The sequence below is a fragment of the Pseudomonas yangonensis genome, from assembly GCF_009932725.1.
GTDB lineage: Bacteria > Pseudomonadota > Gammaproteobacteria > Pseudomonadales > Pseudomonadaceae > Aquipseudomonas > Aquipseudomonas yangonensis.
This window is the reverse complement of the sequence record NZ_BLJU01000020.1, coordinates 57,099-102,035: the sequence shown is the minus strand read 5'-3', so window position 1 is coordinate 102,035 and position 44,937 is coordinate 57,099. Positions and strand designations below refer to the sequence as shown.

Here is a 44,937-nt window from a genome sequence, read left to right as displayed (position 1 = left end):
GGAGAGGGGCTGGGGGAGAGGGCCGGAGCGCCGCGAAATTGCCTGCTGGCTCCAACCTTTGGCGGCCCCTGACCCTCTCCCGCCCTTCGGGCACCCTCGGCTTTGGCATCCTGCGTCGCCCTACCTCCTGCATCCATGCAGTCGTATCCCGCAAGCGGGAGAGGGGCATCAGATGGCCGCGAAGCGGCCGCTTTATTCGGTACGCCAGACGATCTCGGTTTCGCCATCGGCATCGATCTTGATCCAGCGGTCGGCTTCCTCGTCGCTTTCATCCTCGACCCAGGTGCCAGGCGCGCAGCGGATCTGCACGCCAAGCGCGGCATGGGCGGCGCGAGCGCAGGCCAGATCGTCGGCCCAGGGCGTGGCGTCGCTTTCCAGGTACAGGCTGTGCCATTTGCCCACGGCTTTCGGCAGCCAGGTCACCGGCACGACGCCGGCCTTGCACTTGAAGGTCTGGCCTTTTTGTTGCCATTCGCTGCACGGGCCGAGGGCTTCACCCAGCCATTGCGCCACGGCGTCGCGTTCGGCGTCTTTGAGGTAGATCTCGATGTCCGGTTGGCGCATTGGGTTCATTCCTGAGTTTTGACGATCCAATCGTAGCGGATGGCGACGGTAACTTCGAAGGGCTCGGCAATCACCGCTTCACGGCGTTCGGCACTGGCGCGCCAGCCGTGCGGGGTCATGGCCAGCAGGTCGGCGCGCGCTTCGGGCTGGGCCAGATGCAGCGGAAACTGCAGGGTCTCGCTATGCGCCAGTTGCAAGCCCGGCGGGATCAGCGCCAGGTGCTTCTCGTCGTCATAGTCGCGCACCTCGTCATACAGCTTCTGCCGCAGCTCCATCAGGTGCACGCGGGTCGGGCCCATGCGCAGCAGGCCGCCGCCGGGGGCTAGCAGGCGCTTGGCCTCGGCCCAGTCCAGCGGGCTGAACACGCTGGCCAGCAGCTCGCAACTGGCATCGGCCAGTGGCACGCGAGCCATGCTCGCCACCAGCCAGCTCAGCTGCGGCGCGCGCTTGCAGGCGCGTTTGACCGCCTCGCGGGAGATGTCCAGGGCGTAGCCGTCGGCGTGGGGCAGGGCGCGGGCGATCTGCTCGGTGTAGTAGCCCTCGCCACAGCCGATATCCAGCCAGCGCGCCGGCTTGTACTCGGCCGCCAGTGCCGCCAGGCGCGCGGCCAGCGGTGCGTAGTGACCGCCTTCGAGAAAGCGCCGGCGCGCCTCGACCATGGCGGCGTTGTCGCCGGGGTCGCGACTGTTCTTGTGCTGCACCGGCAGCAGGTTGTAGTACCCCTGGCGTGCGCGGTCGAAGCTGTGCCGGTTGGCGCAGACCAGGCCGCTGCCACTCGGCTCCAGCGGCGTCTGGCAGAGGGGGCAGATCAGGCTCATGCGAGAAGCTTGACCATGGTCTGGTAATACACCTCTGTCAGCAGATCGAGATCGCTGGCCAGTACGCGCTCGTTGATCTGATGGATGGTGGCATTGACCGGGCCCAGCTCGACCACCTGGGTGCCCAGGGTGGCGATGAAGCGGCCGTCGGAGGTGCCGCCGCTGGTGGACGGCGTGGTGTCGCGACCGGTGACGTTCCTGATGCTGGCGGCGACGGCGTCGAGCAGCTCGCCCGGCTGGGTGAGGAAGGGCAGGCCGGATAGCGCCCACTCCAGGTGATAATCCAGGCCGTGCTTGTCGAGGATGGCGGTGACGCGCTGCTGCAGGCCCTCGACGGTGGATTCGGTGGAGAAGCGGAAATTGAACACCGCCTTCAGTTCGCCGGGGATGACGTTGGTGGCGCCGGTGCCGGAGTTGAGGTTGGACACCTGGAAGCTGGTCGGCGGGAAGTAGTCGTTGCCATGATCCCAGTGCTCGGCGGCCAGTTCGGCCAGTGCCGGGGCGGCCAGGTGAATCGGGTTCTTCGCCAGGTGCGGGTAGGCCACGTGGCCCTGCTTGCCGTAGACGGTGAGGGTGCAGCCGAGCGAGCCGCGGCGGCCGTTCTTCACCACGTCGCCGAGCAGGGTGGTGCTCGACGGTTCGCCGACGATGCACCAGTCCAGGCGCTCGTTGCGCTCGCGCAGTCGCTCGACCACGGCCTTGGTGCCATGCTGGGCCGGGCCTTCCTCGTCGCTGGTGATCAGGAAGCTGATGGCGCCCTTGTGGTTCGGGTAGTCGGCGACGAAGCGCTCGACGGCGATGATCATGCTCGCCAGGCTGCCTTTCATGTCGGCCGCGCCACGGCCGCAGAGCATGCCCTCTTCGTCGACGCGTACGTCGAACGGCTGGTACTGCCAGGCCTCCAGCGGGCCGGTAGGCACCACGTCGGTGTGGCCGGCGAAGCACAGCACCGGGCCGTCACCACCGCGTTTGGCCCAGAAGTTCTCCACCTCTTCGATGCGCATGCGCTCCACCTCGAAGCCGCAGGCGGCCAGACGGCGCATCATCAGCTCCTGGCAACCTTCGTCGACCGGCGTCACGGACGGGCGGCGGATCAGGTCGAAGGCAAGCTCCAGGGTCGGGGTGAGGGTGGCGGTCATTGCGGCTCCGTACGGCGGCTGGCGTGAAGGCTGGCCATCTTAAAGCAAAAGTCGTTACCGATCAGGTCATCAGACGCGCCGCGAGGCACATTCACCACCATGCAGGCTGATCTACAGTCCGACGGCTGACCTGTACCGCAGGCTTGGGTGGGCAGGGTGCTATCTCTATAATGCGCGCCTTCCTGCAGGGGGTGAGATGAACACAGACGATCAGCGATTCGGCGGCATAGCCCGGCTTTACGGCCAGGAGGGCTATCAACGCCTTGCTGCGGCGCACGTGGCGGTGGTCGGCATCGGCGGTGTCGGTTCCTGGGCGGCCGAAGCCCTGGCGCGCAGCGGTGTGGGCGAGATATCGCTGTTCGATCTGGACGACGTGTGCATCACCAACACCAATCGCCAGGTACACGCCGTCGAAGGGGCGGTTGGCAAGGCCAAGGTTGACGAGATGGCAGCCCGCATCCGCGCCATCAACCCGGCCTGCGTGGTGCATGCGGTGGCCGATTTCGTCACCCGCGAGACCATGGCCGAGTACATCACCGAACAGCTCGACGGTGTGATCGACTGCATCGACAGCGTGCCGGCCAAGGCCGCGCTGATCGCCTGGTGCAAGCGGCGCAAGATCCAGATCGTCACCACCGGCGGTGCCGGTGGCCAGGTCGACCCGACGCAGATTCAGGTCACCGACCTGAACAAGACCTTCAATGATCCGCTGGCCGCCAAGGTGCGTTCGATGTTGCGCCGCGACTACGGCTTCTCGCGCACGCCGGGTCGCACCTACAGCGTGCCTTGCGTGTTCTCCACCGAGCAGCTGCGCTATCCCAAGCCTGACGGCACGGTGTGCCAGGCCAAGGGCTTCGTCGGTGAAGGGGTGAGGCTCGACTGCGCCGGCGGTTTCGGCGCGGTGATGATGGTTACCGCCAGCTTCGGCATGGCCGCGGCGGCCAAACTGGTGGACAAGCTGGTAGCGGGCGCTCGTCGCCCGGCAGAGCGTCAGCCCAGGGATTGAAAAAAGCCCGTGCAGACTATGCTGGGGCGAGGGGAAGTTGCAGCGGCAGACAGGGATGCGTCGAACATGACCCGTATCAGAGGTGATTTGTGTCGTACCTGTTTCCTGTTGCCGGCCATTCCTGGCGGCAACAACCCTGCGGGCCTTCGCAGAGCGAACGCTCCCGGCGTTCTTGTGGCGTAGCGCTGAAAAGGCTCGGGGCACGGATGCTCGCCTGCTTGATGCTACCTGTTTTGCTGATTGCTCCAGGACTTGCTCAGGCCGAAGCGCAGACGCTGCGTATCGGCACCGGCGACTGGGCGCCTTATGTCGACCAGGAGCGCAGCGACGGTGGCGCATTGGCGCGGCTGATCAGTGCGGTTTTTGCCGAGGCTGGCTACCGGACCGAGTTCATCTTCCACCCCTGGGACCGCAACGTGCTGATGCTGCAGCAGGGCCAGTTGCACGCGATCATGCCCTACAGCTGCACGCCCAGTCGGCTCAATTACGGCATCTGCAGCGATCCGTTGGTAAGCGGCGAGATCGTCCTGTTTCATCGGCGTGACCAGGCGTTCGACTGGACGCAGGTCGAGGACCTGCTGAAGTACCGCATCGGCACTACGCTCGGCTATTCCTACGGCCCGGCTTTCGACGAAGCGCTGCAGGCCGGCCGCCTGAAGGTCATGCAGAACGGCAAGGAGGACACCAGTTTCCGCCTTCTGGAGCTTGGGCGGATCGATCTGCATCCACAGGATCGCGCGGTGGGCTACGCCATGCTGCGTCGCCTGTTCCCGGAAGGTGGCGGCCACATCGTCCACCATCCACGACAGCTGAACACCGAGCCGCTGCGCTTGCTGTTTCGCAAGGATGACCCCGAGGGCATCAGGCTGCTGCGCCTATTCAATGCCCGGCTGCGAGACTTTGCCGAGCGTGGCGACCTGCAGCGACTGCAGCAGGCACTCAACTCCGGTAATGCTGACGACTGGAAACCCAGCACCTCGGCTCGGGCCGTGCGAGACTGAGCGGCATCTGCCGACCTCAAGAGTTTTCCATATGCTCAATAACGATGTACTGCGCAGCCTGCGCTATCTGCTGGACGTGAGCGATGGCACGCTCGAGGCGTTCTGCCAACTGGCGGACTATCCCGTCGAGCCGGGCCTGATTTCGGCCTGTCTGCTGCGTGAGGACGAGCCCGGTTATCGATCCTGCAGCGATGTGCTACTGGCGCACGTGCTCGAAGGTCTGGTGTTCTACAAGCGTGGCAAGGATGAAAGCCGGCCGCGCCTGCCGGTGGAAAAGCGCCTGAGCAACAACCTCATCCTGAAGAAACTGCGCGTGGCCTTCGAGCTGCGTGACGACGATGTCCAGGCGATTCTGCAATCGGCTGACCTGCCGATGACCAAGACCGAGCTGGGGGCCTTGTTCCGCGCGCCGGGCCACAAGCACTACCGTGAGTGTGGCGACCAGATTCTGCGCAATTTCCTGCGCGGCCTGACGTTGCGCGAGCGAGGCTGAGCCCGCTCGCTGCATCGGTTCAGTGGGCGGAAGGTTGCGTCCGCGAGCGCCGGCGCGCTACCAGCAGCGTGCCTGCCAGCATCGCTGCGAGCCTTACGAGGAAGTCCCACGTCATGGTGGCCAGGTTGTCACTGCGGTCCTCTGGCAGGATGCAGGCATAGCTCAGGCTGGCAATCGAGTCGATGGCAATTGGCTCCGCATCCACGGGGCGCCCCAGGTTGTACATGGGCATGGTTTGCATCTCGGCGTGAATGCGCTGCGTTTCCTCCACGTTGCAGAGATTGCTGTAGAAGCCGAAGGCGTAGATGCCCAGCAAACCAAGCGCGACCAGCCCTGCAGTGGCGAGACGGTGATTGCTTGCAAGCAGTGCCAGGCAGACGCCCGCCAGCAGGCCCGACAGCAGCAGATTCAGGATGAAAGGTTCTATCGGCAGCGCTGCCGCAACGCTTTCTGGCAGCAGGACCAGGAGATGGGGAAGCAGTTGCTGACTGAAATACAGTACGACCAGGGTTGCCAGGGCACTTAGCCCGGTGCGCACGATGGCAGGCATGACTCGCTCCATGAGTTTTTGGGCGCGCGAATATAACCCATTGCTGCCGACTGAGCTGGCGCTGCGTCTAGTTTTCCCGCGCCAGTGTCCTCATTCGCTGCAATACGGCATTCAGACCGTTGCTGCGAGAGGGCGACAGTTGACGTTGCAGCCCGAGTTGGATGAACCAGTCGGCCAGGTCGAGCGAGGCCAGTTGTTCATTGCTCAAGCCTTCCACTCGAACCAGCAGCACGGCGAGCAGACCACGCAGCAGGCGGGCATCGCTGCTGGCGCGAAAGTGCAGGCGCCCGTCGCGGCGCTCGGCAACGAGCCAGACCAGACTGTCGCAGCCATGCACGCGGTGCTCATCGACCCGTTCGGCATCGCTCAGCGGTTCCAGGCGTTCGCCCCACTGCATCAGCAGGCGCGCGCGCTGTTCCCAGCCAGGGCAGGCAGTGAAGGCTTCCAGTGTCTCTTGCGCGGCGACTGACAGGCTCATGGCAAGAGGCTCTCGGAGCATGTAGCAGCGGCTTCAGCCGCGAAGGTCCGGGCGCCGATATTCGCGGCTGAAACGGAATGCCGCCCAGCCGCTCCTACGAAGAGCCGTTGGTGGCGTTTCATCGCAGCAGCTCCAGCGCATTATCCAGGGCGCTGAAGAATCTCTGCAGATCTTCGCCATCGTTGTACAGGCCGAGCGAGACACGAATCGCACCACTCAGGCCCAGGCTTTTCATCAGTGGCATGGCGCAGTGATGACCGGCCCGTACGGCGATGCCCTGTTCGGTCAGCAGGTGCGCCAGGTCGGCGTTATGCACGCCTTCGACGCAGAAGCTGGCCAGTGCCAGTTGCGGCTCGCCGAGCAGGCGCACGCCGTCACGTGCTTGCAGGCCGGCCAGCAGTTCGGCATGCAGGGCCGCTTCGTGCCGGGCCACGGCCTCGTGATCCAGGCCGCTAAGCCAATCCAGCGTGGCGCCCAGTGCTATCACGGCGGACACGGCCGGCGTACCGGCCTCGAAGCCGAGTGGAGTAGGGCGAAAGCGCGCGCTCTGGTAGTCGGCATCGAGCACCATCTCACCGCCGAATTGCCAGTGCTGCAATTTGCCCAACGCTTCGCGGCGGCCATACAGCAGGCCGACGCCATCCGGGCCATAGAGCTTGTGCGAGGAGCACAGGTAGAAGTCGCAACCCAGCGCCTGCATGTCATGACGGCCATGCACCGCCCCCTGTGCCCCATCGACGACAGTCAAGGCGCCTTGTGTGCGCGCCAGTGTCAGCAGTTCCGCAAGTGGCTGCCAGCACCCGAGCACGTTGGACAACTGCGAAACCGCCAGTAGGCGAGTGCGCGGGCCGATCAGCCGGGCGGCCTGGGCCAGGTCGATCGTGCCCGTATCATTGAGCGGCAGCACCACCAGCTCCAGGCTGCGGCGCTTGGCCAGTTGCTGCCAGGGCAGCAGATTGGCGTGGTGTTCCAGCGCGCTGATGACGATCTGCTCGCCCGGCTGCAGCAAGTACTCCAGGCCATAGGCCAGCAGGTTGAGTGATTCGGTGCTGCCGCGGGTAAAGATGATCTCCTCGGCGCTGGCCGCATTCAGCCATTGCGCGGCCTTGCTGCGTGTCGCCTCGAAGGCGCGGGTGGCGCGTTCACCTGGCAGGTGCTGGGCACGATGCACGTTGGCCACACCGCCGGCGTAGTAGCCGAGCAGGGCGTCGAGCACCGCCTGCGGCTTCTGCGCGGTGGCGGCGCTGTCCAGATAGGTCTGGCCTTCGGCTTGGAGGGCAAGAATGCCGGGGAAGTCGGCACGCCAGGGGGACAAAAGCATAGGGCTTCAGGCTTCAGGCCCCAGGCTTCAGGCTCAAGCGCTCCGCCTGCGGCCTGTAGCTTGCGGCCTGAAGCCGCTCCGGTCAGTTGTGGGCGTGCAGGGCTTCGTTCAGCTCGATAGCCGACTTGTGGGTCTTGCACTCCACGGCGCCGGTCAGCGAGTTGCGGCGGAACAGCAGGTCCGGCTGGCCAGCCAGTTCGCGCGCCTTGACCACCTTGACCAGGGCGTTGCCCTCGTCGAGCAGGTTCACCTTGGTACCGGCGGTGATGTACAGGCCGGCTTCGACGGTGTTGCGGTCGCCCAGCGGGATGCCGATGCCGGCGTTGGCGCCGATCAGGCAGCCTTCGCCAACGCTGATGATGATGTTGCCGCCGCCGGACAGGGTACCCATGGTCGAGCAGCCGCCGCCCAGGTCCGAACCCTTGCCGACGAATACGCCAGCGGAAACGCGACCTTCGATCATGCCAGGGCCTTCGGTGCCGCCGTTGAAGTTGACGAAGCCCTCGTGCATCACGGTGGTGCCTTCTCCGATGTAGGCACCCAGGCGCACGCGGGCGCTGTCGGCGATACGCACGCCGGCCGGCACCACGTAGTCGGTCATTTTCGGGAACTTGTCCACCGAGAACACTTCCAGCAGTTCGCCCTTCAGGCGCGCTTCCAGTTGGCGCTCGGCCAGCTCGGCGAGGTCGATGGCGCCCTGGCTGGTCCAGGCGACGTTGGGCAGCAGCGGGAAGATGCCGGCCAGGCTCAGGCCGTGCGGCTTGACCAGGCGATGCGACAGCAGGTGCAGCTTGAGGTAGGCCTCCGGGGTGCTGGTTAGGGCAGCATCCTCAGCCAGGAAAGTGGCGACCAGCGGATTGTGGCTTTCGGCCAGGCGGGTCAGTAGCGCGGCTTGAGCAGCGTCCACGCCTTTCAGCGCTTCGGCCAGATCGGCCGCTTGTGCAGTGGTGAACGCGATGGCCTGGTTGCCGCCCTGGTAGCCGAGTTTTTCGGCGGCCTTGGCCACCAGCTCGCTGGCCGGATTGAGCAGCGGCAGGGCATAGAAGACTTCCAGCCAGTTGCCCTGACGGTTCTGGGTGCCAACGCCGAAGGCGATGCTGAAGAGAGAAGTGCTCATAGTTGGGTTCCTTGCAACGAAATCGGGTGAGGTTGATCAGGCCAGCGCGGCTTGGTAGTTATCCGGTTTGAAACCGACCAGGGTCTTGTCGCCCAGATCGAGTACCGGGCGCTTGATCATCGACGGTTGGGCCAGCATCAGGTCGATGGCCTTGGCCTGGTCGATGTCTGCTTTCTGCGCGTCATCGAGCTTGCGGAAGGTGGTGCCGGCGCGGTTCAGAATGGTCTGCCAGCCATGCTCGTTGCACCACTTTTCCAGGTTTGCACGGTCGATCCCGACACTCTTGTAGTCGTGAAAGGCATAGTCGACCTGATGTTCATCGAGCCAGGTTCTGGCCTTTTTCATCGTGTCGCAGGCCTTGATGCCATACAGGACGTAACTCATTGATCTTCCTCTGATGAGTGGCGTGCCGGAAGGTCCGGAAATACGGCCGGCCATTATGCCACGTCGTATCCTGATGTGGCGGCGGCTGTCGCTGCGATGTGTGTCAGGCGGAGCGATCGCGCAGATACGCGTAGCCCGGATGCAATCCGGGAAGCCTTGGCCGGGCTATCCCCGGATTGCATCCGGCTACGGAGTCAGAGGCTTGCTGCCAAAGCCCCTCCTGCAAGCCAAGTAGCTGTGGGAGGGGCTTTAGCCGCGACGGTTGAAGCCTCTCAGGCGCTGCGAATGAAACGGGCGATGCGTTCAGCGGCCTCGATGCATTCGGCCAGGGGGGCGACCAGCGCCATGCGCACGCGCCCGGCGCCCGGGTTGACGCCATCGACCTCGCGCGACAGGTACGAGCCCGGCACCACGGTCACGTGTTCGGCGGCGAACAGGTCGCGGGTGAACAGGGTGTCGTCACCCGGCGTGCGTGCCCACAGATAGAAGCCGCCGTCCGGGCGCTGCACGTCCATCACCGGGGCCAGAATCTTCAGCACCGCATCGAACTTCTCGCGGTACAGATCGCGGTTGGCGCGCACGTGCGCTTCGTCGTTCCAGGCCGCCACGCTGGCCAGCTGGGTTTGTACCGGCATAGCGCAGCCGTGGTAGGTGCGGTACAGCAAAAATTGCTTGAGGATCTCGGCGTCGCCGGCGACGAAGCCCGAGCGCAGGCCAGGCAGGTTGGAGCGCTTGGACAGGCTGTGAAATACCACGCAGCGTTTGAAATCGCTGCGCCCCAGCTCGGCGCAAGCACTGAGCAGGCCGGGTGGCGGGGCGTCCTCGTCGAAGTACAGCTCGCTGTAGCACTCGTCGGCGGCTATGACGAAGTCGTGCTCGTCGGCCAGGGCGATCAGCTTCTTCAGCGTTGCCACGGGAATCAGCGCGCCGGTGGGGTTGCCCGGCGAGCAGAGGAACAGGATCTGGCAGCGCCGCCAGACCTCTGCCGGCACCGCGTCGAAGTCCGGGTTGAAGCCGTGGGCTTCCAGGCACGGCAGATAGTGCGGTTCGGCACCGGCAAGGAACGCAGCACCTTCATAGATCTGATAGAAGGGATTGGGGCTGACCACCAGCCCCTTGGCATTACGGTCGACCACCGTCTGGGTAAAGGCGAAAAGCGCTTCGCGTGTGCCATTGACCGGCAGCACATGGCGCGCTGCGTCCAGCCAGCCGGCCGGTACGCCGAAGCGGCGTTCGCACCAGTTGGCAATGCTCTGGCGCAGCTCGGGCAGGCCCAGGGTAGTGGGATACACCGCCAGTTTGTCGAGGTTGGCGGTCAGTGCCTGGCCGACGAAGTCCGGCGAGCGGTGCTTGGGCTCGCCGATCGACAGGGCGATGGGCGAGCGGTCGGCGGCAGGTTGCACGCCGCCGAGCAGGGCGCGGAGCTTTTCGAACGGGTAGGGCTGCAGCTGGGCGAGGGCGTGGTTCATGATGATCCGACGGGTCCTTTGTGAGGCGGCGACAAAGCTGGCGACACTAGCACGGCAGGCTTTTCGGGGAAATTCCCTTCTTCCGTGCGTTTTCCATCTGCTCAGGTCGCCAGACCGATGCCGATGCGGCTCAAGACCGCGGATGCCCGGCCGATAACCCTGGCGTTATCCGTTTATCCCTCCGGTGAGCTCTCCCCATGCGTACCCTCAAGTTCAGCCACAAGATCATGCTGGCTGCTTCCCTGGTCGTCGTCGCGGCTTTCGCGTCGTTTGCCCTGTACAACGATTACCTGCAGCGCAACGCGATCCGCGACAACCTGTCGAACTACCTCAAGGACGTCGGTCTGGTGTCCACTGGCAACATCCGGCACTGGCTCGATGGGCGCATGCAATTGCTGGATAACCTCGCCGAGTCGGTCCAGGACGACAGCTCGCCCGAGTCACTGCGCCGCAACCTGCAGCACCGCAGCATCGCTTCGGCCTTCCTTTATGCCTACTACGGCCAGGCTGACGGTACCTATACCCAGTACCCCGCCAGCGAGTTGCCGGCCGGTTACGATCCGCGTCAGCGCCCCTGGTACAAGAGTGCGCAGGGCAGCAGCGGCCCGGGGCTGACAGCGCCCTATCTGGCGGCCGATCCGCGTGACGGCCTGCTGATCACCATCACCCGGCCGGTCAGTGCCGGTGCTGCGCTGCAAGGCGTGGTCGGCGGCGACCTCAAGCTGCAGACGATCGACGATATCCTCAATTCCTTCGACCTCGGCGGCATGGGCTATGCCTTCCTGGTCGACGAGCAGGGCACGGTGCTGGTGCATCCGGACAAGAGCCTGGTGCTCAAGACCCTCGCCGAAGCGTTCCCCGGTGGTGCGCCGCGTCTGCAGTCCGATCTGCAAGGCGCTTCGTCCATCGATGGCAGCGCCCGCCTGGTGACCTTCCTGCCGGTGCAGGGGCTGGCTGGGGTGCGCTGGTACGTCGGCCTGTCCGTCGATGAAGGCAAGGCGTTCGCCGCGCTCAGGGAGTTCCGCCTTTCCGTGCTGATGGTCACGATCGTCGGTGTGGTCAGCATCCTGATCCTGCTCGGCGCGCTGATTCGTATCCTGTTGCGTCCGCTGCACGTGATGAGCCACGCGATGGGTGGCATTGCCGAGGGCGAGGGCGATCTGACCCAGCGCCTGACGATCGCTTCCGGTGACGAGTTCGGTGAGCTGGCGGGGGCCTTCAACCGCTTCGTCGAGCGTATTCACGAATCCATCCGCGAAGTGGCCTCGGCGACCCGCGAGGTGCATGCACGGGTGAGCACCGTGGTGCAGGCGTCCAATGCCTCCATGGACAACTCCAGCGAGCAGGCGGCGCGTACCGACAGCGTCGCAGCGGCGATCAACGAACTGGGCGCAGCCGCCCAGGAGATCGCGCGCAATGCCGCCGATGCCTCGGTGCAGGCCAGCGACGCGCGCCGTGACGCCGAGGAAGGCCAGGGCATGGTGGAGCGTACCCTGGGCTCGATGGGCGAGTTGTCGGAAAAGATCCAGGCCTCCGGTCGGCATATCGAACTGCTCAGCGAGAAGAGCAACGACATCGGCCAGATTCTCGACGTGATCAAGGGTATTTCCGAGCAGACCAATCTGCTGGCGCTCAACGCCGCCATCGAAGCGGCGCGTGCCGGCGAGGCCGGGCGAGGTTTTGCCGTGGTCGCCGATGAGGTGCGCAACCTGGCGCAGCGTACGCAGAGCTCGGCGCTGGAGATTCAGCAGATGATCGAGCAGTTGCAGGCCGGCGCCCGTGACGCCGTGGCGACCATGGCCGAGAGCCGCCGCTTCAGCGACGACAGCGTGCGCATTGGCGGGCAGGCCGGCGAGAACCTGCGCGGCGTGACCCGGCGCATCGGTGAAATCGACGGCATGAACCAGTCGGTTGCGACCGCTACCGAGGAGCAGACTTCGGTGATCGAGAGCCTGAACATGGACATCACCGAGATCAACACGCTGAACCAGGACGGCGTGCGCAACCTGCAGTCCAGCCTCAGCGCCTGTACCGAACTGGATCAGCAGGTCCGCCGCCTCAAGCAGCTGGTGGACAGCTTCAGGATCTGACCCTGCCCGGGGATGCGGCATCCGCCGCATCCGCACGGCTCAGAAGGTGATCTGCGTCGCGCTCGGGGCACTTGGCTCGGCGAGCTTGGCGATGATCGCCTCCTGCAGGCGGGCGCAGAACTCGGGGTCGGACAACGGCTGGCCATTGGCGTCGGTGATGAAGAACACGTCTTCGACCCGCTCGCCCAGCGTGGCGATCTTGGCGTTCTGCAGCGACAGGTCGTATTCGAGGAAGATGCGTCCGATCCGAGCCAGCAGGCCGGGGCGGTCCGGGGCGGTCAGCTCGAGTATGGTCACCGGCCGCTGCGCGTCATTGTGAATGGTCACCTGCGGGGCGAAGGCGAAGTGCTTGAGCTGGCGCGGCACCCGGCGCTGGATGATGGTCGGATAGTCGTCGGGGTTCTTCAGCGCTTCGATCAGGCCGGCGCGGATCTGCTGGATGCGCGCCGGGTTGTCGCCGATCGAGCCGCCGTCGGCATCCAGCACCACGTAGGTGTCCAGGGTGAACTGGCTGGTGGAGGTGATGATGCGTGCGTCGTGAATGTTCAGGTTGAGCTGGCTCATCGCCGCCACGGTCACCGCGAAGAAATCATGCTGGTCCGGGGCGTAGATGAAGATCTGCGTACCGCCCTCGAATTCGCGTTGGGTGGTTTCCTTCATCAGCACCAGCGGGCCGCCATCGTTGGGGTGCTGGAGGATGGCATCGGTGTGCCAGGCCACGTCGCTGGCCGTATGGCGCAGGAAGTAGTCGTCGCCAAGCTGGCTCCATAGCTGCTCGGCGTCGTCCGGGTCGGTACCGCCGCGCACCAGGATGTCCAGCGCCGCACTTTGCGTCTGGCGAATCTGTTCTTCGCGATCCAGCGGGTTTTCCAGGCCGCGGCGCAGTGCGCGCTTGGTCTCGGTGTAGAGCTGGCGCAGCAGGCTGGCGCGCCAGGAGTTCCACAGGCTGGGGTTGGTGGCGTTGATGTCGGCCACGGTCAGCACGTAGAGGTAGTCCAGGTGCGTCTGGTCGCCGACGAACTGGGCGAAGTCGTGGATCACCTGCGGGTCGGAAAGGTCCTTGCGTTGCGCGGTGGTGGACATGACCAGGTGGTGCTGCACCAGCCACACGATCAGCGCGCTGTCCCACGCCGGCAGGTGGTGGCGGCGGGCGAAGGCTTCGGCGTCGACCGCGCCGAGTTCGGAGTGATCGCCGCCACGGCCCTTGCCGATGTCGTGGTAGAGGCCGGCGAGGTAGATCAGCTCGGGCTTGGGCAGTCTGTCGATGAGCTTGCTGGCCAGCGGGAATTTCTCTGCCAGCTCCGGCCAGCGGAACTTGCGCAGGTGCTTGATCAGGTTGAGGGTGTGCGCATCGACCGTATATATGTGGAACAGGTCGTGCTGCATCTGCCCGACGATGTGGCCGAACTCCGGCAGGTAGCGGCCGAGAATGCCATAGCGGTTCATCCGCCGCAGGTTGCGGTGGATACCTTCCTTGCACTTGAACAGCTCGATGAACAGGCTGGTGTTGCGGATGTCCTTGCGGAAGTCGTCGTCGATCAGGTGGCGGCTGTCACGTAGCAGCCGGATGCTGTCGGCCCGTACACCCTTGATCTCCGGGTGCTGCGCCATCAGTACGAAGATTTCGATGATGGCGAACGGCGTGCGCTTGAAGACGTTCGGGTGGGTGACTTCGATATAACCGTCGCGAATCTGGAAGCGGCTGTTCAGCGGTGTGGCCGCGCCGCTTTCGCCGGCACGCAGGATGACCTCCTCGAAGTGCTGGTTGATCAGGTCCGACAGCTCGGAGATGCCCATCACCACGCGGTAGTACTTCTGCATGAAATGTTCGATGCTGCGCTTGCCATCACCGTCCTGATAGCCGAACAGGGTGGCGATTCTGGCCTGGTAGTCGAACAGCAGGCGATCTTCCGCACGCCCGGCCAGCATGTGCAGGGCATAGCGCACCTTCCACAGGAACTCCTGGCTGGAGGAGAGCAGGGCGTACTCGCTTTCCAGCAGAAAGCCCTGGCCCACCAGGGCCTGCAGGTTGAGCGTGTCGAACTGGCGGCGGGCGACCCAGAGCACGGTCTGGATGTCGCGCAGGCCTCCGGGCGAGCCTTTGACGTTGGGCTCGAGGTTGTATTCGGTATCGTTGTATTTGGCGTGGCGCGCTCTGCGCTCGTCGCGCTTGGCTTGGTAGAAGTGCTTGCTCGGCCACATCTGATCGGTGCTGGTGACCTGCTGCATGCGCTGGCGCAGGCGTTCCGGACCGGCGATGGTGCGGCTTTCCATCAGGTTGGTGATCACCGTCAGGTCGGCGCGCGCCTCTTCGGCGCATTCTTCGACCGAACGTACGCTCTGGCCCACTTCCAGGCCGATGTCCCAGAGCAGGGTGAGAAAGCCTTCGATGGGCTCGCGAAAAACCTCGTGATCGTCGCTGCCGAGCAGGATCAGCAGGTCGATATCCGAGTAGGGATGCAGCTCGCCGCGGCCATAACCACCGACGGCGAGCAGGGCGATGTCGGCGTCCTCGCTCCAGGCAAAGCGCTTCCACGCCTCCTGCAGTATCTGGTCGACGAACCAGGCGCGATCCTCGACCAGGCGGCGAATGTCGCGCCCCTCGCGAAAGCGCGTATCCAGCACTTCCCGCGCGCTGCGGATGGCCTTCTTGAATGCAGCGATGGGGCTGGATTTGAGCGCCAGCTCGGCCTGGAACTGACCGCGGTCAAACAGTTCGGGGTCCATCTGCGGCATGCAGTTGCCTTCCTCTATATAGGGCCTGGGGTGCGTTCGCGCGCCATTGCGGTATCGGCTCAGGCGGACGTACGTGCGATGGTGTCGTCGCTGCGCAGGGTCAGGATCTCGTAGCCGTCAGCGGTGACCAGTACGGTGTGTTCCCATTGCGCGGAAAGCTTGCGGTCCTTGGTGATGGCGGTCCAGCCATCGCCGAGCAAGCGGGTTTCCGGGCGACCCTGATTGATCATCGGCTCGATGGTGAAGGTCATGCCTTCCTTGAGCTCCATGCCGGTGCCGGCCTTGCCGTAGTGCAACACCTGTGGCTCTTCATGGAACACGGCGCCGATGCCATGGCCGCAGTATTCGCGGACCACGGAGAAACCGTTCTTCTCGGCATGCTTCTGGATCACTTCGCCGATGTCGCCCAGGCGTGCGCCCGGCTTGACCAGTTCGATGCCTTTATACATGCATTCCTGAGTGACCTTGGCCAGGCGCTCGGCCCATTCGGCGACCTTGCCGACCATGAACATCTTGCTGGTATCGCCGTGGTAGCCATCCTTGATCACGGTGATGTCGATGTTCAGCACGTCGCCATCCTTCAATGGCTTTTCGTTGGGAATGCCATGACACACCACGTGGTTGATCGAGGTGCAGATCGATTTGGGGAAGCCCTTGTAGTTGAGCGGGGCGGGAATGGCCTTCTGCACGTTGACGATATAGTCGTGGCAAATGCGATCCAGCTCTTCGGTGGTCACGCCCGGCTTGACGTGTTCGCCGATCATCTCCAGCACTTCGGCGGCCAGGCGGCCGGCCACGCGCATTTTCTCGATTTCTTCGGCGGATTTGATGGTGACGGTCATATGAAGCTCTCGGGCACGAACGGAAAGGGTGCCATCTTAGCAGCTTCGCCGCGCCAGCCCCAAAGGCCGGCGTAAGTGCGGACGCTGGTCAGGCTTGAAGTGTCGGGTTCTTTGCGAGCTTTTGTAGCCTGCGCCGGCTTTGTGTGGTATAAAACGCGCCGCTTTACGGGCACTGCGCCCGAAAGCTCAAACCCACACACGTATCGACACGGTTTCCTGGGTGCCTTTCGACAAGTTCGAGGGTTGGAAGCTGGGATGCGTGGAGGCCTAACCCGACTTATCAAGGAACTATCATGTCCCAAGTCAACATGCGCGATATGCTGAAGGCCGGTGTGCACTTCGGCCACCAGACCCGTTACTGGAACCCGAAAATGGGTAAGTACATTTTCGGCGCGCGCAACAAGATTCACATCATCAACCTCGAAAAAACCCTGCCGATGTTCAACGACGCCCTGTCGTTCGTTGAAAAGCTGGCTGCTGGCAAGAACAAGATCCTGTTCGTCGGCACCAAGCGTTCCGCTGGCAAGATCGTTCGCGAAGAAGCTGCTCGTTGCGGCTCGCCGTTCGTCGATCACCGCTGGCTGGGCGGCATGCTGACCAACTACAAGACCATCCGTGCTTCGATCAAGCGCCTGCGCGAGCTGGAAACCCAGTCCCAGGACGGCACCTTCGCCAAGCTGACCAAGAAAGAAGCCCTGATGCGTACCCGCGATCTGGAAAAACTGGATCGCAGCCTGGGTGGTATCAAGGACATGGGCGGTCTGCCGGACGCTCTGTTCGTGATCGACGTTGACCACGAGCGCATTGCCATCACCGAAGCCAACAAGTTGGGCATCCCGGTTATCGGCGTCGTCGATACCAACAGCAGCCCGGAAGGCGTTGACTACATCATCCCGGGTAACGATGACGCCATCCGCGCCATCCAGCTGTACATGGGTGCCATGGCTGACGCCGTGATCCGTGGTCGCAGCAACGCTGGCGGCGCGACTGAAGAGTTCGTCGAAGAAGCCGCGGCCGAGAGCGCCGAAGGCTAAGCGGTAACGCCAAGCATTTAGCGTTATGCGCTGTGCAAGAAGGGGGCTAGGCCCCCTTTTTGCCACTCAAAGATTTGATTTGGTTGAAGACCTACCGAGAGGATTTTCAAGATGGCAGAGATTACTGCAGCCCTGGTTAAAGAACTGCGCGAGCGTACCGGCCAAGGCATGATGGAATGCAAGAAGGCCCTGGTTGCCGCTGGTGGCGATATCGAGAAAGCCATTGATGACATGCGCGCTTCCGGTGCCATCAAGGCCGCCAAGAAGGCCGGCAACATCGCCGCCGAAGGCTCCATCGCCGTTCGCGTCGAAGGTGGCCGTGGCGTGATCATCGAAGTCAACTCGCAGACCGACTTCCTGGCCCTGCAGGACGACTTCAAGGCCTTCGTCAAAGAAAGCATCGACGAAGCCTTCGAGAAGAACCTGACCGACGCTGCTCCGCTGATCGCTTCCCGCGAGTCGGCTCGTGAAGCCCTGGTTGCCAAGTGCGGCGAGAACGTCAACATCCGTCGTCTGACTGCCGTTTCCGGTGAAACCGTTGGTGCCTACCTGCACGGCCACCGCATCGGCGTTCTGGTTGTCCTGAAAGGCGGCAACGACGAACTGGCCAAGCACGTTGCCATGCACGTTGCCGCTTCCAACCCGGCCGTTGTTTCCCCGGACCAGGTTTCCGAGGAGCTGGTTGCCAAGGAAAAGGAAATCTTCCTGCAGCTGAACGCCGAGAAGATCGCCGGCAAGCCGGAAAACATCGTGGAAAACATGGTCAAAGGCCGTATCGCCAAGTTCCTGGCCGAAGCCAGCCTGGTCGAGCAAGCCTTCATCATGGATCCGGAAGTCAAGGTCGGTGACCTGGTCAAGAAAGCCGGTGCCGAAGTCGTTTCCTTCGTTCGTTACGAAGTGGGCGAGGGCATCGAGAAGGCCGAGACCGACTTCGCTGCCGAAGTTGCCGCTCAGGTTGCTGCCAGCAAGCAGTAATCGGCGGTTAGGCCAGTTGTCCCAGAGAGGCTGCCCGCTTGCGCGTGCAGCCTCTTTGCCGAATAAGGGGCGACAAATGTACAAGCGGCCGTGCAACCTGCGGTCGTCGGCACGTTCGAAGTGCCGGATAATTGCAGCGCGCAAGCGCGTTGCTGAAGAATTTCATATCGCCGCAGGAGAGACTTGCAATGGCTCAGCAGACCACTGGTCGCCAACCTCGCTACAAACGCATTCTGCTCAAACTTAGCGGCGAAGCCCTGATGGGCTCGGAAGATTTCGGTATCGATCCCAAGGTGCTCGACCGCATGGCGCTGGAAGTCGGCCAGCTGGTCGGTATCGGCGTGCAGGTCGGCCTGGTGATCGGCGGTGGCAATCTGTTCCGCGGTGCGGCGCTGTCCGCTGCCGGTATGGATCGCGTGACCGGTGACCACATGGGCATGCTGGCGACCGTGATGAACGCCCTGGCCATGCGTGATGCGCTGGAGCGCTCGAACATCCCGGCCATCGTCATGTCGGCGATTTCCATGGTCGGCGTGACCGATCATTACGACCGTCGCAAGGCCATGCGTCACCTGAAGACGGGTGAGGTGGTTATCTTCGCTGCGGGCACCGGCAATCCGTTCTTCACCACCGATTCGGCTGCCTGCCTGCGCGCCATCGAGATCGATGCCGACGTGGTTCTGAAGGCGACCAAGGTCGATGGCGTGTACACTGCCGACCCGTTCAAGGACCCGCATGCCGAGAAGTTCGAGCGTCTGACCTATGACGAGGTGCTTGATCGCAAGCTGGGCGTGATGGATCTGACTGCCATCTGTCTGTGCCGTGATCACACCATGCCGCTGCGGGTCTTCAACATGAACAAGCCCGGCGCCCTGCTGAACGTTGTAGTGGGCGGCGCTGAAGGAACTCTGATCGAGGAGGATGCACAATGATCAACGACATCAAGAAAGACGCTCAGGAGCGCATGAGCAAGTCCCTGGAGGCGCTGGGTCGCAACCTGGCCTCCATTCGTACCGGTCGTGCCCATCCGAGCATTCTCGACAGCATCAAGGTCCCGGCCTGGGGCAGCGACATGCCGCTCAATCAGGTCGCTGCGATCACCGTCGAAGATGCGCGCACCCTGAAGATCGTCGCGCATGACAAGAACCTCAGCGCGGCCATCGAGAAGGCCATCCTGACTTCCGACCTGGGGCTGAACCCGTCCAGCGCCGGTACCACCATTCGCGTGCCGATGCCGGCCCTGACCGAGGAAACCCGTAAGGGCTACACCAAGCAGGCGCGTGGCGTGGCCGAAGATGCCAAGGTCGCTGTACGCAACGTGCGTCGTGATGCCCTGGCCGAGCTGAAGAAGCTTTCCAAGGCCAAGGAAATCAGCGAAGACGAAGAGCGTCGCGCCGCTGACGAGCTGCAGAAGATCACCGACAAGTTCATTGCCGAGGTGGACAAGGCGCTCGAGGTCAAGGAAGCGGACCTGATGGCCGTTTGACGGCTGGGCGCCCACACATGGACAAGAACAAGCAGGGGGCGGTGCCGCGGCATGTCGCCATCATCATGGATGGCAACAATCGCTGGGCGAAGAAGCGCCTGTTGCCAGGAGTGGCGGGGCACAAGGCCGGGGTCGACGCGGTTCGCGCGGTGATCGAGGTCTGTGCCGAGTCGGGTGTCGAGGTGCTCACCCTGTTCGCCTTCTCCAGTGAAAACTGGCAGCGCCCGGCCGAAGAGGTCGGCGCGCTGATGGAGTTGTTCCTCAGTGCGCTGCGTCGTGAGGCCAGGCGTCTGCAGGATAACGACATCAGTTTGCGCATCATCGGCGACCGCTCGCGCTTTCATCCCGAGCTGCAGGCTGCCATGCGCGAAGCCGAGCTGCTGACCGCCGGCAATCGCCGTTTCACCCTACAGATCGCGGCCAATTACGGCGGTCAGTGGGATATCGCCCAGGCCTCTCAGCGCCTGGCGCGAGAGGTGCAGGCAGGGCATCTGCAGCCAGAGGACATTACGCCGCAGTTGCTCCAGGGCTGTCTGGCTACCGGTGATCTGCCTTTGCCCGACCTGTGCATTCGCACGGGGGGCGAGCACCGCATCAGCAATTTCCTTCTGTGGCAGTTGGCCTACAGTGAACTGTACTTCTCCGACCTCTATTGGCCGGATTTCAAGCACGAGGCCATGCGTAAGGCGTTGGCCGATTTCGCTACCCGCCAGCGTCGCTTCGGCAAGACCAGCGAGCAGGTGGAAGCTGAGGCGCGCTCCTAATGCTCAAACAACGAATCATCACGGCGCTGGTACTGCTGCCCATCGCTCTAGGCGGGTTTTTCCTGCTCGACGGCGGTGCTTTCGCATTGTTCATTGGTGCGGTGGTCACGCTGGGCGCCTGGGAGTGGGCGCGCCTGGCCGGGTTTGGCGCTCAGCCTCAGCGCATCGCCTACGCGGCGGCGGTGGCGGTCCTGCTCTTTGGTCTTTATCTGCTGCCGACGCTGGCGCCACTGCTGCTGCTCGCTGCCGTGCTGTGGTGGGGGGCGGCGACGCTGCTGGTACTCAACTACCCCGACAGCAGTCGTTACTGGGGTGGCTTGCCCGGCAAGCTGCTGATCGGTCTGTTGATTCTTCTGCCAGCCTGGCAGGGATTGGTTCTGCTCAAACAATGGCCGCAGGCCAACGCGCTGATCATTGCGGTGATGGTGCTGGTGTGGGGCGCGGATATTGGCGCCTACTTCTCCGGCAAGACATTCGGCAAGCGCAAGTTGGCGCCCAGGGTCAGCCCGGGCAAAAGCTGGGAAGGGCTGTATGGCGGCCTCGCGGCCAGTCTGCTGATCACTCTGCTTGTCGGATTGCAGCAGGGTTGGTCCGTCACGGGGTTGTTGCTGGCCATGGCTGGCGCGGCTGTGGTGGTGCTGATTTCGGTGGTTGGTGACCTGACCGAGAGCATGTTCAAGCGTCAGTCCGGGATCAAGGACAGCAGCAATCTGCTGCCGGGGCACGGTGGCGTGCTGGACCGTATCGACAGCCTTACCGCCGCCATTCCCGTGTTCGCCACATTGCTCTGGCTGTCGGGCTGGGGCGCGCTGTGAGTTCAGTGCAGCAGGTGACCGTGCTGGGGGCGACCGGCTCCATCGGACTTAGCACGCTGGACGTGATCGCTCGTCATCCCGAGCGCTATCAGGTATTCGCCCTGACCGGTTTTTCCCGTCTGGCGGAGCTGCAGGTGCTGTGCGTGCGCCATCGTCCGCGCTACGCCGTGGTTCCCGATGCCGAATCGGCGCTCGAGCTGCAGAATCACTTGCGCGCCGCCGGGCTGGAGACCGAAGTGCTGGTTGGCGAAGAAGGGCTATGCGCGGTGTCGGCCGATAAGGCGGTGGACTGCGTGATGGCCGCCATCGTCGGTGCTGCCGGCCTCAGACCGACGCTTGCGGCAGTGCAGGCCGGCAAGAAGGTGTTGCTGGCCAACAAGGAGGCACTGGTGATGTCTGGCGCCTTGTTCATGCAGGCGGTCAAGCAGAGCGGTGCTGTTCTTTTACCGATCGATAGCGAGCACAACGCCATCTTCCAGTGTTTGCCGGGTGACTATTCGCGCGGTCTGCAGGCAGTCGGCGTGCGCCGCGTGCTGCTCACTGCCTCCGGCGGGCCGTTTCGCGAAACGCCGCTGGCCGAGCTGGAGCGCGTTACGCCGGAGCAGGCTTGCGCGCATCCGAACTGGTCGATGGGGCGCAAGATCTCGGTCGATTCGGCGAGCATGATGAACAAGGGCCTGGAGATGATCGAGGCTTGCTGGTTGTTCGACGCCCGTCCCGAGCAGATCGAGGTGGTCATTCACCGGCAGAGCGTGATCCACTCGCTGGTCGATTATGTGGATGGGTCGGTGCTGGCTCAGCTGGGCAACCCGGACATGCGTACGCCGATTGCTCATGCCCTGGCCTGGCCGGAGCGCATCGATTCGGGGGTCTCGCCCCTGGATCTGTTTGCTGTCGGTCGCCTGGATTTCGAACGCCCCGACGAGCAGCGTTTCCCTTGTTTGCGCCTGGCGCGCGAGGCGGTGCAGGCCGGCGGCAGTGCGCCGGCGATGCTCAACGCGGCCAACGAGGTGGCGGTCGAGGCGTTCCTGCAGCGCCGCATCCGTTTCACCGATATCGCGCGTATGATTGAGTCCGTGCTGAACGCGCAGCCGGTCCGGGCGGTCGAAGCGCTCGATGCGGTATTCGAGGCGGATATGCGCGCGCGTGAGCTGGCCGGGCAGTGGCTCGCGGGTCGTTGAGTCGTCAGTCATCTGGCGTGCATCGGAACTTGAGCGGCCCATAGGGCTGGAGAAGTGAAATGAGTGGGCTGTATATGCTGGTTGGCACCCTGATTGCGTTGGGTGTCCTGGTGACCTTTCACGAGTATGGGCACTTCTGGGTGGCCCGGCGCTGCGGCGTCAAGGTTCTGCGTTTCTCCGTCGGTTTCGGTACGCCGCTCGTGCGTTGGCATGATCGCCATGGCACGGAATTCGTGGTGGCTGCCATTCCCCTTGGCGGCTACGTCAAGATGCTCGATGAGCGCGAGGGCGATGTCCCGCCGGCGCTGGTCGAGCAGTCCTTCAATCGCAAGAGCGTGCGTCAGCGTATCGCGATCGTCGCTGCCGGCCCGCTGGCCAATTTCCTCCTGGCGCTGCTGTTCTTCTGGTTCGTCGCCATGCTCGGCAGCCAGCAGGTGCGCCCGGTCATCGGCGCGGTGGAGCCGGAGAGCCTGGCAGAGGTGGCCGGGTTGCGTGCAGGGCAGGAAATCGTTGCGGTCAATGGTGAAGCCACCACCGGCTGGGCTGCGGTCAACCTGCAACTGGTCAGACGTTTAGGTGAGAGCGGTGCGCTCGACCTGCGCGTGACGGAGCCGGGTTCCACGGTCGAAACGCTTAAGCAGGTGCAGCTGGACAACTGGCTGCGCGGCGTCGATGAGCCGGATCCGATCGGTTCGCTGGGCATTCGTCCGTGGCGTCCGGCGCTGGAGCCGGTGCTGGCGGAGGTCGATTCCAAGGGGCCGGCCCATGCCGCCGGGCTGCAGGCGGGCGACCGCCTTCTCGCGCTGGATGGCGAGCCGCTTGCCGATTGGCAGGGTCTGGTCGATCGGGTGCGGGCCATGCCGGGCGAGGCTGTCGCGCTGCGCTTCGAGCGCGACGGTCAGGTGCAGGATGTGCAGTTGACCCTGGCCTCGCGCGGTGAGGGGGAGGCGCGCAGTGGCTATCTGGGTGCTGGTGTTCAGGGCGTCGAATGGCCGCCGGAGATGCTCCGCGAGGTGCGTTACGGCCCGCTCGAGGGTATCGCCGAAGGGATGCGTCAGACCTGGGCAATGAGCCTGTTGACCCTCGATTCGCTGAAGAAAATGCTGTTCGGAGAGCTCTCGGTAAAAAACTTGAGTGGGCCGATAACCATTGCTAAAGTGGCGGGCGCTTCAGCTGAGTCAGGGCTGGGGGATTTCCTTAAATTCCTTGCATATCTGAGTATTAGCCTGGGGGTTCTCAATCTGCTGCCCATCCCTGTACTGGATGGTGGGCATCTGCTGTTTTATCTGGTCGAGTGGGTGCGTGGTCGCCCCTTGTCTGAGCGGGTTCAGGGTTGGGGGATGCAGATCGGCATCAGTCTGGTCATCGGGGTCATGTTGCTCGCCCTGGTCAACGACCTCAGCCGCCTGTGAGCACTGCTGAATACGTTCTTGAGATTTAAAAGAAGTGTCGCTCAGGCGGCAGTTTTATCGTCAGTTGGAATAAGAAAGGACTTCATGAAACGTCTGCTGCTACCTGCGGTGCTGTCCGCATTGATGATCGCCGAAGTTCACGCCGAGTCCTTCACCATCTCCGATATTCGCGTCAACGGCCTGCAGCGCGTATCCGCGGGCAGCGTGTTTGGCGCACTGCCGCTCAATGTGGGCGAGCAGGTCGATGATCGCCAACTGGTCGATGCCACTCGCTCCCTGTTCCGTACCGGCTTTTTCCAGGACATCCAGCTCGGTCGCGACGGCGATGTGCTGGTCGTCACCGTGGTCGAGCGTCCTTCCATCTCCGGTATCGAGATCGAGGGCAACAAGGCCATCACCACCGAAGATCTGCTCAAGGGCCTGAACCAGTCCGGTCTGGCCGAGGGCGAGATTTTCCAGCGCGCCACCCTCGAGGGCGTGCGTAACGAACTGCAGCGCCAGTATGTCGCTCAGGGCCGCTATTCGGCCGAGATCGAGGCCGAAGTGATTCCGCAGCCGCGTAACCGCGTGGCGCTGAAGATCACCATCAACGAAGGCACCGTCGCCGCGATCTCCCACATAAACGTGGTCGGCAACACCGTGTTCTCCGATGAGGACCTGGTCGATCTGTTCGAGCTGAAGACCACCAACTGGCTGTCCTTCTTCAAGAACGACGACAAGTACGCGCGTGAAAAGCTTTCGGGCGACCTGGAGCGACTGCGCTCCTACTACCTGGATCGCGGCTACATCAACATGGATATCAGCTCCACTCAGGTATCCATCACTCCTGACAAGAAACACGTCTACATCACCGTCAACGTCGAAGAAGGCGAGAAGTACAGCGTTCGCGACGTGAAGCTGTCCGGCGACCTCAAGGTGCCGGAAGAAGACGTGCGCGCACTGCTGCTGGTCAAGGAAGGGCAGGTCTTCTCGCGCAAGATCATGACCACCACCAGCGAGCTGATCACCCGCCGGCTGGGTAACGAGGGGTATACCTTCGCCAACGTCAATGGCGTGCCGGAAGCGCACGACGAGGACAACACCGTCTCGATCACCTTCTTCGTAGACCCGGGCAAGCGCGCCTACGTCAATCGCATCAACTTCCGTGGCAACACCAAGTCCGAAGACGAAGTGCTGCGCCGCGAGATGCGTCAGATGGAAGGTGGCTGGGCTTCGACCTACCTGATCGACCAGTCCAAGGTGCGTCTGGAGCGCCTGGGCTTCTTCAAGGAAGTCAACGTCGAAACCCCCCAGGTGCCCGGCACCGATGACCAGATCGACGTCAACTACAGCGTCGAAGAGCAGCCGTCGGGCTCCATCACCGCCAGCGTCGGCTTTGCCCAGAACGCCGGTCTGATCCTCGGTGGTTCGATCAGCCAGAACAACTTCCTGGGCACCGGTAACAAGGTCAGCATTGGCCTGACCCGCAGCGAATACCAGACCCGCTACAGCTTCGGCTTCGTTGACCCCTACTGGACCGTCGACGGTGTCAGCCTGGGCTACAACGCCTTCTATCGCACCACCGACTACGATGAGCTGGATGTCGATGTATCCAGCTACTCGGTGGACAGCCTCGGCGCCGGTATCAACATCGGTTACCCGATCAGCGAGACCTCGCGTCTGACCTACGGTCTGACCGTCCAGCAGGACAGCATCGATACCGGTCGTTATACCGTCGACGAGATCTTCGACTTCATCGACGCCGAAGGTGACAACTATCTGAACTTCAAGGGCTCGATCGGCTGGTCCGAGTCGACCCTGAACCGTGGCGTGTTGGCCAACCGCGGTCATTCGCAGAGCCTGGTGCTGGAAACCACCATTCCGGGCAGTGATCTGTCGTTCTACAAGCTCGACTACCGTGGCCAGGTCTTCACCCCGCTTACCGATAACTACACCCTGCGTTTCCACACCCAGCTGGGTTATGGCGACAGCTACGGCAGTACCGCGGAGCTGCCGTTCTACGAGCACTACTATGCCGGCGGTTTCAACTCGGTACGTGGCTTCAAGGACAGCAGCCTGGGGCCGCGTAGTACGCCGAGTCGTGGTGCGGGGAATCCAGGCGGCAAGCCAGGCACCCTGCGTGATCCGGATCAGGACCCGCTGCCGTTCGGTGGCAACGTTCTTGTCCAGGGTGGCGTCGAGATACTCTTCCCGTTGCCGTTCGTCAAGGATCAGCGCTCGCTGCGCACTGCGCTGTTCTGGGATGTGGGTAACGTGTTCGACACCAATTGCTCGTCCAGTCAGAAGAAGCTCAGCGACAGCTGCGATATCGATTTCAGTAATCTGGCCAGCTCCGTGGGTGTCGGTCTGACCTGGATCACTGCACTGGGCCCGCTGAGCTTCAGCCTGGCCATGCCGGTCAAGAAGCCGGATGATGCCGATACCCAGGTATTCCAGTTCTCCCTGGGTCAGACCTTCTAAAAGTCATTCACCGAAAGCCAACAGTTTTGTTGCAGGAGTGCATTGTGCGTAAGTTGACTCAACTGGTTCTGTTCACCGCCGCCCTGATCGCCACTCCGGCGTTCGCCGAGATGAAGGTGGCCGTGCTGAACTATCAGATGGCGCTGCTCGAGTCGGATGCAGCCAAGCGCTATGCGGTCGATGCCGAGAAGAAGTTCGGCCCGCAGCTGAACAAGCTCAAGACTCTGGAAAGCGATGCCAAGCGCATTCAGGATCGCATGGTCAAGGATGGCGAGAAGATGCAGCAGGCCGAGCGCGAGCGCCTCGAGCTCGAGTTCAAGCAAAAGGCCCGTGACTTCCAGTTCCAGTCCAAGGAGCTGAACGAAGCCAAGGCCATCGCCGACCGTGAAATGCTGGCCAAGCTCAAGCCGAACCTGGACAAGGCCGTCGAGGAAGTGATCAAGAACGGAAACTTTGACCTGGTGCTCGAGCGTGGCGCGGTGATCGATGTCAAGCCTCAGTACGACATCACCCGCCAGGTCATCGAGCGCATGAACCAGATGCGTTGAGCATGACTGTGACAGTTACTCTCGGCCAATTGGCCGAGCGCCTGGGCGCCACCCTGCGTGGCGCCGAAGCTAAGGTCATTACGGGCCTGGCCACCTTACAGGAGGCCAGGCCCGAACAGTTAAGCTTCCTGGCCAATGCCCAGTACCGCAAATTCCTGGCTCAAAGCCGGGCCGGTGCCGTGCTGCTGACTGCAGCAGATGCAGAGGGCTACGCCGGCGACGCGCTGATCGTTGCCAATCCTTATCTGGCATACGCCCAGCTTTCCCATCTGTTCGATCGCAAGCCCAAGGCAGAGCCCGGCATTCATGTCACTGCGCAGGTCGCCGGCGACGCCGTGGTCGATCCCAGTGCCAGTGTTGGCCCTTATGCGGTGATCGAGAGTGGTGCACGTATCGGCGCCGAGGTGAGCATCGGTGCCCATTGCGTGATCGGTGCCCGCAGTGTGATCGGTGATGGCGGCTGGTTGGCCCCCCGCGTGACGCTGTACCACGACGTGCAGATCGGCAAGCGTGTGGTGATTCAGTCCGGTGCGGTGATCGGTGGCGAAGGCTTCGGTTTCGCCAATGAAAAAGGCGTCTGGCAGAAGATCGCACAGATCGGTGGGGTGACCATCGGCGATGACGTCGAGATCGGTGCCAATACCACGGTGGATCGCGGTGCGCTGTCCGATACCCTGATCGGCAATGGCGTGAAGCTGGATAACCAGATCATGATCGCGCACAACGTGCAGGTGGGTGATAACACCGCGATGGCAGGTTGCTGCGGAATTTCCGGCAGCACCAAAATCGGCAAGAACTGCATGATCGCCGGTGGCGTGGGCATGGTGGGTCATATCGAGGTATGCGACAACGTGTTCGTTACCGGTATGACCATGGTGACCCGTTCGATCACCGAGCCGGGCGCCTATTCTTCCGGTACCGCCATGCAGCCGGCGGGCGAGTGGAAGAAGAGCGCGGCCCGCATTCGTCAGTTGGACGAGATGGCCAAGCGTCTGCGTGAGCTGGAAAAACAGCTGGCCGCCGTGACCCAGACGGCAAACGTCTCATCTGATGCCTGAGCACGGCGTGACCGTGCTCTTTTCTTTTCTTACAGGCTTAACCGGAAATGATGGACATCAACGAAATTCGTGAATATTTGCCGCACCGCTATCCGTTCCTGCTGGTGGATCGTGTGGTGGACCTGGACGTCGAAGGCAAGCAGATTCGCGCCTATAAGAATGTCAGCATCAATGAGCCGTTCTTCAACGGTCACTTTCCCGAGCATCCGATCATGCCGGGCGTCCTGATTATCGAGGCCATGGCGCAAGCTGCCGGTATCCTCGGCTTCAAGATGATGGGTGTGAAGCCGGCCGACGGCACTCTTTATTACTTCGTCGGCTCCGACAAGCTGCGTTTCCGCTCGCCGGTGCTGCCGGGCGATCAGCTCACGCTGGAAGCCAAGTACCTGAGCGACCGTCGCAGTATCTGGAAATTCGAATGCCGTGCCACGGTCGATGGCAAGGAAGTCTGCTCCGCTGAAATTATCTGTGCGGAACGCAAGCTATGAGTTCGATTGACCCTCGCGCGATCATCGACCCCAGTGCCAGGTTGGCCGACGACGTCGTCGTTGGCCCTTGGAGCATTGTCGGGCCCGATGTGGAAATCGGCGAGGGTACAGTCATCGGCCCGCACGTCGTGCTCAAGGGTCCGACCGTGATCGGCAAGCACAACCGCATCTACCAGTTTTCCTCGGTGGGTGAAGACACGCCTGACCTGAAGTACAAGGGTGAGGCGACGCGCCTGGTGATCGGCGATCACAACACCATCCGTGAAGGCGTCACCATTCACCGTGGCACCGTGCAGGATCGCAGCGAAACCACCATCGGCGATCACAATCTGATCATGGCCTATGCCCACATCGGGCACGACAGCGTGATCGGCAATCACTGCATTCTGGTCAACAACACGGCGTTGGCTGGCCATGTCTGGGTCGACGACTGGGCGATCCTGTCCGGCTTCACCCTGGTGCATCAGTTCTGCCGCATCGGTGCGCACAGCTTTTCCGGCATGGGCACCGCCATTGGCAAGGATGTTCCGGCCTTCGTTACGGTGTTCGGTAACCCGGCCGAAGCACGCAGCATGAACTTCGAAGGAATGCGTCGGCGTGGCTTCTCGGCCGAAGCCATCGCTGCATTGCGCAAGGCTTACAAGCTGGTCTACCGCCAGGGGCTTACCGTCGAGCAGGCGCTGACGGACCTCGCCGAGTCCGCCGCCCAGTTCCCCGAAGTGGCGATCTTCCGCGATTCCATCCAGGCTTCCACCCGCGGCATCACCCGCTGATTCCTATGAACAGACCTCTTCGCGTCGCACTGGTCGCTGGTGAGGCGTCCGGTGACATCCTCGGTTCCGGCCTGATGCAGGCCATCAAGGCGCGCCATCCGGATGCCGAATTCATCGGCGTCGGTGGTGGGCGCATGGAAGCCGAGGGCCTGAAATCCTACTTCCCCATGGAGCGCCTGGCGGTCATGGGCCTGGTCGAGGTGCTCGGCCGTCTGTTCGAGCTGCTCGGTCGTCGTCGCCAGCTCGCTCGCGATCTGATTGCCGCAAAGCCGGACGTGTTCATCGGCATCGATGCCCCGGATTTCAATCTGGGGCTTGAGCTCAAGCTGCGCCGTGCCGGGATCAAGACCGTGCATTACGTCAGCCCCTCGGTCTGGGCCTGGCGGCAGAAACGCGTGCTGAAGATTCGTGAAGCCTGCGATCTGATGCTGACCCTGTTCCCGTTCGAGGCGCAGTTCTACGACGAACACCAGGTGCCGGTGCGTTTCGTCGGTCATCCGCTGGCTGACGCCATTCCGCAACAGGCTGATCGTGCTGGTGCGCGCGATGCGCTGGATCTGCCGCAAGACGAGCCGGTAGTCGCATTGATGCCGGGGAGTCGCGGCGGCGAGGTTGCGCGTCTCGGCGAGTTGTTTCTCGATGCGGCCATTCGCCTGCGCTCACTTCGCCCGGGTGTTCGCTTCCTGCTGCCCTGCGCCACGCCTGAGCGTCGCGAGCAGCTGGAGCAGATGCTGGCCGGGCGTGATCTGCCGTTGACCCTGCTCAACGGCCGTTCCCATGAGGCCCTGGCCGCCTGTGATGCGGTGTTGATCGCCTCGGGTACCGCGACCCTGGAAGCGCTGCTGTACAAGCGGCCGATGGTGGTGGCCTACCGTGTGGCTCCATTGACTTATCGCATTCTCAAGCGCCTGGTCAAAAGTCCCTATATTTCGCTGCCCAATCTGCTGGCCGAGCGTTTGTTGGTACCTGAGCTGATTCAGGATGCAGCGACGCCGGAGGCCCTGGCTCAGACGGTGGCGCCGCTGATCGATGGTGGTCAGGTGCAGACCGAGGGCTTCGACGTGATTCACCGTGCGCTGCGCCGCGATGCTTCGGTGTCGGCGGCCGATGCGGTGCTCAAGCTGGCGGGGCGCGACTGATGCAGCTGGGCCTCGATTTCACCCTGGTCGAAGAACTGGTCGCCGGCGTCGACGAGGTCGGCCGTGGTCCGCTCTGCGGCGCGGTGGTCACGGCGGCGGTGATCCTTGACCCGACGCGGCCGATCATCGGCCTGAACGACTCGAAGAAGCTTACCGAGGCGCGTCGCGAAGTGCTGTTCGACGAAATCCGCGAGAAGGCACTGGCCTGGTGTATCGCCCGCGCCGAGGTGGAAGAGATCGACCGCCTGAACATCCTGCATGCCACCATGCTGGCCATGCAGCGCGCTGTCGAAGGCCTGAGCGTGACGCCGAAACTGGCGCTGATCGATGGCAACCGCTGCCCCAGGCTGGCGGTGCCCAGCGCGCCAGTGGTCAGGGGCGACAGCCGAGTACCGGCCATCGCCGCGGCTTCGATTCTGGCCAAGGTCAGCCGCGACCGCGAGATGCTCGAAATGGACCGCCGCTATCCCGGCTACGGTATCGCCGGGCACAAGGGCTACCCCACGCCCGTTCACCTCGAAGCCCTGCAGCGCCTGGGCCCGACGCCCATTCATCGGCGTTCCTTCGCGCCGGTGCGCGCGCTGCTCGAGCCTGTGGTCGTCGATTGCATCGCCGCCACCATCTGAACCTCTGGCCCTAAGACAGACCCGCTTAGGCTACAATCGGCGCTTTGTCGTTTTCACCTGCAAGGCCGCCCATGACCCAAGCTTTCGTCCATCTGCGTCTGCACACCGAATACTCCCTGGTCGATGGCCTGGTGCGGGTCAAACCGCTGATCAAGGCTGTGGCCGGGGCCGGCATGCCTGCGGTGGCGGTCACCGACATGAGCAACATGTGCTCGCTGGTGAAGTTCTACAAGACGGCCATGGGCGCCGGGGTCAAGCCGATCTGCGGCGCCGATATCTGGATGGCCAGCGCCGAGGAGGACGGCCCGCTGACGCGCCTGACTCTGCTGGCAATGAACGCCAAGGGCTATCGCAACCTCACCGAGCTGATTTCCCGCGGTTGGGCCGAGGGGCAGAGCAACGACCTGGTGATCATCCAGCGTGACTGGGTCAAGGAGGCCGCTGAGGGGCTGATCGCATTGTCCGGCGCGCGCGAAGGCGAGGTCGGCCTGGCGTTACTGGCCGGTGAAGAAGCGCTGGCGGAAACGCGCCTGCGCGAGTGGATGGCAGTGTTCCCGGATCGTTTCTATCTGGAGGTGCAGCGCACCAGCCGGGTCGGCGACGAGGAATACCTGCATGCCGCCGTGGCGTTGGCCGATCGCGTCGAGGCGCCGCTGGTGGCGACCAACGACGTGCGCTTCATCAAGCAGGACGATTTCGAGGCTCACGAAACCCGCGTCTGCATCGGCGAGGGCCGTACCCTGGATGATCCGCGCCGGCCGCGGCATTACTCCGACCAGCAGTACCTCAAGACCCCGGCGGAAATGTGGGAGCTGTTTTCCGATCTGCCGGAGGCCCTGGAGAATACCGTCGAGATCGCCAAGCGCTGCAACATCGATGTGCAGCTGGGCAAGTACTTCCTGCCGGACTTCCCCACGCCCAATGGCATGGGCATCGACGACTACCTGCGCCATGCCTCCTTCGAGGGCCTGGAAGAGCGTCTCGAAGTGCTGTTGCCCAAGGACACGCCGGATTACGAGGCGAAGAAACAGGTCTATATCGACCGTCTCAACTTCGAGCTCGACATCATCATTCAGATGGGTTTCCCCGGTTACTTCCTGATCGTGATGGACTTCATCCAGTGGGCCAAGAACAACGGCGTGCCGGTCGGCCCGGGCCGTGGTTCGGGCGCCGGCTCGCTGGTTGCCTACGTGCTGAAGATCACCGACCTGGACCCTCTGGCCTACGACCTGCTGTTCGAACGCTTCCTCAACCCCGAGCGGATTTCCATGCCCGACTTCGACGTCGACTTCTGCATGGACGGCCGCGACCGGGTGATCGACTACGTGGCCGAGAAGTACGGGCGCAATGCGGTGAGCCAGATCATCACCTTCGGCTCCATGGCGGCCAAGGCGGTGGTGCGCGACGTGGCGCGGGCGCAGGGCAAGTCCTACGGCCTGGCCGATCGCCTGTCGAAGATGATCCCCTTCGAGGTGGGCATGACCCTGGAGAAGGCCTACGAGATGGAGGAGCCGCTGCGCGAGTTCCTCAAGAACGATGAGGAGGCCCAGGAAATCTGGGACATGTCGCTCAAGCTCGAAGGGGTGGTTCGCGGCACCGGCAAGCACGCCGGGGGCGTGGTGATCGCGCCGACCAAGCTCACCGACTTCTCGCCGATCGCCTGTGACGAGGAGGGCGGCGGCCTGGTGACCCAGTTCGACAAGGACGACGTCGAGCAGGCCGGCCTGGTCAAGTTCGACTTCCTCGGCCTGCGTACCCTGACCATCATCAAGTGGGCGATGGAAACCATCCACCGCATCCAGAAGCGCGACGGCGCCTCGGACGAGGAACTGGTCAACATCGACTTCATCCCGCTGGATGACAAGAAAACCTACGACATGCTGCAGAAGGCGGAAACCACTGCGGTCTTCCAGCTCGAATCGCGCGGCATGAAGGAGCTGATCAAGAAGCTCAAGCCCGACTGCCTGGAAGACATGATCGCACTGGTGGCACTGTTCCGCCCCGGCCCGCTGCAGTCCGGCATGGTGGATGACTTCATCAACCGTAAGCACGGCCGTGCCGAGCTGTCCTACCCGCACCCGGATTACCAGTACGCCGGCCTGGAGCCGGTGCTCAAGCCCACCTACGGCATCATCCTGTATCAGGAGCAGGTGATGCAGATCGCCCAGGTGATGGGCGGCTACACCCTGGGCCAGGCGGACATGCTGCGCCGCGCCATGGGCAAGAAGAAGCCCGAGGAAATGGCCAAGCAGCGCGGCGGCTTCATCGAAGGTTGCGCCAACAACGGCATCGATGCCGACCTGGCGGGCAACATCTTCGACCTGGTGGAAAAGTTCGCCGGCTACGGCTTCAACAAGTCGCACTCGGCCGCCTATGGCCTGGTGTCCTACCAGACCGCCTGGCTCAAGGCGCATTACCCGGCGCCCTTCATGGCCGCGGTGCTGTCGGCGGACATGCACAACACCGACAAGGTGGTGATCCTGGTGGAAGAGTGCCGCAACATGAAGTTGCGCATCGATCCGCCGGATGTGAACGTCTCCGAGTTCAAGTTCACCGTCAACGACGACGGCCGTATCGTCTACGGCCTCGGTGCGGTCAAGGGCGTGGGCGAGGGGCCGGTCGAGGCCATCGTCGAATGCAGAGCCGAAGGTGGGCCGTTCAAGGACCTGTTCGACTTCTGCAACCGCGTCGACCTCAAGCGCATCAACAAGCGCACCCTCGAGGCGCTGATCCGCAGCGGCGCGCTGGATCGCCTCGGCCCTTATTACCAGGACGAGCTCAAGGCCTACCAGGCCAGCGTGGACAAGAACCGCGCGGTGTTGCTGGCATCCATGGAAGAAGCCGTGCAGTCCGCCGAGCAGACCGCGCGCAGCGCCGAGAGCGGCCATATGGATCTGTTCGGCGGCCTGTTCGCCGAGCCCGAAGCGGACGTCTATGCCAACCACCGCAAGGCCCGCGAGCTGCCGATCAAGGAACGCCTGAAAGGCGAGAAGGACACCCTGGGCATCTACCTGTCCGGCCACCCCATCGACGAGTACGAGGGCGAGATCCGTCGTTTCGCCCGCCAGCGCATCGTCGAGCTCAAGCCCGCGCGCGACACCCAGACCATCGCCGGGATGATCGTCAACCTGCGGGTGATGAAGAACAAGAAGGGCGACAAGATGGGCTTCATCACCCTGGATGACAGATCAGGGAGGATCGAGGCTTCGCTGTTCGCCGATGCCTTCGCCAGCAACCAGGCGCTGCTGCAGAACGATGCGCTGGTGGTGGTCGAAGGTGAAGTCAGCAACGACGACTTCTCCGGCGGTTTGCGTCTGCGCGCCAAGCGCGTGATGAGTCTGGAAGAGGCGCGTACCGGCCTGGCCGACAGCCTGCGCGTTAAGGTCGCCAGCGAAGCGCTCAAGGGAGATCGCCTGCGCTGGCTGGCCGAGTTGTGCAGCAAGCACAAGGGCGCCTGCCCGGTGACCGTCGATTACAGTGGCGAGGAGGCACGGGCCTTGCTTCAATTCGGCGATGCCTGGCGAATCGACCCGGCCGACACTTTGATTCAGGCATTGCGTGACCAGTTCGGGCGCGACAACGTCTTTTTGCACTACCGCTGATATGCGAGAGGAAAATTTCTCTTCGTGACAGCAAAGGCACCCGAGGGTGTCGACCCGCTGCGCCCTATCCCTTAAGGTAGGGCGCCTAATGGATACAGCTCCCCGGCCACTTGGCCGTCGACGCAAGACGGATGACTATGAACCCGAATTTCCTCGATTTCGAACAGCCGATCGCCGACCTGCAAGCCAAGATCGAAGAGCTACGCCTGGTTGGCAATGACAACGCGCTGAATATCGGCGACGAGATTGCCCGCCTGCAGGACAAGAGCAGCGCCCTGACCGAAAGCATCTTCGGCAACCTGACCAGCTGGCAGATCGCGCAGCTCGCGCGCCACCCGCGCCGGCCCTACACGCTGGACTACATCCAGCACATCTTTACCGAGTTCGATGAGCTGCACGGCGACCGTCACTTCTCCGACGACGCCGCCATCGTCGGTGGTGTGGCGCGCCTGGGTGATCAGCCGGTGATGATCATCGGTCACCAGAAGGGCCGCGAAGTGCGCGAGAAGGTGCGCCGCAACTTCGGCATGCCGCGTCCCGAGGGCTACCGCAAGGCCTGCCGTCTGATGGAAATGGCTGAGCGCTTCAAGATGCCGATTCTCACCTTCATCGACACTCCCGGCGCCTACCCGGGTATCGACGCTGAAGAGCGGGGCCAGAGCGAGGCCATCGCCTGGAACCTGCGCGTGATGGCACGCCTGAAGACTCCGATCATCGCCACCGTAATCGGTGAGGGTGGCTCCGGCGGTGCGCTGGCCATCGGCGTCTGCGACCAGCTGAACATGCTGCAGTACTCCACCTACTCGGTAATCTCGCCGGAAGGTTGCGCCTCGATCCTCTGGCGGACTGCCGAGAAGGCTCCGGACGCCGCCGAAGCCATGGGCATTACCGCCGAGCGCCTGAAGGACCTGGGTATCGTCGATCAGGTGATCGCCGAGCCGCTGGGCGGCGCGCACCGTGATCCGGTTGCGGCATCGGAGTCGATCCGTCAGGAGCTGACCAAGCAGCTCGCCAGCCTGCAGAAGCACGATACCGATGCGCTGCTCAAGCGCCGTTACGATCGTCTGATGAGCTACGGCATCGCCTGAGTTCTTTCAGCGCATATCTCAATGGGCCTTCGGGCCCATTGTTGTTTAAGCTTGGCCGATGACTCCTCTCGAACTTCGCCTGCGCCAGGCCCTGCAGTCGTGGCGCACGGCTCCTGCCTGGCGTATCGCCTTCTCCGGTGGCCTGGATTCCAGCGTGCTGCTGCATCTGCTCGCCGCCTGGGCGAGACACGAGGAACTGCCCGCGCTGTCCGCCATTCATGTCCATCATGGCCTGCAGCCGACGGCCGATGCCTGGCCTGAGCATTGCGCGCAGGTTTGCGCGCGGCTGGGTATTCCACTGGACATCGTCAGGGTGCAGGTGGCGCCGGGGGCCAGCCTGGAGCAGGCCGCGCGGCGGGCGCGATATGCGGCGTTCGCTGAGCGGTTGGGCTCGGGCGAGGTATTGCTAGGCGCCCAGCATCGCGACGACCAGGCCGAAACCCTGCTGTTTCGTCTGCTGCGTGGGGCTGGCGTGCGCGGCCTGGCGGCCATGCCGGCCAGTCGCGTACTGGGTCGCGGCACTCTGCTTCGGCCCTTGCTCGGCTGCTCGCGGGCCGAATTGCATGCCTATGCGCAAAGCCATGGGCTTGCCTGGATCGAGGATCCGAGCAATGCCGACGAGCGCTTCAGTCGCAATTTCCTGCGCAGGCAGATTATGCCGCTGCTGGCCGAGCGCTGGCCGCAGGTGGCGGCAAGCCTTGCGCGCAGCGCCGGCCATTTGAGCGAAACTCAGCAATTGTTGGAAGAACTGGCCGAGATGGACCTGCTGGCTGCTCGTGGCGTTTGCGCTTTGCCCTGGCTGCCGTTGCCTTCTCTGGATTTGTCGGCCGTGGCCGCGCTGAGCGATGCGCGTCAGCGCAACCTGCTGCGGCATTGGCTGGCGCCCATGAGCCGAATGCCCGACAGCGACCATTGGGCCGGTTGGTACGACCTGCGTGATGCAGCTGCGGATGCGACGCCGATCTGGAAACTGGCCGATGGCGAGCTGCACAGGGCAGAGGGGCGGCTCTGGTGGCTCAGCGGTGACTGGCTGAAGCCGCCGCTACCGCTGGGTTTGCTCAACGCTGCCCTTACCGATTCGGTCGAACTCCCCGGCAATGGTCGTGTGAACCTGTCCGGCGAACTGCCTCGAGGTCACTGGCATCTGCGTTACCGCGTGGGCGGCGAGTCGCTGCAGGTGCCGGGACGTGGTCGGCGTGATCTCAAACGCTTGCTGAACGAGATGCGCGTGCCGCCATTCGTGCGTTCACGCCTGCCGCTGCTGTTCGATGGCGATGAGCTGATGGCGGTGGCGAACCTGACGCAAGCGCCAGGAATCGAGGCGCGGGGAGTGCGTCTGCACTGGTCGCCGCCTATCGGCGCGCAAGGTTTGAGCTGGTAAGGCCTTTCGGGTAGACTACGCTCCCGTCTTACTACAGCTTTTGCCGACTCCCTCAGGGAGCTTGGCGAGCTTGCCATTGTGTTGTCGATGGCGCTCCTTCGCTTTCCCCGGCGGCACTGACCGCTTAAACGCAGACTTCTAGGGTTTTTCATGACGCGCTACATCTTCGTCACGGGTGGTGTTGTTTCTTCATTGGGGAAAGGCATCGCCTCGGCTTCACTGGCGGCCATCCTGGAGGCGCGGGGCCTGAAGGTCACCATGCTCAAGCTGGACCCTTACATCAACGTCGATCCGGGCACCATGAGCCCGTTCCAGCACGGTGAGGTGTTCGTCACCCACGACGGCGCCGAGACCGACCTCGACCTGGGTCACTACGAGCGCTTCATCCGCACCACGATGAGCAAGAGCAACAACTTCACCACCGGCCGCGTGTACGAAGACGTGCTGCGCAAGGAGCGCCGTGGTGACTACCTGGGCGCAACCATCCAGGTGATTCCGCACATCACCGACGAAATCAAGCGTCGCATCATCAAGGGCGCCGGCGATGCCGACGTGGCTCTGGTGGAAATTGGCGGCACCGTCGGTGACATCGAGTCGCAGCCGTTCCTCGAGGCCATCCGCCAGCTGCGTGTGGAAGTGGGCGCCAAACGCGCCATGCTGATGCACCTGACCCTGGTGCCCTACATCGCCACCGCCGGCGAAACCAAGACCAAGCCGACCCAGCATTCGGTCAAGGAGCTGCGCTCCATCGGCCTGCAGCCGGACGTGCTGGTGTGCCGCTCCGACCATCCGATCGATGTGTCCTCGCGCCGCAAGATCGCCCTGTTCACCAACGTCGAAGAGCGTGCGGTGATCAGCCTGGAAGACGTCGACACCATCTACAAGATTCCGGGCGTGCTGCATGCCCAGGGCCTGGATGACTTCGTCGTCGAGCGTTTCGGTCTGGAGTGCGGCGGCGCCGACCTGTCCGAGTGGGATCGCGTGGTCGATGCCAAGCTCAATCCGGAGAAAGAAGTCACCATCGCCATGGTCGGCAAGTACATGGAGCTGCTCGATGCGTACAAGTCGCTGATCGAAGCGATGAGTCACGCCGGCATCCAGAACCGCACCAAGGTCAACCTGCGTTATATCGATTCCGAAGATATCGAGAACCAGGGCACCGGCCTGCTCGAAGGCGTCGATGCAATCCTGGTCCCGGGCGGCTTCGGTCTGCGCGGCGTGGAAGGCAAGATCAAGACCGTGCAGTACGCCCGCGAGAACAAGATCCCTTACCTGGGCATCTGCCTCGGCATGCAGGTCGCGGTCATCGAATATGCCCGTAACGTGGTGGGCTGGACCGATGCCAATTCCACCGAATTCGACATGGCCAGCCAGCACCCGGTGGTTGGCCTGATCACCGAATGGCAGGACGCTGCAGGCAGCGTCGAGCAGCGCAGCGAGAACTCCGACCTGGGCGGCACCATGCGCCTGGGTGCGCAGGACTGCCAGCTGCAGGCCGGCTCCAAGGTGCACGATTGCTATGGCAAGGACGTGATCGTCGAGCGTCACCGTCACCGTTACGAAGTGAACAACAACCTGTTGCCGAAGCTGACCGAGGCTGGCCTGAAGGTCACTGGCCGCTCTGGCGACGGCGCGCTGGTGGAAGTGGTCGAGGCGCCGGATCATCCGTGGTTCGTCGCTTGCCAGTTCCACCCGGAATTCACCTCCACGCCGCGTGACGGTCACCCGCTGTTCAGCGGTTTCGTCAACGCCGCGCTGGCGCAGAAAGCGAAGAAGGTCTGACCCATGGCGCAGAAGATCATCAAGGTTCGCGATATCGAGATCGCCAACGACAAGCCGTTCGTGCTGTTCGGCGGTATCAACGTGCTCGAGTCGCGCGACCTGGCCATGCAGGCCTGTGAGGAATACGTGCGGGTGACCGAGAAGCTCGGTATCCCCTACGTGTTCAAGGCCAGCTTCGACAAGGCCAACCGTTCCTCCATTACCTCCTTCCGTGGCCCGGGCCTGGAAGAGGGCATGAAGATCTTCGAGGAAGTGAAGAAGACCTTCGGCGTGCCGGTGATTACCGACGTGCATGAGCCGCATCAGGCCGCGGCCGTGGCCGAAGTGTGCGACATCATCCAGCTGCCGGCCTTCCTCTCGCGGCAGACAGACCTGGTGGTGGCCATGGCCAAGACCGGTGCTGTGATCAACATCAAGAAGGCGCAGTTCCTCGCCCCGCAGGAAATGAAGCACATCCTCACCAAGTGCGAAGAGGCCGGTAACGATCAGCTGATCCTCTGCGAGCGCGGTTCCTCCTTCGGTTACAACAACCTGGTGGTGGACATGCTCGGCTTCGGCATCATGAAGCAGTTCGAGTACCCGGTGTTCTTCGACGTGACCCACGCCCTGCAGATGCCAGGTGGTCGCGCCGACTCCGCTGGCGGCCGTCGTGCCCAGGTCACCGACCTGGCCAAGGCCGGCATGAGCCAGGGCCTGGCCGGTCTGTTCCTCGAAGCGCATCCCGACCCGGAAAACGCCAAGTGCGACGGTCCGTGCGCCTTGCGCCTGAACAAGTTGGAGCCGTTCCTCAGCCAGCTCAAGCAGCTAGACGATTTGGTGAAGAGTTTTCCGCCAATCGAGACTGCCTGAAGCCGACGCAATCCGGTAAAGTGCCGCCCGAGAAAAATCCCCCTGACCCGTGAGTCAGAGTGAGCCGCCGATCTGCCCTCGGGTAGCGGCGGCCCAGCGCAGCCTGCTGCTGCCGTCTTATCGTCAACCTTTGGAGCGTTATCAAGAATGGCAAAGATCGTCGACATCAAGGGTCGTGAGGTTCTCGACTCCCGTGGCAACCCCACCGTGGAGGCCGATGTAATTCTGGAAGGTGGCATTGTCGGCAGCGCGTGCGCTCCGTCCGGGGCCTCCACCGGCTCGCGCGAGGCGCTGGAGCTGCGTGACGGCGACAAGAGCCGTTACCTGGGCAAGGGCGTGCTGAAAGCCGTCGCCAACATCAACGGCCCGATTCGCGACCTGCTGCTGGGTAAGGACGCGACCGATCAGCAGGCGCTGGACCGCGCGATGATCGAGCTCGACGGTACCGAGAACAAGGCGAAGCTGGGCGCCAACGCCATTCTCGCTGTGTCCCTGGCTGCCGCCAAGGCCGCCGCTCAGGCCAAGGGCGTGCCGCTGTACGCGCACATCGCCGATCTGAACGGCACCCCGGGCGTCTACTCCATGCCGGTGCCGATGATGAACATCATCAACGGTGGCGAGCATGCCGATAACAACGTCGACATCCAGGAATTCATGGTCCAGCCGGTCGGCGCCAAGAATTTTGCCGATGCCCTGCGCATGGGCGCCGAAATCTTCCATCACCTCAAAGCCGTACTGAAGGCTCGTGGCCTGAACACTGCGGTGGGTGACGAAGGCGGCTTCGCGCCGAACCTGGCCTCCAACGAAGACGCCCTGGCCGCCATCGCCGAGGCCGTAGCCAACGCTGGCTACAAGCTGGGTGATGACGTGACTCTGGCGCTGGACTGCGCCTCCAGCGAATTCTTCAAGGACGGCAAGTACGACCTGGAAGGCGAGGGCAAGGTCTTCGACGCCGCCGGTTTCGCCGACTACCTGGCTGGCCTGACCCAGCGTTACCCGATCATCTCCATCGAAGACGGCATGGACGAGTCGGACTGGGCTGGCTGGAAAGTCCTGACCGACAAGATCGGCGCCAAGGTGCAGCTGGTTGGCGACGACCTGTTCGTGACCAACACCAAGATCCTCAAGCGCGGCATCGACGAGAAGATCGGCAACTCGATCCTGATCAAGTTCAACCAGATCGGCTCGCTGACCGAGACCCTGGAAGCCATCCAGATGGCCAAGGCCGCCGGCTTCACTGCGGTGATCTCGCACCGCAGCGGCGAAACCGAAGACAGCACCATCGCCGACCTGGCCGTGGGTACTGCTGCGGGTCAGATCAAGACCGGTTCGCTGTGCCGCTCCGACCGCGTTTCCAAGTACAACCAGTTGCTGCGCATCGAGGAGCAGCTGGGCGGCAAGGCTCCGTACAAGGGCCGTGCCGAGTTCCGCGGCTGATCACTGCGTGGTAGAAAAGGGCGACGCAAGTCGCCCTTTTTTGTGGTGGCTTAGCGCTGGTGCGGCATGTAGGAGCGGATTTATCCGAGAATTTTCGCGGCTGAAGCCGCTCCTACACGGGCTGTGCCATTGCTGATATGGCCTTTTTTCGTCGGCGTTTCGTCGATTTCCGGGAACCCTTGCACGGATGCAGAACCTTAAACCCCATGTCACTCATCAGTCGGCTTCTTTTCAAGCATGAACGCAGCCCCTACCATGCCGATGACTCAATCTGCGAGCCGCTCCATGCGTAGTCCGTACTGGCTGTTCATCGTGCTGATCCTGCTGCTTGCCGGTCTGCAGTATCGTCTGTGGGTCGGTGAGGGCAGTCTTGCCCAGGTAAGCCGCCTGCAGCAGCAGATCGCCGAGCAACAAGGCGAGAACGAGCGCCTGTTGGAGCGCAACCGCATCCTCGAGGCCGAGGTGATGGAGCTCAAGCGCGGTATGGAGACCGTTGAAGAGCGTGCACGGCAGGAGCTTGGCATGCTCAAAGAGGGTGAGACCCTCTACCTGCTGACCGAATGACAGTCCCATTCTGGCTGGTGATTCCAGCGGCTGGCGTCGGTGCACGAATGGCCGCCGACCGCCCCAAGCAGTACCTGCAGATTGCCGGTCGCAGCATTCTCGAACACAGCCTGCATTGCTTTCTCGATCATCCTGGCTTGCTGGGTGCCATGGTGTGCGTGGCGGTGGACGATCCGTTCTGGCCGCAACTCCCGGTTGCCAACGATCCGCGTGTGCGTCGCGCGCCAGGCGGGCGTGAGCGGGCCGACTCGGTACTGGCCGGGTTGCAGGCGCTGCTTGCCGAAGGCGCAGGTGCCGAGGACTGGGTGCTGGTGCATGACGCCGCTCGCCCCAATCTTGCCAGGCAGGACCTGGACCGCCTGCTGGCAGAGTTGGCCGATGATCCGGTGGGCGGCCTGCTGGCCGTGCCGGCGCGCGATACGCTCAAGCGTGCCAGTGCCGACGGGCGCGTGGCGCAGACCGTGGATCGCAGCGTGATCTGGCAGGCCTATACGCCGCAGATGTTCCGCCTGGGGGCATTGCATGGCGCGCTGAGTCAGGCCCTGCAGGCGCAGGTGGCGATTACCGATGAGGCCTCTGCCATGGAGTGGGCGGGGCAGGCGCCGCGTCTGATCGAAGGCCGGACGGACAACCTCAAAGTCACCCGCCCGGAAGACCTGCACTATCTGCAGTCACTGTGGCCAAGCGGCCACTGATTGCATAGCTTCCTCAGTGCGTCCAGTTCTTGGCGTCCTTGCCCAGGTTGCGATCCAGCGCGTTGGTCAGCTTGTTCATGGCGCCGTCGATGGCCTGATGCATTTCCTCTGCGTCGTGGGATACCGTCAGCGGATCACGTCCTTTCATCCGAGCCTCGACCTTGCAGCGCTTGTCCTGGGGGCCGCTCTTGAGCGCGTTCTCGTCGGAAAGGTGGACTTCGATCCGGGTGAGGTGGTCCTCGTAGCGTTGGAGTTTGCTGCGTACGCGACTGCTGATGTCTTCCTTGAAGGCCATCGACGAGGCGACGTGCTTACCGCTGTTGACCAGAACCTGCATAACCATGTCCTCATGCTGCTGAATTCGTGAGGCCCCGTTTGCCGGGGACATTGGTTGTGACGCGGTTGCCTCGTCCAAGTTTCGCCGCAGCTTGTGACATTCCATGACGGTTCAGCTGAGCGACAAGGTTGTTGCAGGGCTCAGGCGGGGGCGGCGTACTCGGCGCACTGACTCAGCCCCAGGCGCAACGAGTCGATCAGCTGGCGGATCTTGGGTGAGAGGTGGCGTTGCTGCGGATAGAGCGCCCAGACCGCGGTATTCGGTGGGCGGTGCTGTTCCAGCAGAGAGATCAACTGCCCGCTGCGCAGGTGTTCCAGGACGTAGTAGTCCGGTAGCTGGCACAAACCGAACCCACGCAGCGCGGCGTCGAGCACCGCCTGGCCGCTGTTGCAGCGCCAGTTGCCTTGTACCCGAACCTGGGTTTCCCGGCCGCTCTCGGCAAAGCTCCAGTGATCGCTGCTGCCGATCAGGCAGTTATGACGGGCCAGCTCTGACAGCGAGTGTGGTCGGCCATAACGCTGCAGGTATTCGGGGGCGGCGCACAGGTACATTTCCCGAGGCGCCAGGCGTGCTGCCATCAGCCGCGAGTCCTGCAGACGTCCCAGGCGAATGGCCAGGTCCAGCCCTTCGTGCAGCAGGTCCAACTGGCGGTTGGACAGCTCGATCTCCACCCGCAGCTGCGGGTGGCGGGCCATGAAGTCATTCACCAGCGGTACGATGAAGCGCTCGCCATAGGCCACCGCGCAGGTCATGCGCAGCAGCCCCTTGGGCTCCGCCCCAAGGTCGCCTACCGCCCGCAACGCTTCTTCGCGCGCATCCTGCAGGCGTTGGCAGTGCTGCAGGAACAATTGACCGGCCTCGGTCAGCGCCACGCGCCGCGTGCTGCGGTAGAACAGGCGGCTTTGCAGGCGGTCTTCCAGGCGCGCCACCTGGCGGCTGACTTGCGAGGTGGACAGTCCCAGTCGTTCCGCGGCGGCGCTGAACTGGCCGCATTCTGCGACGGCGACGAATTCATCGAGTCCTTCCCAGCGACTCATGGTTTGCTCCAGTGTCGTTGATGGAAGTGCATATTATCCCTGTGTAGCAATAATGTTTTGATATTCGTTGAATTATTTCTTCTTTACGTTGTTCTAGACTGCTCGGCACTTTCGCAACGCTCAGGAGAGCTTTCATGATCAAGTCCCGTGCTGCCGTCGCTTTCGCGCCCAACGAGCCGCTGAAGATCGTCGAGATCGATGTCGAGCCGCCAAAGGCCGGTGAAGTGCTGGTGCGCATCGTCGCCACCGGCGTTTGCCATACCGATGCCTACACCCTGTCCGGTCAGGACTCCGAAGGCGTATTCCCCTGCGTGCTGGGCCACGAGGGTGGTGGCATCGTCGAGGCGGTGGGCGAGGGCGTGACCTCGGTGAAGGTCGGCGACCATGTGATCCCGCTGTACACCGCCGAGTGCGGTGAGTGCAAATTCTGCAAATCGCAGAAAACCAACCTGTGCAGCTCGGTGCGTGCCACCCAGGGCAAGGGCCTGATGCCCGACGGCACCACCCGTTTCAGCTACAACGGTGAGCCGATCTACCACTACATGGGCTGCTCGACCTTCTCCGAGTACACCGTACTGCCGGAAGTCTCGGTTGCGGTGATCCCGAAGGAAGCGCCGCTGGACAAGGTCTGCCTGCTCGGTTGCGGCGTGACCACCGGTATCGGTGCCGTACTCAACACCGCCAAGGTCACCGAGGGCTCCACCGTGGCCATCTTCGGTCTGGGTGGCATCGGTCTGGCGGCAATCATCGGCGCCAAGATGGCCAAGGCCTCGCGCATCATCGGTATCGACATCAACCCGGCCAAGGAGGCCGTGGCGCGTGAGCTGGGCATCACCGACTTCGTCAACCCGAAGGAGCACAGCAAGCCAATCCAGGAAGTCATCGTCGAGATGACCGACGGTGGCGTCGATTACAGCTTCGAGTGCATCGGCAACGTGCAACTGATGCGCGCTGCGCTGGAGTGCTGCCACAAGGGTTGGGGCGAGTCGACCATCATCGGCGTGGCCCCGGCCGGTGCCGAGATCAGCACCCGTCCGTTCCAGCTGGTCACCGGCCGCGTCTGGCGTGGCAGTGCCTTCGGTGGCGTCAAGGGCCGTAGCGAGCTGCCGGGCTATGTCGAGAAGTCGCAGAAGGGCGAGATCCCGCTGGACACCTTCATCACCCACAACATGGGGCTGGACGAGATCAACGAAGCCTTCGAGCTGATGCACGAAGGCAAGAGCATCCGTACCGTCATCCACTTCTGAGTCGCTGACGTACCCGGGGCGTGATGCCCCGGGCCGGGAGGTTTCATGGAAAACATTTCCTGCCAGAAGAGCTTCGGCGGCTGGCATAAGCGTTATCGTCATCGCTCCACTACGCTCAACTGCGACATGGTGTTCGCCGTTTACCTGCCGC

42 protein-coding genes and 1 pseudogene (1 of these 43 cut by a window edge) are annotated in these 44,937 nt (G+C 63.1%); 30 read left to right on the top strand and 13 right to left on the bottom strand.

Annotation, left to right across the window (positions count from 1 at the left end; all coding sequences use genetic code 11):
* Positions 1-192: 192 nt before the first annotated feature.
* Genes GYB81_RS19185 through dapE form a run of 3 tightly spaced genes read right to left on the bottom strand, consistent with a single transcriptional unit; the run spans position 193 to position 2,521 of the window.
* Positions 193-564 carry a hypothetical protein gene (locus GYB81_RS19185; protein ID WP_161867617.1) on the bottom strand — a complete coding sequence of 124 codons (372 nt, stop codon included), beginning with the start codon at positions 562-564 and terminating at the stop codon, positions 193-195.
* A gap of 5 nt (positions 565-569) precedes the next feature.
* Positions 570-1,382, bottom strand: coding sequence for a putative RNA methyltransferase (locus GYB81_RS19180; protein ID WP_161867618.1), 813 nt, complete (start codon positions 1,380-1,382; stop codon positions 570-572).
* Positions 1,379-2,521 (bottom strand): succinyl-diaminopimelate desuccinylase, encoded by a 1,143-nt coding sequence (gene dapE / locus GYB81_RS19175; RefSeq protein WP_161867619.1) that lies wholly within the window; start codon positions 2,519-2,521, stop codon positions 1,379-1,381. The genes GYB81_RS19180 and dapE overlap by 4 nt, the downstream gene beginning before the upstream one ends.
* A 196-nt stretch (positions 2,522-2,717) precedes the next feature.
* On the opposite strand from dapE, the gene tcdA reads away from it, so the two are divergent.
* From tcdA to GYB81_RS19160, 3 genes are all read left to right on the top strand, one after another.
* Positions 2,718-3,527: a tRNA cyclic N6-threonylcarbamoyladenosine(37) synthase TcdA gene (gene tcdA, locus GYB81_RS19170; protein WP_024308922.1), complete on the top strand. Its 810-nt coding sequence runs from the start codon at positions 2,718-2,720 to the stop codon at positions 3,525-3,527.
* A 221-nt stretch (positions 3,528-3,748) separates the two neighbouring features.
* Entirely contained in the window at positions 3,749-4,528 is a 780-nt protein-coding gene (locus GYB81_RS19165) for a substrate-binding periplasmic protein (protein WP_233787636.1), read from the top strand.
* Positions 4,529-4,559: 31 nt separating this feature from the next.
* Positions 4,560-5,021 carry a YehS family protein gene (locus GYB81_RS19160; RefSeq protein WP_161867621.1) on the top strand — a complete coding sequence of 154 codons (462 nt, stop codon included), beginning with the start codon at positions 4,560-4,562 and terminating at the stop codon, positions 5,019-5,021.
* 19 nt (positions 5,022-5,040) lie between these two features.
* Here GYB81_RS19160 and GYB81_RS19155 read toward each other — a convergent pair whose 3' ends face one another.
* The 6 genes from GYB81_RS19155 to dapC form a co-directional block, all read right to left on the bottom strand.
* Complete coding sequence (locus GYB81_RS19155) at positions 5,041-5,571, bottom strand: hypothetical protein (RefSeq protein ID WP_161867622.1); 531 nt, start codon at positions 5,569-5,571, stop codon at positions 5,041-5,043.
* Positions 5,572-5,638: 67 nt separating this feature from the next.
* Positions 5,639-6,049 carry a SufE family protein gene (locus GYB81_RS19150; protein WP_161867623.1) on the bottom strand — a complete coding sequence of 137 codons (411 nt, stop codon included), beginning with the start codon at positions 6,047-6,049 and terminating at the stop codon, positions 5,639-5,641.
* A gap of 118 nt (positions 6,050-6,167) precedes the next feature.
* Positions 6,168-7,370, bottom strand: coding sequence for an aminotransferase class V-fold PLP-dependent enzyme (locus GYB81_RS19145; RefSeq protein ID WP_161867624.1), 1,203 nt, complete (start codon positions 7,368-7,370; stop codon positions 6,168-6,170).
* Between the two features lie 82 nt (positions 7,371-7,452).
* A complete protein-coding gene (gene dapD / locus GYB81_RS19140) occupies positions 7,453-8,487 on the bottom strand; it encodes a 2,3,4,5-tetrahydropyridine-2,6-dicarboxylate N-succinyltransferase (RefSeq protein WP_161867625.1) in 1,035 nt (344 codons plus the stop codon).
* Between the two features lie 36 nt (positions 8,488-8,523).
* A complete protein-coding gene (locus GYB81_RS19135) occupies positions 8,524-8,871 on the bottom strand; it encodes an ArsC family reductase (RefSeq protein WP_161867626.1) in 348 nt (115 codons plus the stop codon).
* Between the two features lie 272 nt (positions 8,872-9,143).
* Positions 9,144-10,340: a succinyldiaminopimelate transaminase gene (gene dapC, locus GYB81_RS19130; RefSeq protein ID WP_161867627.1), complete on the bottom strand. Its 1,197-nt coding sequence runs from the start codon at positions 10,338-10,340 to the stop codon at positions 9,144-9,146.
* 197 nt (positions 10,341-10,537) lie between these two features.
* On the opposite strand from dapC, the pseudogene GYB81_RS25295 reads away from it, so the two are divergent.
* Together GYB81_RS25295 and GYB81_RS25290 are read left to right on the top strand one after the other, a co-directional pair.
* Positions 10,538-11,575 (top strand): annotated as a pseudogene (locus GYB81_RS25295) (HAMP domain-containing protein); the annotation flags it as partial.
* 90 nt (positions 11,576-11,665) lie between these two features.
* On the top strand, positions 11,666-12,430 hold the full coding sequence (locus GYB81_RS25290; protein WP_438810723.1) for a methyl-accepting chemotaxis protein: 765 nt from the start codon (positions 11,666-11,668) through the stop codon (positions 12,428-12,430).
* A 39-nt stretch (positions 12,431-12,469) separates the two neighbouring features.
* Here GYB81_RS25290 and GYB81_RS19120 read toward each other — a convergent pair whose 3' ends face one another.
* The gene (locus GYB81_RS19120) at positions 12,470-15,166 is read right to left on the bottom strand and encodes a [protein-PII] uridylyltransferase (protein ID WP_161867629.1); all 2,697 of its coding nucleotides are present in this window, start codon (positions 15,164-15,166) and stop codon (positions 12,470-12,472) included.
* 59 nt (positions 15,167-15,225) lie between these two features.
* Complete coding sequence (gene map, locus GYB81_RS19115) at positions 15,226-16,008, bottom strand: type I methionyl aminopeptidase (protein WP_161867630.1); 783 nt, start codon at positions 16,006-16,008, stop codon at positions 15,226-15,228.
* A 293-nt stretch (positions 16,009-16,301) separates the two neighbouring features.
* Here map and rpsB point away from each other — a divergent pair, with 293 nt between their 5' ends.
* The 23 genes from rpsB to ispD all read left to right on the top strand — a co-directional run bounded on the left by rpsB (position 16,302) and on the right by ispD (position 42,165).
* The gene (gene rpsB / locus GYB81_RS19110) at positions 16,302-17,042 is read left to right on the top strand and encodes a 30S ribosomal protein S2 (protein WP_161867631.1); all 741 of its coding nucleotides are present in this window, start codon (positions 16,302-16,304) and stop codon (positions 17,040-17,042) included.
* Positions 17,043-17,153: 111 nt separating this feature from the next.
* Positions 17,154-18,017 (top strand): translation elongation factor Ts, encoded by an 864-nt coding sequence (gene tsf / locus GYB81_RS19105; RefSeq protein WP_013716423.1) that lies wholly within the window; start codon positions 17,154-17,156, stop codon positions 18,015-18,017.
* 188 nt (positions 18,018-18,205) lie between these two features.
* Positions 18,206-18,949, top strand: a complete 744-nt coding sequence (pyrH, locus tag GYB81_RS19100; RefSeq protein ID WP_147809583.1) for a UMP kinase — start codon at positions 18,206-18,208, stop codon at positions 18,947-18,949.
* Entirely contained in the window at positions 18,946-19,503 is a 558-nt protein-coding gene (frr, locus tag GYB81_RS19095) for a ribosome recycling factor (protein ID WP_024308909.1), read from the top strand. Before pyrH ends, frr begins: the two co-directional genes overlap by 4 nt.
* 17 nt (positions 19,504-19,520) lie before the next feature.
* A complete protein-coding gene (gene uppS, locus GYB81_RS19090; RefSeq protein ID WP_161867632.1) occupies positions 19,521-20,267 on the top strand; it encodes a polyprenyl diphosphate synthase in 747 nt (248 codons plus the stop codon).
* Positions 20,267-21,082 (top strand): phosphatidate cytidylyltransferase, encoded by an 816-nt coding sequence (locus GYB81_RS19085; protein ID WP_161867633.1) that lies wholly within the window; start codon positions 20,267-20,269, stop codon positions 21,080-21,082. Before uppS ends, GYB81_RS19085 begins: the two co-directional genes overlap by 1 nt.
* Positions 21,079-22,263, top strand: a complete 1,185-nt coding sequence (gene ispC, locus GYB81_RS19080) for a 1-deoxy-D-xylulose-5-phosphate reductoisomerase (RefSeq protein ID WP_161867634.1) — start codon at positions 21,079-21,081, stop codon at positions 22,261-22,263. The genes GYB81_RS19085 and ispC overlap by 4 nt, the downstream gene beginning before the upstream one ends.
* 59 nt (positions 22,264-22,322) lie before the next feature.
* Positions 22,323-23,675, top strand: coding sequence for a sigma E protease regulator RseP (rseP, locus tag GYB81_RS19075; RefSeq protein WP_161867635.1), 1,353 nt, complete (start codon positions 22,323-22,325; stop codon positions 23,673-23,675).
* An 84-nt stretch (positions 23,676-23,759) separates the two neighbouring features.
* The gene (bamA, locus tag GYB81_RS19070) at positions 23,760-26,135 is read left to right on the top strand and encodes an outer membrane protein assembly factor BamA (protein WP_161867636.1); all 2,376 of its coding nucleotides are present in this window, start codon (positions 23,760-23,762) and stop codon (positions 26,133-26,135) included.
* A 44-nt stretch (positions 26,136-26,179) separates the two neighbouring features.
* Entirely contained in the window at positions 26,180-26,683 is a 504-nt protein-coding gene (locus GYB81_RS19065; protein WP_013716416.1) for an OmpH/Skp family outer membrane protein, read from the top strand.
* Complete coding sequence (gene lpxD, locus GYB81_RS19060) at positions 26,680-27,741, top strand: UDP-3-O-(3-hydroxymyristoyl)glucosamine N-acyltransferase (RefSeq protein ID WP_161867637.1); 1,062 nt, start codon at positions 26,680-26,682, stop codon at positions 27,739-27,741. Before GYB81_RS19065 ends, lpxD begins: the two co-directional genes overlap by 4 nt.
* A gap of 47 nt (positions 27,742-27,788) precedes the next feature.
* Positions 27,789-28,229 (top strand): 3-hydroxyacyl-ACP dehydratase FabZ, encoded by a 441-nt coding sequence (fabZ, locus tag GYB81_RS19055; RefSeq protein WP_003244215.1) that lies wholly within the window; start codon positions 27,789-27,791, stop codon positions 28,227-28,229.
* Positions 28,226-29,002 (top strand): acyl-ACP--UDP-N-acetylglucosamine O-acyltransferase, encoded by a 777-nt coding sequence (gene lpxA, locus GYB81_RS19050; protein WP_161867638.1) that lies wholly within the window; start codon positions 28,226-28,228, stop codon positions 29,000-29,002. Before fabZ ends, lpxA begins: the two co-directional genes overlap by 4 nt.
* Before the next feature lie 5 nt (positions 29,003-29,007).
* Positions 29,008-30,141 carry a lipid-A-disaccharide synthase gene (lpxB, locus tag GYB81_RS19045; protein ID WP_161867639.1) on the top strand — a complete coding sequence of 378 codons (1,134 nt, stop codon included), beginning with the start codon at positions 29,008-29,010 and terminating at the stop codon, positions 30,139-30,141.
* On the top strand, positions 30,141-30,767 hold the full coding sequence (gene rnhB / locus GYB81_RS19040; RefSeq protein WP_161867640.1) for a ribonuclease HII: 627 nt from the start codon (positions 30,141-30,143) through the stop codon (positions 30,765-30,767). Before lpxB ends, rnhB begins: the two co-directional genes overlap by 1 nt.
* A 71-nt stretch (positions 30,768-30,838) precedes the next feature.
* Positions 30,839-34,369: a DNA polymerase III subunit alpha gene (dnaE, locus tag GYB81_RS19035; RefSeq protein WP_161867641.1), complete on the top strand. Its 3,531-nt coding sequence runs from the start codon at positions 30,839-30,841 to the stop codon at positions 34,367-34,369.
* A gap of 137 nt (positions 34,370-34,506) precedes the next feature.
* Positions 34,507-35,457 (top strand): acetyl-CoA carboxylase carboxyltransferase subunit alpha, encoded by a 951-nt coding sequence (locus GYB81_RS19030; protein ID WP_024308897.1) that lies wholly within the window; start codon positions 34,507-34,509, stop codon positions 35,455-35,457.
* Positions 35,458-35,515: 58 nt separating this feature from the next.
* Entirely contained in the window at positions 35,516-36,838 is a 1,323-nt protein-coding gene (gene tilS / locus GYB81_RS19025; RefSeq protein WP_161867642.1) for a tRNA lysidine(34) synthetase TilS, read from the top strand.
* Positions 36,839-36,988: 150 nt separating this feature from the next.
* Entirely contained in the window at positions 36,989-38,620 is a 1,632-nt protein-coding gene (gene pyrG / locus GYB81_RS19020; protein WP_161867643.1) for a CTP synthase, read from the top strand.
* Between the two features lie 3 nt (positions 38,621-38,623).
* Entirely contained in the window at positions 38,624-39,469 is an 846-nt protein-coding gene (kdsA, locus tag GYB81_RS19015) for a 3-deoxy-8-phosphooctulonate synthase (RefSeq protein WP_012019176.1), read from the top strand.
* Positions 39,470-39,616: 147 nt separating this feature from the next.
* Entirely contained in the window at positions 39,617-40,906 is a 1,290-nt protein-coding gene (gene eno, locus GYB81_RS19010; protein WP_003244233.1) for a phosphopyruvate hydratase, read from the top strand.
* A gap of 285 nt (positions 40,907-41,191) precedes the next feature.
* On the top strand, positions 41,192-41,470 hold the full coding sequence (ftsB, locus tag GYB81_RS19005) for a cell division protein FtsB (protein ID WP_017363771.1): 279 nt from the start codon (positions 41,192-41,194) through the stop codon (positions 41,468-41,470).
* Entirely contained in the window at positions 41,467-42,165 is a 699-nt protein-coding gene (gene ispD / locus GYB81_RS19000; protein WP_161867644.1) for a 2-C-methyl-D-erythritol 4-phosphate cytidylyltransferase, read from the top strand. Before ftsB ends, ispD begins: the two co-directional genes overlap by 4 nt.
* Positions 42,166-42,178: 13 nt before the next feature.
* Here the strand turns inward: ispD and hpf are convergent, their stop codons facing one another.
* Together hpf and GYB81_RS18990 are read right to left on the bottom strand one after the other, a co-directional pair.
* Complete coding sequence (gene hpf / locus GYB81_RS18995) at positions 42,179-42,502, bottom strand: ribosome hibernation-promoting factor, HPF/YfiA family (protein WP_024308893.1); 324 nt, start codon at positions 42,500-42,502, stop codon at positions 42,179-42,181.
* Between the two features lie 140 nt (positions 42,503-42,642).
* Positions 42,643-43,539 (bottom strand): LysR substrate-binding domain-containing protein, encoded by an 897-nt coding sequence (locus GYB81_RS18990; protein WP_161867645.1) that lies wholly within the window; start codon positions 43,537-43,539, stop codon positions 42,643-42,645.
* Positions 43,540-43,673: 134 nt separating this feature from the next.
* Between GYB81_RS18990 and GYB81_RS18985 the strand changes: the two genes are divergently transcribed.
* Complete coding sequence (locus tag GYB81_RS18985) at positions 43,674-44,786, top strand: S-(hydroxymethyl)glutathione dehydrogenase/class III alcohol dehydrogenase (protein WP_161867646.1); 1,113 nt, start codon at positions 43,674-43,676, stop codon at positions 44,784-44,786.
* A 45-nt stretch (positions 44,787-44,831) separates the two neighbouring features.
* Positions 44,832-44,937, top strand: partial view of an S-formylglutathione hydrolase gene (fghA, locus tag GYB81_RS18980; RefSeq protein WP_161867647.1) — the beginning only. The gene runs 737 nt beyond the window's last position; the window shows 106 of its 843 coding nt (coding positions 1-106); its start codon is at positions 44,832-44,834; its stop codon lies beyond the right edge, outside the window.

Bases quoted from the DNA above. Each gene is read 5' to 3' on its own strand.
- rseP (WP_161867635.1), top strand. From the start codon at position 22,323: ATGAGTGGGCTGTATATGCTGGTTGGCACCCTGATTGCGTTGGGTGTC.
- ispD (WP_161867644.1), top strand. From the start codon at position 41,467: ATGACAGTCCCATTCTGGCTGGTGATTCCAGCGGCTGGCGTCGGTGCA.
- GYB81_RS18985 (WP_161867646.1), top strand. From the start codon at position 43,674: ATGATCAAGTCCCGTGCTGCCGTCGCTTTCGCGCCCAACGAGCCGCTG.
- pyrH (WP_147809583.1), top strand. From the start codon at position 18,206: ATGGCTCAGCAGACCACTGGTCGCCAACCTCGCTACAAACGCATTCTG.
- GYB81_RS19160 (WP_161867621.1), top strand. From the start codon at position 4,560: ATGCTCAATAACGATGTACTGCGCAGCCTGCGCTATCTGCTGGACGTG.
- kdsA (WP_012019176.1), top strand. From the start codon at position 38,624: ATGGCGCAGAAGATCATCAAGGTTCGCGATATCGAGATCGCCAACGAC.
- GYB81_RS19135 (WP_161867626.1), bottom strand. From the start codon at position 8,871: ATGAGTTACGTCCTGTATGGCATCAAGGCCTGCGACACGATGAAAAAG.
- GYB81_RS19085 (WP_161867633.1), top strand. From the start codon at position 20,267: ATGCTCAAACAACGAATCATCACGGCGCTGGTACTGCTGCCCATCGCT.
- GYB81_RS19165 (WP_233787636.1), top strand. From the start codon at position 3,749: ATGCTACCTGTTTTGCTGATTGCTCCAGGACTTGCTCAGGCCGAAGCG.
- dnaE (WP_161867641.1), top strand. From the start codon at position 30,839: ATGACCCAAGCTTTCGTCCATCTGCGTCTGCACACCGAATACTCCCTG.
- rnhB (WP_161867640.1), top strand. From the start codon at position 30,141: ATGCAGCTGGGCCTCGATTTCACCCTGGTCGAAGAACTGGTCGCCGGC.
- hpf (WP_024308893.1), bottom strand. From the start codon at position 42,502: ATGCAGGTTCTGGTCAACAGCGGTAAGCACGTCGCCTCGTCGATGGCC.
- bamA (WP_161867636.1), top strand. From the start codon at position 23,760: ATGAAACGTCTGCTGCTACCTGCGGTGCTGTCCGCATTGATGATCGCC.
- lpxA (WP_161867638.1), top strand. From the start codon at position 28,226: ATGAGTTCGATTGACCCTCGCGCGATCATCGACCCCAGTGCCAGGTTG.
- ftsB (WP_017363771.1), top strand. From the start codon at position 41,192: ATGCGTAGTCCGTACTGGCTGTTCATCGTGCTGATCCTGCTGCTTGCC.
- lpxB (WP_161867639.1), top strand. From the start codon at position 29,008: ATGAACAGACCTCTTCGCGTCGCACTGGTCGCTGGTGAGGCGTCCGGT.
- fabZ (WP_003244215.1), top strand. From the start codon at position 27,789: ATGATGGACATCAACGAAATTCGTGAATATTTGCCGCACCGCTATCCG.
- GYB81_RS19150 (WP_161867623.1), bottom strand. From the start codon at position 6,049: ATGAGCCTGTCAGTCGCCGCGCAAGAGACACTGGAAGCCTTCACTGCC.
- GYB81_RS19155 (WP_161867622.1), bottom strand. From the start codon at position 5,571: ATGCCTGCCATCGTGCGCACCGGGCTAAGTGCCCTGGCAACCCTGGTC.
- dapC (WP_161867627.1), bottom strand. From the start codon at position 10,340: ATGAACCACGCCCTCGCCCAGCTGCAGCCCTACCCGTTCGAAAAGCTC.
- GYB81_RS19030 (WP_024308897.1), top strand. From the start codon at position 34,507: ATGAACCCGAATTTCCTCGATTTCGAACAGCCGATCGCCGACCTGCAA.
- GYB81_RS19145 (WP_161867624.1), bottom strand. From the start codon at position 7,370: ATGCTTTTGTCCCCCTGGCGTGCCGACTTCCCCGGCATTCTTGCCCTC.
- uppS (WP_161867632.1), top strand. From the start codon at position 19,521: ATGGACAAGAACAAGCAGGGGGCGGTGCCGCGGCATGTCGCCATCATC.
- GYB81_RS19185 (WP_161867617.1), bottom strand. From the start codon at position 564: ATGCGCCAACCGGACATCGAGATCTACCTCAAAGACGCCGAACGCGAC.
- GYB81_RS18990 (WP_161867645.1), bottom strand. From the start codon at position 43,539: ATGAGTCGCTGGGAAGGACTCGATGAATTCGTCGCCGTCGCAGAATGC.
- rpsB (WP_161867631.1), top strand. From the start codon at position 16,302: ATGTCCCAAGTCAACATGCGCGATATGCTGAAGGCCGGTGTGCACTTC.
- dapE (WP_161867619.1), bottom strand. From the start codon at position 2,521: ATGACCGCCACCCTCACCCCGACCCTGGAGCTTGCCTTCGACCTGATC.
- tsf (WP_013716423.1), top strand. From the start codon at position 17,154: ATGGCAGAGATTACTGCAGCCCTGGTTAAAGAACTGCGCGAGCGTACC.
- frr (WP_024308909.1), top strand. From the start codon at position 18,946: ATGATCAACGACATCAAGAAAGACGCTCAGGAGCGCATGAGCAAGTCC.
- map (WP_161867630.1), bottom strand. From the start codon at position 16,008: ATGACCGTCACCATCAAATCCGCCGAAGAAATCGAGAAAATGCGCGTG.
- tcdA (WP_024308922.1), top strand. From the start codon at position 2,718: ATGAACACAGACGATCAGCGATTCGGCGGCATAGCCCGGCTTTACGGC.
- tilS (WP_161867642.1), top strand. From the start codon at position 35,516: ATGACTCCTCTCGAACTTCGCCTGCGCCAGGCCCTGCAGTCGTGGCGC.
- pyrG (WP_161867643.1), top strand. From the start codon at position 36,989: ATGACGCGCTACATCTTCGTCACGGGTGGTGTTGTTTCTTCATTGGGG.
- GYB81_RS19180 (WP_161867618.1), bottom strand. From the start codon at position 1,382: ATGAGCCTGATCTGCCCCCTCTGCCAGACGCCGCTGGAGCCGAGTGGC.
- dapD (WP_161867625.1), bottom strand. From the start codon at position 8,487: ATGAGCACTTCTCTCTTCAGCATCGCCTTCGGCGTTGGCACCCAGAAC.
- GYB81_RS25290 (WP_438810723.1), top strand. From the start codon at position 11,666: ATGGACAACTCCAGCGAGCAGGCGGCGCGTACCGACAGCGTCGCAGCG.
- eno (WP_003244233.1), top strand. From the start codon at position 39,617: ATGGCAAAGATCGTCGACATCAAGGGTCGTGAGGTTCTCGACTCCCGT.
- GYB81_RS19120 (WP_161867629.1), bottom strand. From the start codon at position 15,166: ATGCCGCAGATGGACCCCGAACTGTTTGACCGCGGTCAGTTCCAGGCC.